This is a genomic window from Lacinutrix sp. C3R15, from assembly GCF_018860825.1.
Classification (GTDB): domain Bacteria; phylum Bacteroidota; class Bacteroidia; order Flavobacteriales; family Flavobacteriaceae; genus Oceanihabitans.
In genome coordinates, this window is sequence record NZ_JAHKPZ010000030.1 from 221,366 (window position 1) to 279,036 (window position 57,671).

The following is a 57,671-nucleotide window of genomic DNA, read 5'->3' on the forward strand; positions in this document are numbered from 1 at the left end:
GTGGTTCAACAGATCAAGTAGTAGATGTCGCTTCACACCAAGCCTCATGGCTATCTGGTTCTTGGGGAATTACCTTTCCTGTTTATGGAGGTGAGCGTTTAGATACTGAAGTTGCAGGCGGTTATGATCTTCCTGATGGTGCTCAAGAAGTGGTAGATGAATTGCCTGCTGTAGGTCACGTGATTACAAACTTGTCTTATTTTGCCCATTCCCATTATTTCGCACTTAGACAGAATAGCAATGTAGATGTCGCTACTGAAATTCATGAAGCATTAGTACCTAGCGTAGCCAATCAAAACATCCTTTTTGAGGTCATGCAAAAGTTTAAAGATGATGGCAAAAAAATTATTTTGTACATCTCTACCAATTATTTAGATAGAGCTATTGATGATGGCGCAGATATTGAAGCGGCTTGGATTAATTACTACACGAACAATTTTGCTGGTGACGAATATGCAGCATACAAGGATTTAATTGAAGGTTTTGTACTAGAAGTTAAAGAGTATGCCGATGGTTATTGGTTAGATACTACTGCACAGCTTCATAATGATGGAAATTTAGAGGATTTTGTTCAAATGATTAGAAATGCAGATCCAGGTGCTATCATATCTGCGCAACCCAATGGTGCCTACTTGCAAGATGAAAATGGCAATAATATTTTAGTAGATTCTGATGGATTGGATGACGAGGATGATACCAATTATAAAATAGTAAGTTTTGAAGGCGTAAATACCTATCAAGATTTTACAAGTGGTCATGTCACACCTCTAGGACAAGGAGCGCCTCCTAATTCATGGGCTTATGAAGAATTCACCATACCTGCAATGGTTGCAAACCCTTGGTCTATGTATAATGGGAATACGGTATTAAAACACGCATGGTTTCCGGTAAGAGCAAGATGGCATGTTTCTTCACAACCATTAATCTTTGGCATAGAAGATGGATATAGATTTACTAAACGCTTGGTTCAAGCCAATGCTGGAGTGACATTTGCTACAACCATAGATGATGTAAACAATAAAGGGTTTATGATGGCAGATGAAATGCTTATTATGAAAACAATTAACGATAGATTATTATCTAACCCTGTTCCTGCTTGTGTGCCTTACGTAAGACCTGAAGGCGCTTATTTAGTAGGTGAAGAGCCTTTATCTGTAGATTCCTTTAACACATCTTCGGAGGTTAAGTTTTACCCAAATCCTGTAGCAGATAGGTTAACCATAAAAAGAACATCTACCGCTATAAATCACATAACCGTAATAAACGTTTTAGGAACTAAAGTACTACATAAGTTATGGGATAATGGATCTACATCAACACAAGTAGATGTATCTTCTTTACCTTCCGGAATTTATTTTATAAAACTGTCGAATGGTAGTAAACATAGCATCACTCGAAAAATAATAGTCTCTAAATAAATAAGAATCCATTCAGTAAGAAATATATACAAACAGAAAATTGTTTCAAATTAGACCATTTTTAACTGTTCAAAAATCGATTATATAAGTAAAATTATGAATAATATTAGAATTACATTAGCAATTACCGCCTTATTTGTATGTATATCCTCCTTTTCACAGGAAGCCAAAAAGCCAAATATTATTTTAATTATGGCCGATGATGTCAGTTGGAACTGTTTTGGAACTTACGGCGCAGAAGATTATGAAACACCTAATATTGATGCCTTAGCTTCTAAAGGCATAAAGTTTAATCATTGTTATTCTACACCAATTTGCACGCCTTCTAGGGTAAAAATAATGACTGGGCAATATAATTTCAGGAATTATACCCATTTTGGATACCTAAATCCTAAAGACAAAACATTTGGAAACTTAATGAAAGATGCTGGTTACAAAACAGCTATTGCCGGGAAATGGCAATTAAACGGATTGTACCATAATGCGGAAGGTAGTTTAGACCCAAATAGACCACAAAAAGCTGGTTTTGACGAATCTTATTTATGGCAAGTAACATCACAAAAAAAAGGAATGAATGGCGGAGGAGAACGTTTTTGGAGTCCACCTTTAGAACGCAATGGGAAAATGATTAGTGTAGAAGATAATAATGGCAAATATGGACCTGATATTATGTCTGATTTTGTCTGTGATTTTATTGAGAAGAATAAAAACGAACCATTTTTTGTGTACTACCCAACGGTTTTGGTGCATAGTCCTTTTGTACCTACCCCAGAAACAATTGGTAACCGATCTAAGGGGCAAGAAGCAAACAGAGCTCCAAGAGATAGAGACTTAAAAAAAGCCAATTATGTGGCTATGGTAAATTATTTAGATAAAATAGTTGGTAAAATCGTAAAGAAAGTGGAAGATGAAGGGCTCCTTGAAAACACGATTATTTTATTTACATCTGATAATGGGACAGAATCTATAACCTCTAGTTGGAATGGACAAGATATTAAAGGTGCTAAAGGAAAAACAGTAGACATGGGAACACATGTGCCATTTATTGCATATTGGAAAGGACATACGCCAAAGGGCATGGAAAGTGAAGACTTAATAGACTTCACCGATTTCTATACCACCTTTGCTGAAGCTGCTTCATTAAAAATGACCGACAAAGACCCAATTGACGGACGTAGTTTTTTACCACAATTACAAGGCGAAGTAGGAAAACCAAGAGATTGGGTATTTTGGCACTATCAACCTTACTGGGGAAAACCGGGCAAGTATAAAGGTGCTCAATTCGTCAGAAACCAAGAGTATAAACTGTATAGTGATGGTGGAATGTATCATGTACCTAGTGATATTCATGAAAAGAAGAATCTGTTATTAGAAGCACATAATACTTCGGTTAAAAACACAAAAGAAAATCTTCAACAGGTTTTGGATCAAGCCCCTCCTGCTCCTTCTGTGGATGAAAATAGAGAATCAAAAGAAAGACCTGTATATCCTACTTGGAAGAATATGGTGAACCCAAATGATTAAAGGAAATATAATGATTTATAGTAGTTTCATTTATAATTAACCTTAGACAAGACAATAAACAATAGCCTATTAATAAACGGCCTATAAATGAATACAGAAAGATTAATATTTAAATTAAGAATTAAATAATGAGAAAGAATACCTTTTTATTACTTGTTACTACATTGCTGTTTTTTAATAGCTATAGTCAAACTAAACAAAAGCAAAACAGCAAAAAGCCCAATGTAGTAATCATTTTTATAGACGATGAAGGTTATGGTGATGTAGGAAGTTATGGCGCAACTGGCTTCCAAACACCTAATTTAGACCATGTGGCAAGTCAAGGAATGAGGTTTACAAATTATTATGCGGCTCAGCCTGTATGTAGTGCCTCACGTGCTGGTATTTTAACAGGTTCTTATCCCAATAGAATAGGTATTGCAGCGGCTTTAACGCCACTCCATAAAAAAGGAATTAATAGCAATGAACTAACAATTGCCGAAATGTTTAAAGAACAAGGATATAAAACGGCTTGTTTTGGTAAATGGCATTTAGGATGGCAAAAAGAATTTTTACCATTACAACATGGTTTTGATGAGTATGTAGGTTTACCATATTCAAATGATATGTGGCCTCGTGACAACACAACTGGAGAAAAAGTACCCACAACACATAAACGTTCCAGATTTCCAGAACTTCCTTTGATGGAAGGGAACGAAATTAAAAAACATATAACATCGTTAAAAGATCAAGACGAGTTAACAACACTTTACACAGATAAGGCTGTTGATTTTATCAATAAAAATGCAAAAGAGCCATTCTTTTTATATGTGCCACATTCTATGGGCCATGTTCCTTTGGGCGTCTCTAAAAAATTTAGAGGTAAGAGTGAGCAAGGATTGTATGGTGATGTTATGATGGAAATTGATTGGTCGGTAGGTGAGATTAGCAAAGCATTAGAAAAAAATAAAATTGCAGACAATACCATATTTATTTTTACCTCAGACAATGGACCTTGGTTAAGTTATGGAAATCATGCGGGTTCTTCAGGAGGATTGAGAGAAGGTAAGTTAACGAGTTGGGAAGGAGGGCAACGTGTACCTTTTATCATTCGTTGGCCAGGAAATGTACCCAAAGGAACAGTTTGTAATAAATTAGCCTGTGCTATAGATTTACTACCTACCCTTGCGGCGATTACAGACGGAAAACTATCTGAAAATAAAATTGACGGAGTAGATATATCATCACTTTGGAGAGGAGATTTTGAGTCAACACCTCGAGAGACGATTCTTTATTACTATGGAAAAAATAATTTAAACGCTGTTAGAAAAGGAAACTGGAAATTGGTTTTACCACATAAGTATAAATTTCAAAATACACTAGCAGGAAAAGATGGTGCTCCAGGAAGAAAAGATAGAATGAATATTGAAAAACCTGAGCTTTACAATATGTCTAGAGATCCAGGAGAGCGATACAATGTAATTGCTTCTCATCCAGAAAAAGTAAAAGAACTAATGGTTGTTGTAGAAAAGTACCGAAAAGAACTAGGAGATTTAAATGTAGGAATTGCAACAGGAAGTGAAAACAGAGAAATAGGTCAGTTAGAAAGATAAATTTAAGATCACATCGTTGGTAACAAAGTAGCTTTTTAGCAAAAAACTACGAAAACGGAATAACGTATTTATATAAATAGGGATTGAGCTGCTGAATCAAAATATAAAGAATTGAACAATAAATAGAGCAAGTAAATGATAGATTAAAGAAACTTTAAAAACAAACTTAACCCTAATTTTGGGTTGTACTCTTGAAAAGATCAAGATACTTAAAACCTATTGGAGAAAGAAATGTTAAATAGAAGTACTTGTCTTAGAGAGAAGAACCTAATGAAGCCAGAATTATTCATTTAAAAAAATACTAAAAAATTAAAAAACATATTTATGAACAAACATATTCTTTATTTTTTCGTTTTAATGCTCATCAATTCTTGTGGGACACAAAAAGACATTGAAAAATCAAGCCAAACTGCGCAACAGATTCAAACGCTACCATTTACGAATCTTGATTTGAAAGATCTTTCAGATTTTAAACCTACTTCAAAAAACTGGCAAATTGTAAGTGAAGCAATAGTAGACACTTCCAAAAAAAGAAGCATTTCAGCGATGGATGGCATTGGTGTATTATTAAACACTCCAAAAAAAGGAAGCAGAAAAAATATTTTCACAAACTTTGAACATGGAGATATTGAGCTAGAGTTGGAAGTAATGATGCCCATAGCATCTAATTCTGGCATTTACCTACAAGGAAGATATGAAATTCAACTTTATGACAGTTGGAATGTAAAAGAGCCTACATATGCGGATATGGGTGCTATTTACCAACGCTGGAACAAAACAGCAGAAAAAGGAAAACAAGGTTACGAAGGGCATCCACCTGCTATAAACGCGGCCAAAGCTCCTGGTTTGTGGCAACATATTAAAATAAAATTTACCGCACCTACTTTTGACAATGCAGGAAATAAAACTAAAAACGCAAAATTTGATGAAGTTTGGTTAAACGGTACATTGTTACATAAAAATATTGAAGTTACTGGACCAACTAGAGCCGCTGCTTTTGAAACCGAAACTCCTTTGGCTCCAATTATGATTCAAGGAGATCATGGTCCTGTTGCGTTTAAAAATATGAAATACAAATTACACACAAAATAAAAGATTTAGAAATTCGGTTTTGGTTGTTTTTTCTTTAAAAAAGATAGCTAACCAAAGTAAAGCATCGATTTATTAAAAAGGTTAAAATTTGCAAAGTGAAAGTCAGAAGAAATTTATATAGAAACGTTATACTGTTAATTACTGTTTTTACAACAGTAAATTTATATGCAGATAAGTTTACATATAATGAGAAAAAGCTTGGTGGAGATTTTAAACTGATTTTTTATACTTCAGAAAAAGACAAGGCCGATTTAATTGCTAACCAGACCTATTTATTAGTTGATTCTTTAAACGAAATTTTCAGTAATTATTTAAAAAACAGCGAAATAAGTGTACTGAATAAAAACGGAAAACTTAAAAATGCTTCATTCCAATTAGCAACACTTTTAAAACTGTCACAACATGCCCATCTAAAAACAAATGGTTATTTTGATGTTTCGGTAAAACCACTAATTGAATTTTGGAATAAAGCCGAAAAAAGAAATAAGTTTCCTTCGGAGAAATCTTTAATAAATCAACAGAAATTTATTGGATTAAATTCCGTTTTAACCATTAAAAATTCTGACGATATTTACTTAAAAAGAAAGAGTGAATTAGACTTAGGAGGCATCGCCAAAGGATATATCATTGATGAAGTTTATGCATTTCTAAAGAAAAAAAATATCACTTCTTTTTTAATTGAGGCTGCAGGTGACATTAGAGTTTTTGGCAGCCCTGAAAATAATGATTTTTGGAATGTGGGAGTTTCAGCAACAAATAGCAAAAACTACATCGTGGCATTAAAATCTGGTCAAGCAATAGCTACTTCTGGTAAAACATACCGATTTAGAATAATCGAGGGTAAAAAGTATTCTCACATTGTAAATCCTAAAACATTAACACCGGTTTCTCATAATTTAACATCATCAGTAATTGCAAATAGTGCCATTGAAGCTGATTATTTGGCGTCCACATTCAATATTACAATGGATAAAGATGAAATTGAAAAAATAATTAATAAGCATAACAATATCGAATTACTAATCTTTAATAAGCACGATATTATTTTTGCGACGAACAAATTTTTTAAAACAAAAAATAAATAATGAATAATAAAACAAACATACTATTACTAGCTTTTTTGTTAGTTTTTTTAGGGGTTAGGGCTCAAACAGCATATACGCTTTCTAAAGAATCTACAATGAAAATTGATGGATCTTCAACGGTTAGTGATTGGTCTGTAGAAGTTACAGATGCAACAGGAAGTTTTACTACATCAGAAGAAATTAAAATTGAAGTTGGTAAAATTCTTAATTCCAATTTAGAATTTAGTTTTCCTGTGGAAAAAATGGAAAGTGGTAGAGGTCCAATGATGAATTCAAAAATTAAGGATGCATTAATTAGTGATAAAAATCCATTGGTAACCTTTAAATCTATAGAAAATAATATTATAGCTGTAAATGGTGATAAATTCGTATTAGAGTCTTTAGGAACAATTACTGCAGCAGGTGTTAGCAAACCACTTACCGTTACATTAAATGGCTTTTTTAATACAGAAATGAAAACGATTTCTTTTGAAGGTAGCAAAGACCTTACCATGTCTATGTTTAATATTGTGAAGCCTACCGCTTTCTTTGGAGAACTAAAGACAAATGATGAATTAAATGTAAAGTTTAATGTAAGCTTTATAAAACAATAAATCTCCTTAATTACTATTATATGAAATTACTTAAATTATTAGTTGCAGCAATTGCTTTTTCAACTACAAATGGTTTAGCTCAAACCGATTTTAAGCCTTATACTCAAAATATTGAAGGAACCGATGTATCCTTTAAGATGGTACCAATCAAAGGTGCTACTTTTATGTTAGGAGCTTCAAAAAAAGATAAGAAAAAAGAATCGGATGAGTTGCCTCAAAAACAAGTGGAAATTAGTTCTTTTTGGATGGGTGCTTTTGAAGTTACCCATAAAGAATTTTTACTATTTACCGATGCAACAAGGGATAAATTAGCAGATGGAAGTTTAAACCCTGAAGTAATTTCTAGACCCTCAAGTCCATATGAAGATCCTTCAAAAGGATTAGAAGATGATGATATGAAACCAACGGTTGGTTTAACTCAATATGGCGCTTTATCCTATTGTCGTTGGCTATATAAAAGAACTGGCGTTTTTTATAGAATTCCAACGGAAGCGGAATGGGAATTGGCGGCAAAAGCAGGCACAGAAACGCCGTATTTCTTCGGAAAAAAGAAAAATGATTTATCAGAATATGCTTGGTATGCAGAAAATGCAGAAGGGCAATTACACCAAGTTGGTTTAAAAAAGCCAAATCCAAACGGATTGTATGATATTTATGGAAATGTATCCGAGTGGTGTTTAGATCAATACTATGCCGATTTTTACACAACCATAAAAGATGGAGAAAAAGATCCTAGAGGAATGCCAGATGCATTGTATCCAAGATCCGTGCGAGGAGGTTCATTTTTAGATGATGAAACAGCATGTAGAAGTACCAATAGAATTACTTCAACAGACGATTGGAAAGCGAGAGATCCGCAACTACCTAAAAGTTTTTGGTGGAATACAGATTCAGAGTTTGTTGGTTTTAGGTTGGTAAGGCCTTTAGAGCAACCAAGTAAGGAAGATGTTGAAGTCTTCTTTTCATCCATGCTAGAATAAACCTATATAGTTAACCAAAAATATAAAATAATGGAAAGAAGAGATTTTATTAAAAATTCAGCTTTAGCTGGAGCAGGAATTTTAACCTCAACGGGAGTTTTTGCTAACGTATTAGGCTTTCAAAATAGTTCGTCAGATGCATTAAAAATAGCCTTTATTGGATGTGGAGGAAGAGGAACAAGAGCAGTAAAAGCTGCTTTAGATTTAGAAACCCCTACAGAACTAGTTGCAATGTGCGATTTGTTTAAAGACAACATAGATCACAGAGAAAAAGTTTTATTAAAAGCGGTAAAAAATAAAAATAGAATTAAAGTAACCGAAGAAACTAAATTTACTGGTTTTCAAGGCTATAAAGACGCAATTGCATTAGCAGATATTGTCTTCATTACAACTCCGGCAGCATTTAAACCTGTAATTTTTCAGGAAGCTATAAAACAAGGTAAACACGTATTTATAGAAAAACCTGTTTGTGTAGATTCCATAGGTTTTCAGCAAGTTATAGCTGCAGCTTCATTGGCGAAACAAAATAAATTGTACGTAGCGGCTGGTTTACAAAGAAGATATTCACCTGGATACCAAGCTGTAGTTAATGAAATTCATGATGGCGCAATTGGTGACATTCATACCGCAGAATGTTATTGGCTGGGAAAACCAATAGGCGATTTACAACGCAAGAGGGAAGAAAATTGGACAGAAATGGAATTTCAAAATAGACATTGGAGATCGTTTGCTTGGGTAAGTGGAGGAAATATTGAAGAGTTTCATGTGCATAATTTAGATATTGTAAATTGGGTTTTAAATGAAACTAATCCACAATCTGTAATTGCTTTAGGAGGCAAATCTCCGGATAAGAATTTCTCAGGTTCATTAGGAGGTTTTGATAGCTTAACCTCTAACTTCAAATATAAAAATGATGTTTCCTTACATAGTTATAGCAGAAACATACCAAATTGTGCAAATAAAAAAGGAGAGTATTTTTATGGGACAAAAGGAAAATGTATCATAGATGACGATGCCGTGATTTACAACAATAAAGGAAAAGAAGTTTTTAGAGCGAGTAGCGAAAAGTACGGGCGTTTGCATGGCTCTTTTGATTTGGTTCAGAAAAATTTAATCGAAAGTATTTACCATAACAAACCTTACTTTAATGATGCTTTTTATGCCGCAAAATCATCTATGACAGGTGTTTTTGGAAGAATGGCTGGTTGGTCAGGTAAAGAGTTGCAATGGGATGAAGCTATAGAATCTAAAGTTGCTTTATTCAATTATGCAGAGGACACGAATATGAGTTCCACTCCACCTGTATTGCCAAATGAATTTGGAGATTATCCGGTTCCAATTCCAGGTAAGACAATAGTTTTATAAGCAGTTTACAATAAAAGCAAACCGATAAAACTACCTAATATACCAAACAATTGTAATTATGGCCCTTATAAAATAGAACCATTAACACAAAACCAAGTGTGAAATTCAACTCCGAAGAATTATTTGCCAACGATGTTGATATATTGCATAATTTAGAATCCCTAGTCATCTTCAGACTATGAAAATTAAAGTGAAAGTGAAAGTGATTTGAGAAAAAACACTTATTACTAAAGTGCCCCAAAAAGTCAAACACTATTTGGGGCACTTTTCATTGAAAACAAAGAAACTTCTCCTATCTTAAAAAACCTAAATTACATTTTACCCCTACAGTTTTGACTCAGAATCCGTTGTTTTTACTTAAGTTTTCGGGAAACAAAGAAAAAGAGCAACTAAAAGACTGAAATGAGCATAGGCTATATAGATACAAATTGATTAATTTGTAAAAAGATTATATTCTTAATATTTAATCCAAATTGCTACTAAAAATAAATAAATGAATTCATGAAAAGAATAATTCTATCCTTAATTATCTGTACCCTTACAGCTAGTGGTTTTGCACAAAAAAAACCGAACATCATTTTCCTTTTATCCGATGACCAAACCAGTATTGCGACAGGATGTTATGGAAACGATCAAGTAGTAACACCAAATATGGATGCATTAGCAGCAGAAGGGGTTTTATTTGAAAATCACTACAACACTACCGCTATTTGTATGGCAAGTAGAGCTATTATCTTAACAGGAATGTACGAGTATAAAGCGGGTTGTAATTTTGACCACGGACCTTTAACAAAAGATAAGTTTGCGAAATCATATCCTGTTATTCTTAGAGAACAAGGATATTACACTGGTTTTGCTGGTAAATTTGGATTAGCTGTTTCTGATGGAAGTAGTACAAGACACAATAGTTGGGATGCCCTTCCAATTGATGATTTTGACAATTGGGCAGGAGGCTTAGGTCAAACAAGCTACAAAACAGCGAATAACAAGTATATGGCAAAATATGCCGAAAAATATCCGCATAGTACAAGAGCATATGCAGCTTGGGCAGAAGATTTTATTATTGAAGCAAAAGAAACAGGTAAACCTTTCTCTATGTCTATTAGTTTTAAAGCACCTCATATGCCATTTTCTCCAGACCAGTATTTTGATTATGTCTACGAAGGAAAAAAGTATAAGAAACCAGAAAACTATGGTGCAGAAAATGCGACACATTTAGCAGCCCAAGCAAAGTCAGGAAGACAATATAATGGCTATACTTTTTGGAGGGACTCCGAAGAAAGCTACCAGAAAACCATTAAAAATTACAACCAATTAATCCATGGTGTAGATTACGCTTTAGGAATGATTAGAAAAACCTTAGAAGAACAAGGCATTGCAGATAATACCATCATTATATTTACCAGTGACAATGGCTATAGCTGTGGTGCGCATAACATGGGAGGAAAAGTATTACCTTATGAAGAAGCTTCCAAATCGCCTTTAATTATTTACGATCCAAGAACACCTATGGAAGAAAGAGGTGTTAGACTAGATGAAATTACTGCGAATATTGATATGGCTCCAACTATTTTAAAGTACGCAGGGATCGAAGCTCCTGCAAATATGGATGGCGAAGATTTAAGCGTATTGATAGAAAAGCCAAAGAAATTTAAACGCGAAACCATTGCTTTAACAAATATGTGGGGTCATGACGAAACACAAGCCATGGGAGTAGTTTCTAAAGATTGGAAATATATTTTCTGGAATTATGAAGATGATAGAATGAAACCTACGGAAGAGCTTTTTCATATAGGAAAAGATCGACTAGAAATGACGAATAAAGCCAACGATCCTTCCGAAGAAAAACAACTTCAAAAAATGCGTTCGATATATGATGAACATCTAGCTAAATTAAAAGAAGAAGCAATTACAGAACATTTATATCAGAAATATGCGGTGCTATTCGACAGAAATGCAACAGCCGAAGAAAAGAAACCTTATTTGACTGGTGAAAATAATGCATCACCTAATAAGAGTTCATCCAAAAAAAAGAACAAAACGAACAAGAAGAAAAAAAACAATAAGAAAAAAGAATCCCATTAGTCCTAATAATGGATGGAGATGCTTTTTCCTCTTTTACTTTTTCCTATATAAACTTATCTAATAATTTTTCACATAAACACCATGTCTAAATTCATTCTATTCGCCCTTCTTTTAAGTCTTAACTTACCTGCTACCTGCGCAAATCAGGAACCAGTGACATCTGATAAAGAAAGACCAAAAAAACCTAACGTAGTACTAATCTTAACCGATGATTTAGGTTGGCAAGATGTAAAATGTTACGATGTTGATGAACCTTCTCCATACGAAACGCCAAACATTGACAGATTAGCAAAAGATGGTGTTTTGTTTTGGCAAGCGTATTCTCCTGCAACTACTTGCTCTCCTTCTAGAGGTGCTATTTTATCTGGACAACACCCAGTTCGCTTAGAAAGAACTAGCGTAAGAGGAGGACATCCTCCATTACCTTTTAATCATGGCTCTACTTTGATTAGTCCTTGGATGCGAGGAGCGTTAGATAGTTCTAAAGTTACCATTGCAGAATCGCTTAAATCGAATGGTTACAAAACAGGACATTCTGGAAAATGGCATGTTGGTATTGCTGTAACAGACTTTCCGGAACCTAAAGATCAAGGTTTTGATTTCTCAAAGCATGGTTTTGGATCTCATAAAAGAATGAAAGATCGTACCACAGAATTTGCAACAACAGATGCTTCCGATCCATTTACTCTAGATGAAGATGGTTTTCCTTTTGATGACATCACACAAGATGGAATTGACTTTATGGACCAAAACAAAAAAGATCCATTTTTTCTGTTTTATGCATCTCGATTGGTACACACGCCGATACAAACAAGAAGTGAAGCTTTATTACGTAAATACTACGAGAAACTAGGATTAGAATATCCGAAAAAGAATGACATGTGGGACGAAGCGGGTCAGAAAAACGCATACTATGCTGCTATGGTAGAAATGATAGATCATTATACCGGGCAACTAATTACATATTTGGAAGAAACAGAAGATCCTAGATGGCCAGGACATATGTTAATTGAAAATACCTATGTGATTTTTACTTCAGATAATGGAGGAATGGAACAACATACTAAAGAAATTATCACTGACAATTACCCTTTAGATAAAGGAAAAATAAATGCAAAAGAAGGTGGAACACGAGTTCCTCTTATCATAACAGGACCAACTATTGCTGCAAACGTAGAATCTAACGTAATGGTGAATGGTGTAGACTTCTACCCTACTATATTGAGTTGGACAGGAAGTCAAAAAGAAGAAAACCAAATATTAGATGGTGCCGATTTATCTACATTATTAGATAAAGACCCAACGGATGCCAAATTAGTTATAGATACCGAAACAGGAGCACCTAGAAATACCATGATGTGGCACTTCCCTAACAGTTCTATGCAATCTACTTTGCGAATTGATGACTATAAATTGGTACGTCAATATACCGATACCGAAGAAAAGGCGACTTTAGAATTGTATCAATTGTATGAAAATGGTTCTAATCGTGTAGACATTGAAGAATCTAAAAATCTTGCAAGTCAAATGCCGGAAAAAGCAAAAGAAATGGATCGCCTTTTAGAAGAAAGATTAGAAAAATTAAATGCTAGATATCCTTATTTAAATCCAACTAGTAAAAAGAAGCTACCTAACAATTCTAAAATCCCTACGGTTGTGGATCATGGTGTAGATGGAGAGAAAGTTTGGTTAAAATTTAAAAACAATGGCGCTAAAGTGGTAAAAGCAGAACTTATATACACTACTAACGGAGGTATAAAAGGAGAGATTTGGTTTCCAATAGACATGACACTTAACGGGGATACTGTTTCCGCAATACTGCCAAAAGGAACGACACATTACGTCTTTAATTTAGTAGATGAAAACAATTACTTAATAGGGTATCCAGATGCAGGATATCAAAAAACAACTAAGGTATTTGCTACTAAAGCAATTCCTGTTAAATAATTAAAAATAGCACGTATTAAAGAAGCACTATAGCGTTACACCTATAGTGCTTTTTTTATTATACAGCTTTAAAACAAAGTTATAATTGTGATGCCATCTGCATAAGCTAAAAACACAAATGGTCGATATAAGAAACTTTTTGGTTAATTATAGCATCATGCTATTTCCCTTAAATTCTATCTTTACCTAAAATAATTCCACGATGAAAAACACTACACTACTTTATTTATTTGGACTCCTTTTTTTACCACAAATAAATGCACAAGAACTTGTTAAGCCAAACATTGTAATCTTTTATGTTGATGATTTAGGTTGGCAAGATACTAATCTTAATAACCTAGGAGCCCCTGTTCCTTGGCAAACTCCTAAAATGGAAGCTTTAGCTGCTGCTGGAGCTAAGTTTTCGCAAGCATATTCTCCTGCACCTACTTGTGCGCCGTCAAGAGCAGCAATGTTAAGTGGCAGACACCCTATTAAAACTAAAGTAACTCAAGTATCTGGTGGTGAATTACCTATATTAAGGAATTCACAAGCGGATCGTAAAATAATAGGCCCTTATTTTCCAAAAAGATTAGATGTTAATGAGTATACTATAGCAGAAGCTTTAAGTGCAAATGGATACCATACAGGCCATGTTGGTAAATGGCATGTGGATGGAGCCAATGGTTTTCCTGTAGCTGTAGACCAAGGCTTTGATACGGAATTTACAAGTAGAGGTGTAAACCAAAATATGGGGGATAGATATGATATTTCCAATTTTGGTGGGAATGATCCAAATTATCCTTTAGATGCTGATGGAATACCATATGATTCTGTTACAGATGAAGCTGTAGCGTATATGCAGAATAGAGTAGCTGCAAATGGAGGATCTGGTGAACCATTTTTCTTATATATGGCTACTTGGTTGGTGCATACTCCTATTCAAACTAGAGATTTACCAATGTTACAGGCTATAACGCAAACATTAGTTAATTCTGGTCAAATAGATGCAGCTGATGTTGGTCCAAATGGTATACCAACGGAAACGACACCTTTAACTGCCGCTGGAGAATATAATCCATTTTATGGAGCTATGGTGCAAACAGTAGATTGGAGTTTAGGTAAGATAGTTGATTATTTACAAGCAACTAACGACCCTAGAAATCCAGGTAAAACCTTATTCGAAACAACATATATTATATTTTCTTCAGATAATGGAGCTTCAGAACAAAATAATGCGACTAATGGTTTTGAAGTTGTAGCAGATAATTTCCCTTTAGATTTAGGGAAAACAAGTTCTAGAGAAGGTGGTATTCGTGTTCCTATGATAGTAACTGGGCCAGAGATTCCAGTAGCTGAATATAGCAATGTTGTTAATGGTTTAGATTTTTTTCCAACCATTTTATCTTTAACAGGAACAACTATAGCTAGCAATCTTTCTGACGATTTTGATGGTGCAGATTTAAGTGATTTACTAAAAGGAACTAATACCATAGTAGAACAAACAATAGATGGTGTAACCACCGAAAGAACAGATCTTTTTTGGCACTATCCTAATGCTTCTGATGAAAGGGCTAAATCATCTATTAGGAGAGGTAATTACAAAATATATAAAAAGTATGTTGACAATACTTACGAAGCATATCAATTGTATAATGGAGGAGATAATCTTGTAGATGTAGAGGAAACTATAAATGTTATAACTACAATGGATCAGACATTAAAACAAGATATGATCGATACATTGGAAGCATACTTAATAGATAATGACGCAAGATTTCCAGCATGGAACCCGGATTATGCAGAACCTGATGGACCTCTTGCAAACCAAAATCTTGTCCCTGCAATTGCTTCGTTAACTTATAATCAAGCTACAGGTTCTGCTACGCTAATGATAGAAGATGATGCAACAAAAGCAGCAATTAGTTATGGTCATTTATTGTATCGATTAAATGAAGCAAATGAAGAATGGTTTGAAGCTGGAGAAGTAACTATAAATGGTAACACGATAACAGCAGATGTACCATCTAATGCCTATAAAATTGTGTTTGATTTAAGAGATGAAAATAACTTCTTAGTGTTGTCTGATGAATTAGAAATTGTTAATATCACTCAAATAACACTTAATACAGTAGATGAAGTACAACTATTTGAACCAGAAAGTTCTGATGTATATGGTGAGCTAGTAGGAAATACAATAGTAAGGCCTGCATTCCTTCAAATGATTACTGAAGGAGGAGGAGATGGTGTTAATTTTAATGTAGCGGCTACGGAATCTGTACTGTGTGAAAAGATTACCTTTGGAGTAAGATCTAAAGCCGGAGATACTGCAAATTTTAATATCACTATTGGTGATGTGACTCAAAGTTTTGAATACACTAGTATTAGTGATACAGACGACCTATATTTTGAATTTGATACTCCTGTAACGTTTACTGAAGCGGCTCAATCTATGGAGTTCTTATTAACTGGGCTTACAAATTCAAATGAAGGTACTACTCCAAGGTTTAGAATTTACGATATTACATTCCATTTAAATTTAAGTAGCTTAGGAGTGGATGAGGTGACAGATAATAGTCTAGACCTAAAGTTATATCCAAATCCTGCAAAAGGTTCCTTCAGCCTTACCAAAGAAGTAGAAACTGGTGTTTTATATAATTTATATGGCGCAAAAACATTAGAGTTTAAGGATGAGTATCTAGATATAGATATCTCGCGTATTAAAACCGGTTTATACTTTTTACAAGTGGTATTAAAAGATGGAAGCAAAACAACCTTAAAACTATTAAAAGAATAAGAGATACATACGGTAACCCTTATCACTATTAACTTTGCTTTTTATTTCGGCTACCTAATCGATAGGTATAACTCAAAATAATATAGCGTCCTAAACTTTCTGAGGTGGTTTCCTCAAAATAGTTGGTAGTGCTTCGTCTTTCAAAATCTACATTTCTATCTAGAAGATCTATTAAAACCAGTTTAAGAATATTATGGCTATTTCCAATAGAATAGGAAATAGCCATATTCCATATTGGTAGCTCCAGGTTGGTATCAAACTGGTTATCTGAAAAAAGAAAATAATCAAACTGTGTATTAAAACTCAGTTTTTCTGTAAAATCATAATCTACAGCCGAATAATAGTGCTGCTTTCTATAGGTACGATTAAGATCTTCTTCTATAGAAAAAGAGGTGTTATTTACGCTATAATTAGCTCCCAACTTTACGTCTATCAAATTCTTGTTCGAGTTCTCTAATGAGAAACCTAATAAGAAATCTTTGGAAATCACATCGTTAAGTTGCAGGTTAATTAATGAGGTAGATTCATTATAGAAATTACTATTCTTTATAGCATATCGCATTCCTAATCCTTTAATTTTTTTGCTGAAATTAAAAAAAGATGTAAATCGTTTTCGTTCACCACTATTGATATAACTTCTAGTTTTCACAAATGCATCGTCAATAGCAATGTTTTGTATAATAGCATCTGTAGCATACTGATATTTTATTCTACCCGTAAAGCTTAGAGAGGATTTGTAGTTGTAAATAATAGCAATTAAAGAGAAATCATCACTCTTTTCTGTTTTCAAATAAGGATTTCCTTTTCGTATATAAAATGGATTTAAATCATTGATAACCGTAGAGCTTTCAGTCGTTCGAGGGCTTCGTATTTTTCTGTTATATAAAAACCGGTATTTTACTCCTTTGCTAGGTTTGTATTGTAGCGTTGCAAATGGATTTAAATAAAATTGACTGCTTTTAAAAGGATCTTCTGTAAGCACACCAAAAGATCGATCTAACTCTTGAAGTTCTACACCAGAAAAAATATTCAGTTTTTTGGTACTGTAGTTATAAGCAAATCGGTTCTGGTAACTACCTTCTCTATTATTGTACTTATACGAAATACCTTCTTCGGCATTATTATTCGTTATTGTAGTTTTAAGCTGGTATATGTCTTCATTTTGATTTAAAACTTTTATAGAAGATTGTAATTTAAAATAATGATTCTTAGCTAAAGGTTCTGTGTATTTAAAATTAAAATTATACAAACCATTATTAAAAGTTTCATCTCTTAAAGCAAAAACCTCAGTATTAGTAACATTCGTACTATTTATGTTTCGGGTAACAAAAGTGGTTTGTTCGTTATCCTTTGCTTGTCGGCTAATATTAGTATTAAATCCAACACTAAAACCACGACCTGTTTTTGCTAATTTCTGATAGTAGTTAAGGTTAAAATATACTGTTTTCTTCCTATTATTGTTAGAATAGCCCTGAATATTTGAAGTTACTAAATCGCCATCTTCGTTATAGTAAAATCCATCCCTAGTTGTATTTTGTTCCACTTCATCTGCATTTAAACGTCCTTTAATAGTAAGGCTATTCGTTTTATTGGATTTGTTTATATAATTGAAATTAAAATTGTGATTTTTGGAAACCTTATCAAAACTATTATCTGCTTCGTAATCAAAGTTATTGGAATTGGAAAAAGAAATTCTTTTAGAAAATGACGTTCCTCTATTATCCGAAAGATTATAAAAATAGTCGGCATTAAAAGATTCTTTTTCTTTAAAGGAATGACTAATATTTACACCACCTACGCCTGTTTTTAAATACCCACTTAAGCTTTTTGTTTTGCTTGTATTGGTATCATCGGATTCATCTGCGATGCCATCTGCATTTTCTAGAAACCCTTGAATGTTCGATCCCGTAATATTAATATTATTGTATTTACTAATAATGGCAAATTGCGTTTTTGGCGAAAATTTATTATAGTTTAAATTACCAAAGTAGCGACTATCTAATCCTATACCTGCGGAAGCTTTTCCGAAGCCTTGATTTTTTTTCGATTTTTTCAAGGTAAAATTAATCACAATCTGTTTATTACCATCATCTACTCCTGTGAGTTCTGCCTCATCACTTTTTTTATCTATGATTTCCACTTTAGCAATAGCATCTGCTGGTAAATTTTTTAATACAATTGCTGGATCTCCTCCAAAAAATTCTTTACCATCCACATATATTTTTGTGACCTCGTTACCCTGAGCAACAACCTTTCCGTTAGAATCTACCTCTAAACCAGGTAACTTTTTTAAAAGCGATTCTAGATTATCACTGGAGTTTACTTTAAAAGAATTGGCATTAAAAGCAATAGTATCTTCTTTTATTTGCACAGGTATTTCTGCAGTAATAGTAACCGCATCTAATGGATAAGAATCTTCTTTTAGAACGACTTCACTAAGGTCTATTGGAGTGTTCTTATATGCGATGCGCTCAAAATGCGAAACATAACCCAGATAAGAAAATTGTAACATTAGGGAGTCCTTCGGAGCATCTAGAATTGCAAATGCACCTTTTGCATCCGTAATCGTGTAATTAATATATGTAGAATCCTTTTGTTTTAAAAGTACTACGGAAACAAATTCTAAAGGAGCTTTGTTTTCGTTTACAACAATACCTTTAATTGGCGGTGCCGACTGGCCAAATAAAAGATTAGACAGGATAAGAAAAACGAAAATTAAAATTTTGGATGGTTTCATCTAATGGTTCTATTACTTCGATTTCAAATTAGGGCATTATAGAAAAGCAAAAGAGTTCCTTAGTCAAGAAAACTTAGGAACTCTTTTAATATTTAATTTGCTATTAATCAAATACTTTATTTTTTCACTATTCTAATCGCTTTAGAACCAGAAGCAGTTTTCACGTTTGCAACATAAACTCCTGTTGCTAAATCGCTAATATCATAACTAGTTTCTTCGTTAAATGTTTTTAACAAACGACCAGTAATATTATATAATTTTACGCTTTCAATATTCTTATTAGAATTTATTTGAAAACTATTGGTTACTGGGTTTGGGTAAGCAGTAATATTTGTTGCTTGTACATCTATATTATTTGTAGATAATGTTGCTTCAAGTTTAACCTCGTAAAGTCTAAAACGAGCATTGCTGGCTGCGTTTTGAGTAAATTCATCAAGAGTAACAGTAATATTAGTTGCTGCTGTAGAGAGAGGAATCTCTGTAGGATATGTAAAAGTCTTATCAACCAATGCATTATTATTATTTCCATCATCTGCTGAAGTATCTAACAAATTTATAGTCACATCACTTTGTCCTGGCACAGAAATCCTAAGTACTCCAGTATTGGCAGCTCTTTTTCTATATCTAAGTGTAAAGGTTTTATTTACGGTAATACCACTGGTGTTTAAACCAAAAGCTTCACTAACTGGGCTACCACTCACCACTTCTGAGTTGTAGGCAATAAAAGAAGAATTGTTATCAGAAAAGTCAGTACCTGAAAGAACATAAGTAGCAGCATCGAATAGAAATGTTTGACTATCTGGAGCGGCACCTGTAAAAGTAAATGTGTTTGACTGCGCTGAAGCAACAAAAATTGTTGCAAATAATGCTAATGTAAAAAGTAATTGTTTTTTCATAATAATGTTATTTAAATTATTTGTTCAAAATTAGGTAAATAAAAGGATTCTCCTTTGCTCCATCCACCCAAAAACATACTCATTTCTTGTGAAAGTGTCCAAAAAACAAGTATTTGTATAGGATTTATCACACATATTACTAATTTTAAATATTAATAGAAAAAAAAGTTAATACTAAAAGCACGTAGTTTTTAATTCAAGAATCTTTAAATGCATGTTTTTTCGAAATGAAATAAAAGCAAAAGAGTTCCTTAGTCCAGGAACTAAGAAACTCTTTGGTTATACAATTCTATGAATCTAATAGGTTATTCTTTTACAATACGTAAAGCTTTAGAACCAGATTGCGTTTTAATGTTTGCAATATAAACTCCTGTTGCTAAATCGCTAATATCGTAATTAACTTCCTCGTTAAATGTTTTTAACAATTTACCAGTAATACTATATAATGTTACACTCTCAATATTATTAACATTAGAAGCCGCTAATTGAAAACTGTTTATTACAGGATTAGGGTAAGCAACAATAGAAGCGTTATTTAATTCAAAGTCATTTGTAGTCAATGTAGTTCCAGATGGTCCTTGAAAAGCATCCAAGAAATATTCATTCCCTGTAGATAGTAAATCCGTATCTGGTTGGTCAAATAATAAATTTACAGTACTGTAAGAAGCTGCAGTTAGGTTTGCCCCGGTAAAATCGAAGGTGTATTCTTGCCATTGATCAAAAACAGTAACATCAATAGTTACGTTCCTTTGTCCTGTAGTTTCAATTCCATCTCGTAAAAATAATCTTAAACGGCTACCTACAGTTGGCGCTGTATTCGTAGATGGTATATAGGCTCTTATTTTAAAAATAGCAGCGGATTGATTTGCTGTTGTAATTACAGCCGGCAATTGAAACTTTACTTGTGAGTGTACTTCTTCTGCTTTTGTAAATTTAGCAACTAATGGACTACTGTTTCCTGTAGTTGTTGGTGTCGCTACTGCTGCTGCTTGTTCTAAAAACACACCGCCTAGTACCTCATTAATTGTTACGTCAAATGTATCTGGGCTATAGTTATGATACCAAGCATTTCCAGCATCTAAAGTTGCCTCGCTAGGAAGTGATGTTGGAGTATTATCTATATTTAATTCAATATCATCAAAGTATAATGTTTCAATAGTAACTGCTCCATTTGCAGGTATAAAAAGTATTGTGTCAAATCCACCATTAGCATCAATTGTACCATTAGCATTATCAGGTAAAGCAGCTTCTGAATAAGTATATTCTTCCCATTCTCCTCCTACTTTATCTGTATTAGATAAATTAATACGATTACTAGCTCCAGTCCCCAGAGTTGAATTAAACATCCTAACAATTATTCTTCCCGAGCCATTTCCATTTGAACCTGAATTTTCGCTATAAAAACGAAATTTAAAATCAAAAGCATCCCCTACAAAATAAGGCTCTGGCAAATGAATTAAAAAGTTGTTGTTAACTGCACCCGATAATATGCTAGATACATTTGTAGAAGTGTTTGGATTTGCTGCAGGATTAACTGTGTCAGGATTCGCTACAGACGCTGTATAAGTAGCAGCTGCTACTGGTGTCACATTTAGAAATACATTATCATCCGCAGAATGATGTATAAACGTTTGTGAAACCCCAATGAAGCATGTAAGTGCTAATGTTAATGTAAGTAATTGTTTTTTCATAATATGTGGCTTTATAATTAATTGTTCAAATTTAATTTATTAAAGGGAGTATGTTTTGCTTAATTCACCCAAAAACATTCTCTTTTACTGCAAATACCCCACAACACACTAATAAATTACTTATTACTTAAAGCATAATTAGAATATTTCTTCTTTCCTTTTTTTAGCGATTTAATAGTAGGCATTTCTGGATAACTAACCAAGAAATTATGCGCATCGATTACGTTAATAATATAATGGGTTGTGCCTTTAGGTAAATTAGCGGTTATGGTACCATCCGTGTTAATTTTAGCATCTGTTTTAAACCATTCCTCATAACGATGTCCGCCATTGGTAGTGTAAATTAAATCAGCCTTTACCACCTTTGCACCATTTTCTTGATATTTAAAAGTGACTTGGTTATTATCTTTGGACGCAGATAATACCGTAGGCACCGTTTCTTTATGCTCCATGTCTTTTTTATAATACGGATTGTAAGAAGGATAACTTGCTTTCATTTCTGTTAAAAGAGAAGTAAGCTGCTTATTCATTGTCTTTATTTTCTCAGGATAAGATGTAGCTAAATTATTTGCTTCCTCAATATCTACACGTTTAGTTACGCCATTACTAGTATCGTATAATTGGTATAACTCAAACTCTGGTGTGTCCGGATTATTTTTAAAATCATAATTTCTAATAAATTTATAATCACCAACACGCAATGTACTTTGGTAGGATGCATGCGGAAAATGCCACATCATCGTCGTTCTTTCATTACCGTTTTTATCTAAAACTAATTTAGCATCGGTAGGATCTTTCCATAATAAAGTAGATAGATCATCGCCATCTAAAAGTTTGTCTTTTGGTTTCTCAATTCCTAATAAAGATAGAATTGTTGGGTAAAAATCAAGTCCATTTACAACCACATCAGACGCTACTCCTTTTTTAATTCCTGGTCCTGAAATTAACAAAGGCACCCTTGTTCCACCTTCTTTTGCGTTTATTTTACCTTTGTCTAACGGGTAATTATCGGTTACAACATCCCCATGCGCTTTTTCCATTCCTCCATTATCGGAAGTAAAAATAATATAGGTATTTTCACTTAATTTGTGCCCTGGCCAACGCGGATCATCTGTAGTTTCTAAATAATTAAAAACTTGTCCGACATAATAATCTAACATTTCAACCATGGCACAGTAATATGGGTTATTCTGTCCTTTTACCTCCCAATGATCAGGATCTGTAGGATAAGGAACCCCTAATTTTTCGCAATACTTTTCTAAAAGCGCCTTGCTTCTGGTATGAATTGGCGCATGCACCAGAAACGTAGCATAGTACAAGAAAAAAGGATCTTGTTTGTTTTCTTTTAAGAAATTTAAAGCATCTTGACTATTTTGATGGTACGGAAAACCGTTTTCGTCTAATCGAAAAGGATCCGATGCATCGGTTGTTGCAAAATCGGTTAATCGATGCGGTTTTTGCGGACTCGTTGCACCTCGATCTGCAGTAGAAACATCAAAACCTTGATCTGTAGGCTGTGGAAAAGCAAAATGATTAATAGCCATATGCCATTTTCCGGCATGACCGGTGGTATATCCATTATTTTGCAATACTCTTGCTAGCGTCATTTCATTTTCTGGCATACGTCCGCTATACCAAGGATCCATAATACGTTGTGTCTCTTTACTTGCATAAACCGTTGGAGGCGCTCCACCAACAACATGCGTCTTTTGGGCTCTTGCCGGATGTGTTCCACTCATTATGGCACATCTACTTGGCGCACAAGTAGGAGCTGGAGAATATGCTTGCCAAAACTGCACTCCTTTTTTTGCTAATGCATCTATGTTTGGTGTTTCGTAAGGAGAAGGTTCGTCTATATCATAAACCTTTACATCTTGCCAACCTAAATCATCGGTAAGCAAAAGAACTACATTAGGTTCTGGCCTATCTATATTCTGCGTTTTTAGGTTTGTTACTTTTGGGTTTTGGGCATTACAGTTAAAACATAAAACACTTGCGATAATGCATGTAATATAATATTTGTACTTCATTTTAGTTTTATTAATTATCCTTTGCTTCATTAGTATGTTCCATAGAATTTCCTTCAGAAGGATTCCTATTCTTTGGCTAAATAACAAAACTATATAATTATATCATATCTGATATTGCCTTAAATTTTGCTTTAATCCGTCAATTCCCTTAGCTTTTAAAAAATAAACACCTCCTCCATTAATAAAATATTTCTAGAAAACCGAAAAACAAGAAGTAACCGCACCCAACCTCAACATCTTATTATCAGCAATTTAAGAATTGAATATTTAGATGGATTACAGAAAGAAATGGGTGGATTAGAGAAACCCTAATAACTATATGCTTATTATATTTATAAAAAATTTAAAGGCATGATTAACAGAGTTTATTTCATAATTCTATTTTTATTTATCGGTGTTAGCTCTACGGAAGCACAACAACTTTGGTATGAAAATTCTAGCAGTACCAATAACATTAATTTTAATAGTGCAACTGCTGGAACATTTACTACTGATGAAACAAACCCAGAAACAAATGGGATAAATTCTAATACCACAGTTTCTAAATTTCTAAGAGATGGCGATACTAGCCCAAAAATTCGCTTTGATTTAACAAATCCTATAACCGATTTATCTTCTTATACTATTTCATTAAAAGCACATACTTCTATTCCAACTGCAGATTTGAATAATACAAATAGTAGAATCCGATTGTATTTAAGAAATGCAAGTATGGGAACGGCAAGTAATGAATTTCTACAGCTAAACTTTACAGAGGGACAAACATGGGAATCCTTCACTTTTGATTTTACAGAAATAACCATATCTGAAGATGTTGCTTTAGCTGGTGGTTATGATCAAATAACAATTGTACTAGCTTCTGGAGATAATGCAGCACTTACATCTACTTATTTAATAGATACTATTTCTGGCTATTCGGAACAAACGTTACCAAAAGCAACCTTTTTATCTGGGTCTTGGGGTGTACGATTTAACGTAAATGGAGGAATTAGATTAGACAATACGGAAGACTATGAATGGGTAGCTGGAGCACAACAAATTGCAGACAATTTACCTGCAGTCGGACATGTAATTACAAATTTCACACATCCAGCACACGGTTATTTTTACACTTTAAGAGGTAACACGCAGGTCGATGTTGCCAATGAAATACATCCAGGGATGGTACCTTCTTTAGAAAATGAACAAATTATTCTGGATGTTATTAATATTTTAAAGAATTCCGGGAAAAAAGTAATTCTGTATGTTAATGGTGCTGGCCCATCCAGTATTCAAGGAAATGTGGATGCCACAGAAGCTGGAATAGTGGTAGCATGGGAAGATTATTACATGGAGAATTTTGATGGCGATGAAGGTTTAGCATGGCAAAACTTAGCCAGAGGTTATTTTGAACGATTTAATAGCTTAGTAGATGGTTATTGGATTGATAATGTCTCTAATTTACCAGGCGATTTAGATGCTTTTATTGCAATGATAAGAGAAGTACATCCAGATGCGGCTATTGCGACCAATTTAACAAAGTCGTATGTGCAGGATGCCAATGGGGATAATATATTAGTGGATACTGACGCAACAGAGGATGCAGACCCTACAGATTATAAAGTTTTCTTTTTAGAAGCAAATGATCCTTATATGGATTTTACTGCTGGCCACCCTACGCCACTTGGACAAGGAGCACCTCCAAACTCATGGGCTTATGAAGAATTTTCTTTTCCTTTAATTGTAGAAAACCCTTGGTCTTCTTTTGATGGCACTAAACAAACATTAAAACACTATTTTGCACCTATTAGACAGCGATGGAGTGTTCCCAGTGCAGATTTAATTTTTGAAGAGGAACAAGCATATCGTTTTATAAGAACTTTTACAGATGCTGGAGCAACCATAACGTGGAGTACCACAATAACAGATGGTTTTATTACTGCAGATGAAATGGCTATAATGCAAGAATTAAATGATAGAATGCTACAATCCCCTAAACCAGATTATATACCTTATGTGAGACCAGAAGGAGCATATTTAGTAGGAGAAGCATTAAGTGTGGATTCAAATGAATTCTTTAATACCATGGTTTTATTTCCAAATCCTGTAAAACAAAACTTTAGATTATCTAAAGAAATTGCTTCGGCAACTATTTACAATGCTAACGGACAAACCATTTTAGAATTTAAAAGCAATCAAGCTTCTTTTGATGTATCTCAACTTAAAGAAGGCGTTTATTTTTTGAAAGCCTATGCAGAAAATGGCGAAATTCAAGTATTTAAAATTCTAAAACAATAGAACCCCAAGCTTTAAATTAATTAATAGTAAATAAAAAACCCTCCAACGGATATGAAAACTAAATTACTTAACAAAAGAAAAATACATCATCGTAATATTGTTTTTTACGCATTATTATTCATGGTCTCTTTTTCCTACGCGCAAATTGGAATTGGAAATACAAATCCACAAGCCACTTTAGATATTACAGCAACTAATCCAGGCGCACCTTCTAATCAAGATGGACTATTAATTCCACGAGTTAATATTTTTCCTCCAACTCCAACAGCTGCCCAACAAGGAATGCTTATTTACCTAACCACAGCAGTTGGGTCACAACCTAAAGGATTCTATCATTGGGATCAACCTACCACTAGTTGGATACGATTTTCAAGTATTGAAAAACTAAATGATCTTAGCGATGGAAAATCGGATGTAGATGGTACCAATGATGGTTCTTCTGTTTTTCTTGGTATAAATGCAGGATTAAATGATGATGCGGATCATAATCAAAATGTTGGCGTAGGTTATAACGCATTAATGACAAATGTAAATGGTGATGCTAATTCTGCTTTTGGATTTGAAGCCTTGAGTTTAAATACAAGTTTAAACAACTCTGCTTTTGGCTTTAGAGCCTTAGCAAATAATTCCACAGGACGAAGAAATTCTGCTTTTGGAAGGGGTGCTTTAGAAGGAAATACGACTGCAAATTTTAATACTGCAGTAGGAACACAAGCAATGGCTACCAATACATCTGGTGCTAGCAATGTGGCCGTAGGTGAATCCTCTTTGTTTTCTAATGACTCTGGAAGTAATAATACGGCAGTTGGTACGCAAGCTTTGTATACTAATACCGGTAACGATAATGTTGCGATAGGTAATGAAGCTTTGCACAAAAACACAACTGGTACAGAAAACGTTGCGATAGGTAATTTGGCTTTGTACGATAACCAAACTGGAGCTGGAAATACTGCAATTGGTACAGAAGCTTTAGCAGATAATACCTCAGGAGAAAGTACTGCTGTTGGTTATCATGCTTTATTTCAAAATGTAGACGGATTAGGTAATACTGGTGTAGGATACGAGGCACTTAATAATAATATTAGTGCTAGTAATAATGTTGCATTTGGTTACGGTGCACTTAAAGAAAACATATCTGGTAATAATACTGCAATTGGGGCCTTAGCAGGAGAATTAATTGCAAATAATGATGCTAACTCGACCTCTAATGTACTTATTGGTCATTTAACTGGTAACGAATTAGATGGAAGTAACAATGTTATTGTAGGACAACAAGCTGGTCGTTATACAGTAGGAGATGAGAATGTGTTTTTAGGAAGACAATCTGGTCGTGATAACTTAGGAAGTGGTAACGTTTTTATTGGAAATAGAGCAGGTCTTAATGGTGATTTTGATCTTAATAGTAACACGTTAATTATTCAAAATTCAAACGGAGCAATACCTTTAATTTATGGAGAATTTGATAACAATATATTTAGAGTAAACGGCGAATTACAAGTAGCAGAACCTGGTGTAACCAATGGTTATGCATTTCCGTTAGTAGATGGTACTCAAGATCAAATTTTGGTTACCGATGGTGCAGGTCAATTAACTTTTGAAGATCCAGCTCCTAATGTTTCCACATTTCCTTTAATTAGAGCTACCATGAACACAAACCAACCTCTTGGTACTTCGGGATGGGAAAAAGTAGCTTTTAATAATGTAGCGCTAAACCCAACGGGCTCCACAGAATTTCAAACGGGTAACAACAGATTTGTTGTAGCTGCTGGTGGTGATGGTATTTACAGAATCGATGCTAGTTACCATACTACATTATCCCAAACCAATACAGATTATTATGGTATTGCTGTATATATTAATGGAGGTTTATATCAAGAATTTTCTGTAAACCATTATTATGATGGAACGAATTCTAGTCAGGTAGCAAGACAAATATCCTGTGTTGCTAATGTTACTGCAGGACAATCAATAGAAATCTTTGTTAATAACAGTCAAGCAGGTGTGGTCTTAGACTCCTTCGCTGGAAAGACAAATTTCACCATTGAGCGTATAAGATAAAACACATTACAAATTCATTTTAAAAAAGCTTCTTGTTACCAAGAAGCTTTTTTATGAATATCTATGTAATGAAAAAGGTTTCCTTTCTATAAATCAATACTATACCAGAGAATTCAATACCAATTAAAACTTACTACTTATATCCTAGAACTATTCGCTTAATAGATTTGACGCTAAAAGAAACATAAGTTCCCATTTAAAATTGTTGTCGTTAAATAATATAACTAAAGTAACGAGTTTCTATAAGTTTCAGAAATGGCAGCTATACCTGTTACATCTTCATTGTTTCGCTGGATAGACACCCATTATTACATTATTAAGCACTTTCTAAAGTATTTCAAGTCCAGTTATAGTAAATAAACACCAGACCTCTTTAAAACACTGTTTAAAATCACTAAAACAATTCATTATGCTATAAACAAATCATGCCCTTTAAAAGCATTCATGGAATGAATACTTTTAAAGGGCATGAAAACTTAATGTCTACTTGAAGAAATATTTATTTTTTTATAAACTTAAATAGTTTATTATACATTTCAAATACTGCATTAATTGGAGAACTATTTATTGTATTGTTCCCAATTGTAGAAGAATTTAATTTTTCTTTTTCTTCTTTTTAGACTTGTCCTTTCTAGAGGCCGCTTTTATTTCTTTGGCTCTGTCTTTTCCAAATGCTTTATTAAGCGACTTAGAAAATTCTTTATTGCTTTCTTTTCTTCTTGCTTTTAATTCTTCAGATCCTTTTTCATAGTTTGCATTAATTTCAGAGATTGCATTTATGTGAGCCGTCTTTAATGTAATTAAAGTTTCTTTTTCTGCACTTGTTAATGTTGTTTTACTTTCTACAGCTTCTATATAAGCATTTACTTTTTTTTCTGCTTTTTGAGCAAAAGAAGAACTAAATACTGCTAGACTGAATACAAATAATAATATTGCTTTTTTCATAGATTTAAAATTGGTTTAAAATTAATTAATTGTTTAAACAACAAACTTAATTTCTTTCTATTTTAATAGCTTTCTTAAAATCGTCATTTAGTTGCTCAAAACTATCATTTTCATCGTTTTGAATACTCTGAAGGCGATACGCCATGTAATTTTTTAAAGGATGTAGAAAAGTAAGAATTAGACTCGATACCAATTTGATACATTACTTCGGCCACGTTAAAACCAGTATTACTATCTAATAATTCTGCTGCTCGTTGCAATCTAAAATTACGCAAATACGCATTTGGCACTTGCCCGGTAAGTTGCTTTAGTTTTCTATAAAAATGAGAAGAACTTAAACCTGCCTCTATAGAAAGTTCTTCGACTCCAAAATTAGAATTAGATAAGTTTTCCTCAATTATTTTTGTGATTTTCTCTAAAAATTCTAGATCTTTTTTAGATAAGGCTAATTCTTTTTTATTCTTTGGAGGTAAACTATTTTTAGAAAAATATTCTTTTATCTTCAGATTGTTTTCAATTAGTTTTTTCAGCCGAAGCTCTAGATGTTTTAAAGAAAACGGTTTACTAATATACTCATCTGCACCAAACTCTAAGCCTTTTATTAAATCGACATTATCCCCTAAAGCGGTTAATAACAAAACAGGCATCTGACAAGTTTCCGGGTTGTCTTTTATTCTTTTACATAATTCAAAACCATCCATTTCAGGCATCATCACATCACTTATAATGGTACTAAATTCTGTTTTCTTAATGGCTTCTAATGCTTCCACACCATTGTTGGCAATGGTAATATTATAGGTGTCTGAAAGTGCACTATTCAAAAAATCTTGAATATCTAACTCATTTTCAACCACTAAAACACTATGTTTCTTTTCCTCTTTTTGTTTGCTATCTGCTTCTTTAGCACTTTTTACTTGTAGTGGTACCCAATTTTTTATAAATGACTTTTTAACTCCGATATCCTCAATCTCTACTTCTTCAATTTTTGAAGATGGAATAATCACCGTAAAACGGGTTTCCTTATTTGGTTTACTTTTTACAGATATTCTACCATTAAATAAATCTACCAAAGATTTACAAAAGGACAAACCTATTCCTCCACCACTCACATTTCCATCTTGATTTCCTAATTGATAAAATCGTTCAAAAATATTATTTAAACTTTCTTTCGGAATTCCTTTACCTGTATCTACAACTTCTATTTTAATGTTCTTCTCACTATTTTCAAATACAATGGAAGCTTCAATACTTATGGTACCTTGAACAGGTGTATTTTTAAAAGCGTTAGAGAGCAAATTAAAAAGTATCCTTTCTAGTTTTTCTACATCTATAATAATCTCTTCATTTGGAGAACTTATTTTATAATAAAAATTAATGTTCTTTTCTAAAGCATAATTCTCAAAAGCCTCTGTTGTTGGATATAGGAAATCTCCTAAAGTAGACTTGGTAAAATTTAAATTTAGATACCCTTGCTCTGCTTGTCTAAAGGTTATTAATTGATCTATTAAACTTAAAAGACGATGCGTATTTCTCTTTATTATTGCTAAAAATTTCTCACTTTCTGGATTACTGTTATTTTCTATAACTCTATCTAGTGGACCAGAAATTAATGTAAGAGGTGTTCTAAACTCATGAGATAAATTAGTAAAATATTTAAACTTACCTTGGTTAACCACCTCCATTCTATCTTTATCTAATTGTTCATAGATTAATCTTTGTTTTAATTTTTCATGTTGCACAAAATAGAAAACAATTCCAACACCAACACCTAAAAACAAAAGGATCAAAATCGTATAACTCCACCATGTTTGGTACCAAAGCGGTAAAACAACTAATGTTAATTTTTTAGTTGAAACACTCCAAACACCATCACCGTTTGCAGATTTCACTTTTAAGGTATAGGTACCTGCTTCTAAATTTGTGTATGTTATGGCAGATTTCCCTTCATTTGTTTCTACCCAATCTTTATTAAAACCTTCTAACTTATATGCTATTTTATTTTTTGCAGGTGCAGAAGTATGCTCTGCAACTAAATTAAAAGAAATAATACGCTGACTTTTACTAACCGTTACGGTATCTGTTTCTGAAATCGCTTTTTTAAGAATGATAATATCGTTTAATACCTCTCCTATTTTTATGGGCTTATTATTAATTAATAAGGAGGTTATTAAGACTTTTGGTGCTTGTTTATTTAAAGCTATTTTTTGTGGATCAAAAATGGTCAATCCATTTAAACCACCAAAATACATGAATCCAGATTTTCCTTTGTTATATGCAGATTGTCTATAATTGTTTTGTAATAAACCATCACTTACATCAAAAACATTTACTTTACTGGTTTCGGTATCAAATCTAACCAACCCCATATCTGTACTTAGCCATAAATAACCACCATTTTCTTGTGGCAAAATTCCATAAACAACATCGTCTGGTAAGACATCGTTTTTTCTAAAATATTCCATTTTCAACGGATTGCCATCTGTATCAATGGACAGTTTATTTAATCCACCACCAAAAGTACCAATCCAAATATTTTTTTTAGCGTCTTCATGAAGTGTAAAAACACTATTGTAACTTAGTTTACTAACTCCAGTATTACTTTCTTTATATTGTTTTATTAATTTAATTTCTCCAGCAGTATAAGTACATTGTAACAAACCTGAATCGGTACCAAACCACAATTGATTATTACTGTCTTGTAAGAAAGATTGCACTTTACTAACTTTAACTTTTAAGCTAGATTTAATATTAATATTTGGCTTGCTATTTTTATCAATCTCTTGCCAGGGATTTTCAATAACGATAACTTTATTCCCTGCTAAAACAATATCTGTTTCATTTATTTGTGCAATTTTTCTTGTAAGAAGTATTTGTGTTTTTTCTCCTTTAGATGCAAATAGTACCTCTTTAAAATCTTTTTTAACTGGATGATATACCACTACTTTTTTATCGGTACCAAACCAAATGTAATTTCTTTGATCTTGATAAATACATCGTATAACATCATTCTCTTTAATAGGTAATTTGTTTTGTAAATTTTCAAATTTAATTTTACCAATATTGTTTTCATTAATGGTATCTATACTTCTAAATAGTTTTTTATTGTAACCTGAAACCCAAATTTTCCCATGGTTATCTTCTAAAATGGAGGTTATTAAATTATCGGAAATAGAAAACGTATCGTATGGGTTGTTTGTATAAGAATAAAATGGTTTTTGAAAAACATCTAGTTTATTAATTCCTCCTTGCGCAGTACCTACCCAAAGCACATTAAAACTATCTTGATAAACCGCATTAATTTGATGACTACTAATGGTTTTCTTATCCTTTGCATCAAAATTAAAGTGTTTAAAAGAATTTAGAATGGGATTAAACTTGAATAAACCATCTCCTGTTGTCCCTATCCAAATCGCATTTTCACTATCATTAAAAAGGCCATTAACAAAAAAATTAGAATCTTGATTTGGAACTTGTATTTTTTTAATTAAATATTTAGAACTGGAGTCTAAATTAGAACTGTATAACCCTTTTGTGGTACCAATCCAGAATATATTATCTACTTTAATTATTTCGGTAATTTCTTTATCGTTAAAAAAACTAAAATCGTTAGAATCTGGGATTTCTGTTTTTACTATTGGGGTTTCTGATTGGTAATTAACCTTTTTTAAACCTTTGTTTGTTCCTAAAATGATAGAATTATGTAATCCGAAAGTGAAGGTATTAATATGTAACTTTTCACTTTTAAAATCCAGAATATTTTCAGAAACATCAAATACACCTTCCTTAATATCTTTTAATTTACATCGAATTAATTCTTTAAAAGATGTAATCCAAACATAGCCATCCTTTTTAGAATCTATTTTAGTTACATCGATGTTATATTTAATTGGAACTGTAAAAAAACGTTCTAAGGAAGGAACATAAACATTCACACCTACATTTGTACCTATCCAAAGAATACCATTATTATCGTTAAACAAATAGGTAACATTATTACTAGAAATTGCACCTTTACCTTTAGATTGTGTGTTATATGACTTAAACTCATAGCCATCATAACGAATTAAGCCATTAGGAGTAGCATACCATAAAAACCCATATTTATCTTGCGCTATGGCATTTACGGTATTTTGATTAAAACCTTCATTATTAGAGATTCTTTCAAAGTTTTGCGAATACGTTTGTTGTGTAAATAGTGTTATTAGAAAACCAATAAAGAATATAATTCTATGCATGTTACATTTTTAGTTTGCCTCGAAAATATACATATTATAAATTACTTATGAATAAATTCAAGTAATTTTTTCACCATAGAACTGCTTCCACAGTAGAAAGGAGCGCGTTCATGGATATTTGTTGGAACAACATCTAATATATCTACTTGACCATCTGTAGCAATACCACCTGCTTGCTCTGCTAAAAATGCCATGGGATTACATTCGTAAAGTAAGCGTAATTTACCATCGGCATTAACGGTACTATTGGGATATAAATAAATACCTCCTTTTAGCATATTTCTATGAAAATCGGAAACTAAAGACCCAATATAGCGTTGAGAATACGGTCTATCATCTTCTATTTCTTGACAGTATTTTATGTATTTTTTTACCGAATCTGGAAAATGGCTATAATTTCCTTCATTCACAGAATAAATACTTCCGTTTTTTGGAATTTTTATATTGGGATGCGACAGATAAAAAGTACCAATTGCAGGATTTAGAGTAAATCCGTTCACACCATCACCAGTGGTATATACTAACATGGTAGAAGTACCATAAAAAACATAACCTGCAGCAACTTGTGCTCTTCCTGGTTGTAAAAAATCTTTTTCTTCAACAGGAGTTCCTACTGGTGTAATTCTTCTAAAAATGGAAAAAATAGTACCTACAGAAACGTTTACATCTATATTAGAAGAACCATCTAAAGGATCCATAAGTACTACATACTTACCATTTGATTCTTTATCTTGGCCTTTTATGGTAATAAATTCGTCATTTTCTTCAGAAACAATGCCACAAACAATATTTCTGTTTTTTAAAGATTGTATAAATGTTTTATTTGCAAATACATCTAATTTTTGTTGTTGTTCACCTTGTACATTTACATCTCCAGAATCTCCAAAAAGATCTACTAAGCCAGCTTTATTCACTTCGTGATTTACCACTTTAGCAGCTAATCGCAATGCGTTTAAAAGGCTGGATAGTTCTCCGGTAGAATACGTAAAAGAAGATTGATTTTTAATAATAAATTCTCCTAATGTACTTTTTTGGTGAGGCATTATTTTTAAATTAGCTAGTTATATATAGGACTTCATCATTAAAGCTGCTCCTAATGCACTTTCGTTTTTACAATCTGAAATTTTTATTACAATATCACTCTTTAGCATGTTTAAGAAAGCAATAAATATTAGATTTTTATTAAATCCTCCAGATATATATACTTCTTTAATGGAAGAATTTTCATCTGTGATTAAATTAATTCCTTGAATTACTTTTTTACTAATTTCAAAAATCAACTGATAATAAGCAGCTTCATAATTTGCATAGTATGCCAATAATTCGGGATGTGCTTCAAAATCGCTATCTATTCCTTCGGATAAATAAACACGAGAGTCTTCGAGGATTAACTTTTCACACAACTTAGTATTTAATTGAAGTTGTAAATGCTGATCTATATCTTCTTTAAAATGTTTACTTAAAGCGGTTAAATACACTTCATGAATTTTCCCTAAAAACTGCATGGAAGATTTTATTTGCTGTTTTTGAGGTGTCATAAAACACAAGCAGTTATTTTTTAACTGATGCTGTGTTAAGGTTTCTTTACTAAAAGGATTCATTGCTATAATCCACGTACCTGTAGATAATAAAATAAATTCTTTATCTTTTTCAGATTCCAACAATCTAATGATAGATGCAGAACTATCGTGTAATCCTGTTCCTATTGCTATTTGTTGTCCGTTAAACTCGGTAAGTATAGCTTCTTCACCATTTTGTGGTATAGGTAAATTTAATTTATAATCTGTAACCCATTTATGATACTGCATGGTATCAAAATCCCAGGTTGCTGTATGTGCACCAACAGATGTAAAATCTGCCGTTACTTGTTTTGTAAAAAGGTAGCTTAGATATTGTGGATAGTGCAAGATATTTGCAACTTTGTTCCAAAATTCTGGTTTTTCTTTTTGTAATTTTAATATTTGAAGTCCGGCATTTAGCATACCATAAGCTGGAGATGCTGTTTTTCTAGAAAACTCTTCTTGACCTTCATAAGCTTTATAAAACTCTTGATACACGTCTAATTCTAAGTCTAATGGCTTTAAATAATTATACAAAGGAGTAATTCTATTACCATTGGCATCTAAATAAATAAGACTAGCGCCATGGGTAGAAAAGTTAATCGCTTTTATAACATATTTACCTTCTGCTTGTATTCTTTTTATCTCACTTTGAATCCAATTCTCTATCGATACTATGTCATCACAAGGATAGCCATCTTCATCTAAAACTTCGTCAAAACGAGTTGCATTTCTGTATATTAGCTCGAAGGATTCATCAAATAAAAGGATTTTTTTATTTGTTTTACCAATATCAATTACAGCAATTACATTCATCATCACAAATCAAAATTAAAAAAGGTGTCTACCATAAGGTAAACACCTTTTTAGTTATTCTTATTACTCTTTAAATCCGTATAAAGGACCATAATTCTTACAAGCTCTATAATCTGCGCCTTCTAAGCCTTCGCCAAAAGCAGACCATGCACTTGGTCTAAACACATCATCTTCAGAAACATTGTGCATGTTTACAGGAATACGTAACATAGCCGCTAATGAAATTAAATCTGCTCCAATATGTCCATGAGAAATTGCTCCATGATTTGCTCCCCATTTTGCCATTACTGTGTACACATCTTTAAAGAAACCTGTCCCTGTTGTTCTTGGCACAAACCAAGTTGTTGGCCATGTTGGGTTTGTTCTTTCGTTTAAAACTTCATGAACATCTTCTGGTAATTCAACACTCCATCCTTCTACAATTTGTAAAACTGGACCAATCCCTTTTACAAGATTAATTCTACACATAGTTAATGGAATAGTTCCTTTTGTTTTAAATTGAGAAGAGAATCCTCCTCCTCTAAAATACTCACCAATAGCTGCTGGCCATTTGGTATTATCTAAACATTTTTGAACTTCTTCTTCTGTAATTTCCCAGAATGGCTTCATTGTAGGATTTCCTTCAGCATCTGTTTGTTGTGCAGTAGCATCTAAAGTTGTAGAACCAGAATTGATTAAGTGAATGATTCCATCTTTAGCAATACCTGTTAATTTTTTACCTGTAACTCGTTCTACAGACTCAGGACTCCAGTACGTACGTACATCAGAGAATAACTGTGCTTTATTAGTTAACAAGTGCCCAAACAACATAGAAATAGCGTTTAAACAGTCATTTTCTGTAGCGAAAGTATATGCTTGACGAATACCGTTCCAATCAAAAGAAGAGTTTAAAATAGATTCTGTAAAATCTGCGTTTGGTTGGTAATCTGTCCACTGACGTTGCCCTTGGAAACCTCCCATAATAGCATTTCTACCTTTAGATTCTTCACCAAACCCCATTTCTTTCAATTTAGGATTTCCGTTCATTAAATCTTTACAGATTAAAGTCATTTTCACAACTTTTTCCCATTCTGCATCTTTTACTTCTGCAGATTTTTGCGCTTCTGGGCTGTTATAATCTTTTCCTTCTTTACAGTTTTCTTTAGTCCAAGCTAATGCTTTTTCAAATTCGTCATGATCATAAATACCTTCATCTATACGTCTTAAAAGCTCTACAGACTCTACAAACTCGGCTCTTACACCTAAGTAATCTTGTAAAAAGTTAACATCTACCATAGAACCAGCAATTCCCATAGAACTATATCCTATTGATAAATACGATTTCCCGTTCATTTGAGCCACTGCTAATCCTCCTTTTACAAAACGTAATATTTTTTCAGAAACATCTTGAGGAATGGTTTGATCTCCACTATCTTGCACTTCTTTACCATAAATTCCAAAAGCTGGTAATCCTTTTTGAGAATATCCTGCTAATGCCGCTGCTAAGTAAACAGCACCTGGTCTTTCTGTTCCGTTAAACCCCCAAACTGCTTTAGGAGTTAATGGGTTGGTATCCATAACCTCTGTACCATAACACCAACATGGCGTTACTGTTAATGAAACCTCTACTCCTTCTCTTTTAAATTTATCTGCACAAGCTGCTGCATCTGCAACACCACCAATAGTAGTATCTGCTATTACAACCTCTACTTTTTCTCCACTAGGAAAACGCAACGTTTCTTCAATTAGTCTTGCTGCAGCCTTAGCCATGTCCATAGTTTGAACTTCTAATGACTCTCTAACACCTAATTCACGTCCATCAATCACCGGACGAATTCCTACTTTTGGCAGTCTACCTATTAATCTACTCATGATTATATTTTTTTATTATGTGAATTGTTCTAATTCTGTTAATTGTTCGTTTGAAAGTCCAGCTGGTTGAAATCCTGCTGCCCAACACATCATTAACATTTTAGCACCTTTATTTGCTACATCTAAAAAGTCCCAAGCCTGCATTACATCTGGCGCTGTTGCTGTTGCTCCATGCTTTTCCCATAAGGAAACGTTTCTTGTTTTAAAGGCTTCCATAGTTACTTCTGCTAAAGCCGCTGTACTTGATAAAGCATACGGTGTACAGTGAATACCTTTAGGAACAAATACTTTAACCTCAGGACACATTGCCCAAATTTGTCTGTTTAATTCTTCTTCGTTATCAAATAACTCATGATGACTCATACAGATTAATTCTAATGGATGTGTATGCACAACCGCTAAGTTTTCTGGATGATGAATAGAGTTAAACAAATGGATACTTGCATGAGAAATTAACTCACAAGTTGGTCCAAAATTAGGTCTGTTACCTCCCCAAATAATAGAGTAAGCTGTTGCGTCTTCATTGATATAAAGAATACAAGACACTTCTTCTAACTTGTCTACCAAGTCTCTTAAATAACATCCTGTACCTGTAATATAAATTACAAATCCAGCTGATTCTTTAGGGAAATCGAAAGGTACTTCTTCTCCAATTCCTTGAACATCTTCTTTTTTAAAGAAAGACGTTAAGTTCATAGAAATGTTTCCAGCATTTCTCTCTGCCCATTCTCTTTGCCATAAGTATCCAGCTACTGTAGATACTTTTTTTAATTCTTGTTGTACTTCTATTGGAAGTTTTAGAGTCTTCATAATCTTTTGATAATTTAGATTACAAAACTATTAGATTTATACGTTCAATAAATATTCAAAATCCGTATTTTTGTATCTAATTTAAACATTCTTAAAAAAAATGAAAATTGCTAAAAACGTAAGTTTAGGAGACCCATCCTCTAATTTTCAGAATTTTATTGACTTAAAATTAAAGTTGCTTTGTTGTAGATATTGGCTACTAGACTTGTGGGATTGCCACGACATGGTTTTTCCTTATTGGAGAATATATTGGAATAAAAATGAAGGAGGTGAGCTAATTCATAATGACAAAATAACAACAATGCGCCCAGACATGTTATATATCATTCCGCCATTCACTTCTTTTTCTTCTCGATTTGCTAAACACCACATTTATAAAACGGGTATTCATGTTTCTGGAAACCACCTAACCAACACAATTGATGAGAGCAAATATGAAGAAAAATCTTTAATCCATTTTTTTACGCACTTTAATTTAGGGGTTCCTTTTGACAATGTTTACCCTCGTATTATCGAAATTGAATTAACTGATTATTTAAAAGAAAGGTTAATTTATTTAACCGAAAGATTAAAAATAGAAAATACCGATTTTAAATTAACTTTTAACTTAAAATTACAAGCATTTATTAAAGAAACACTTACCAATATTGGTCCGGAATTATGGAAAACCATAAATATGGATGATCGTGTTTTAAAGGTGATTCGTTTTGTTGAAATGAACGTAAACAAAAAATTAAGTAATGCTGAAATTGCAGATGTCGTTAACATGGCCTCCAATTCTTTTGCACGATTATTTAAACAGGAAATGAATATTTCAGTGCATAATTTTATTCAAAACAGAAAAATAGCAAAAGCTTGTGATTTATTTGAACATTCAAATAACACAATTGAAGAAGTAGCTTTTAATTTAGGATTCTCAGATCGCTATCATTTCTCTAGAGTGTTTAAATCTGTAACAGGCTTAACACCTGCCGTTTACAAGTCTGGAAAATACACTTAATAATACCTTATACAATTATCATGTTTTAACAGAAACAAGACAAATGTTTAAATTGTACATATTATTGATTATTATGGATAAATATTTTTAAGTATTCTATTTATATGTTTGTACGCAATCATTATTTTAATTCCCTATTTGCTTATAAAAATATTACATTCTAAAGTAATAAGCGCTACGGTATAATAAAACATAAAACCTTTTAACATGAAACAATTTGATCAATTTATAAACGGAAAGTTTGTTAAATCCACTTCAACTAAAGTAACAGAAGTTCTAAATCCTTGTACAGAAGAAATATTATCAGAGATACCATATGGATCTGTTGAAGATGCTAATAAAGCATTAGATGCTGCGAAAGAATCGCAACACGCATGGAAATCTCTAACAGCAGTTGAACGTGCTGGTTATTTACATAAAATGGCTAATGTCATTCGTGAAAATCGTGTGTTTTTAGCTGAGACTTTAGCTGCAGAACAAGCAAAAGTGATAGGCTTAGCACAAGTAGAAATTGATGTTACAGCTGATTATTTTGATTATTATGCAGGTTTTGCAAGACGTATAGAAGGAGAAATTATACAAAGTGACCGTAAAAAAGAACACATTTTTTTACATAAAGCACCTATTGGAGTTGCTGTAGGTATTTTACCTTGGAACTTCCCATTTTTTGTAATGGCAAGAAAAGTTGCTGGATCTTTAATTACAGGAAACACTTGTGTAATTAAACCTAGCTGTATTGCACCAAATACTATTATGGAATGGGTAGATTTAATACAAAAAATAGAATTACCTGCTGGTGTATTAAACTTTGTGTGTGGTTCTGGGCCAGTTGTTGGAAATGCACTTTCTAAAAGTCCTATTACAGGTATTATCAGTTTAACTGGTAGTGTATTTGCAGGTCAAAAAGTTATGGAAGCTGCTTCTGAAAACATTACAAAAGTATCTTTAGAATTAGGTGGTAAAGCTCCTGCTATTGTTTGTGCTGATGCAAATTTAGAATTGGCAGTTAATGCCGTTGTTGGTTCTAGAATTATTTATAGCGGACAAGTATGTAATTGTGCAGAACGTGTGTATGTTGAAGAATCTATTCACGATCAATTTTTAGATATGGTTACTGCTAAAATGAACGCATTAAAAGTAGAAGATGCTTTTTCTGACAACAATCCAGATATGAGTGCATTGGTTTCTAAAGCACAATTAGATAAAGTAGCCGAAATGGTTGAGTTTGCTAAAAAAGAAGGCGCAGAAGTTTTAATTGGAGGAGAGAAATCTAGCCAATTTGATAAAGGATATTTTTACCAACCTACATTACTAACTAACGTAAGACAAGATATGCAAATCATACAAGATGAAGTTTTTGGTCCTGTATTACCAGTAATGAAATTTAGTACTTTGGATGAAGCCATTGCATTGGCAAATGATTCTGAGTATGGTTTAACATCATCCATTTTCTCAGAAAACTTCAACAAAGTAATGCATGCCGCTGAAGAATTACAATATGGAGAAACCTATATAAATAGAGAACATTTTGAAGCTATTCAAGGGTTCCACGCAGGATGGAAAAAATCTGGAATTGGTGGAGCTGATGGAAAACATGGTATGGAAGAATACCTTCAAACAAAAGTGATTTACGCACAATACAGATAGAAATTAAAAGCAGATTATTAAAGCACTATTCATTTTTAGATTTTAATTTGAATGGTGCTTTTTTTTCATTGAAACAAAAAAACAAGACGAAATGACGAATTCAACAAAAGTACCAGTAGTATCTAAAGAGGTCATAATTCCATTTATACTCATTACATCTTTGTTTGCTCTTTGGGGATTTGCTAATGACATTACAAACCCAATGGTAGCTGCCTTTGCAACTGTTATGGAAATTTCAACAGCAAAAGCTGCTTTAGTACAATTAGCATTTTATGGTGGTTACGCAACCATGGCTATTCCTGCGGCACTTTTTGTTAGAAAATACAGCTATAAAAGCGGTATTCTTCTAGGATTAACATTATACGCTATAGGCGCATTATTATTTTATCCTGCGGCACAATTTGAAGTGTTCGGTTTTTTCCTTGGATCTTTATACATCTTAACCTTTGGTTTAGCTTTTTTAGAAACCACTGCAAACCCTTTTATTTTGGCAATGGGAGACGAACGCACAGCAACACAGCGTTTAAACTTAGCACAAGCCTTCAACCCTATTGGTTCTCTTTTTGGTATGTTTGTAGCCTCTAAATTCATACTTATAGCATTAGATTCAGACATAAGAGATGAAGCAGGTAAACTTGTTTTTAACACTTTAAGCGAAGCCCAAAAGGCTGTTATTAGAACACACGATTTAGAAATCATTAGAAACCCTTATATTATTCTTGGCTTTGTAGTTATAACAATGTTAGTTATAATATCTATTACCAAAATGCCTAAAAGAACTGTTAGTGACAACCCTACTAGTGCAGCATCTTCGTTTAAAAGATTATTTAAAAACGGAAAATATAAAGAAGGTGTTTTAGCACAACTATTTTATGTAGCAGCTCAAATTATGTGCTGGACATTCATTATTCAATATGCAGAAAACTTAGGAATATCAAAAGCAGAGGCACAAAATTACAACATTATTGCAATGGCTATATTTTTATGTAGCAGATTCATTAGTACCTTTTTAATGAAATATGTAAATTCAAGAAAACTACTTATGGTTTTTGCTTTATGTGCTATGGTAACAATTTCTGGTGTTATATTAATTGAAGGCATTTTAGGTCTTTATTTATTAGTTGCTACCTCTGCATTTATGTCTTTAATGTTTCCTACCATTTACGGGATTGCTTTAGACGGATTAAGAGCAGACGATACTGCTATTGGAGCAGCTGGCCTAGTTATGGCTATTGTTGGAGGTGCTTTAATGCCTATTTTACAAGGATTAATGATAGACACAGAAAAAATAGGACCTTTTTCTGGTGTTAACTTTTCTTTCATTCTTCCTTTTATCTGTTTCTGTTTTATTGCATTATACGGTTACAGAACATTAAAATTTCACAAGTAACAATAGTAATGAAAAGATATTGTTTTGCTTTAGATCTCATTAATGACGCTAAACTCATTTCAGAATATAAAAATATCATGAAAAAATATGGCTATAGAATTTAACTCAAAATACCCATCAGTAGATGATTTAAGAACAAAGGCAAAAAAAATGATTCCAAAATTTGCTTTTGAATATCTAGATGGTGGATGCAATGAAGATATAAATCTTCATAGAAACACATCTGAACTAAGAGATGTTCAGCTAATTCCGCAATATTTAAGGAATTTTAACGGAGCTAGTTTAAAAACCAAGTTATTTGGTATTGAATATGATGCTCCTTTTGGAATAGCTCCAGTAGGACTACAAGGATTAATGTGGCCAAATGCTCCAGAAATTTTAGCAAAAGCTGCACATAAACATAATGTTCCTTTTATTTTAAGTACCGTTACTACAACAAGTATTGAAAGAGCCGCAGAACTAACGGAAGGAAAGGCATGGTTTCAACTATACCATCCTACAGAAAACCGTCTAAGAGACGACATTATAAAAAGAGCAGAAGCTGCAGAATGCCCAGTATTAGTTATACTATGCGATGTACCTACTTTTGGTTTTAGACCAAGAGACATTAGAAATGGTTTGGCAATGCCTCCTAAAATGTCTGTTAAAAACATTATACAAGTTCTAGGAAAACCAAAATGGGCAATAAATACCTTGCGTTATGGACAACCAAATTTTGCAACCCTAAAACCATATATGCCTAAAGGTTTAGATTTAAAACAATTAGGTAAATTTATGGATGAAACCTTTTCAGGACGCTTAAACGAAGAGAAAATAAAACCTATTCGCGATATGTGGAAAGGAAAAATAGTATTAAAAGGGGTAGCCTGCGAAGAAGATGCTAAAGAAGCAATTCGTTTAGGATTAGACGGAATTATTGTATCTAATCACGGAGGAAGACAACTAGATGCGGGAGAATCTTCTATTAAACCTTTAACCAACATTGCTGCTAAATATGGTGATCAAATTGAGGTAATGATGGATAGTGGTGTTAGATCTGGTCCAGACATAGCAAGATCTCTTGCTAGTGGAGCTAAATTTACTTTTATGGGTCGTTCTTTTATGTACGGTGTTTCTGCTTTAGGAAACAAAGGTGGTGACCATACCATTTCGCTTTTAAAAACAGAGTTACAACAAGTAATGGAGCAGTTATGCTGTGAAAGAGTGGAAGATTTACCAAAACATTTGGTTATTAAATAATCCAAACACTTTATAAGCGTGCATCCATTCTTATTTAGCTAAAAAGATAATACCTCACCATTTGCCATTACAGCAAAAAAAAGGGCTTAAATAAGCTTAAAAAAATGTTTTAAACCATTATTATATAATACATACTAACAAAAAAGCCTTTCAATTTCTTGAAAGGCTTTTTAATATAGTAACTAGAAGTGGATCCTTTTTTTTTTAATAACAAAACAATTACTAACCCCTTAAATCTACTCCAAAAAAAAAGAGTAACCATTGCTGATTACTCTTACTTAGCTGCGGATATCATTAAAAAATAGAACCAATTTAGACGTGATTTTTTGGCTGTGATTGAATTCTACGAGTAGTTTTCTACTCAAAATCAAGAAAAACCAATACTAGAACACAAATAAAATTTCAATAAAAAACAATATATTTAAACCAAAATAAACAAACGGACTGTGACCCAACTGCCCCTAGAACCAAACATTTCAATTTCTAAATTAGCATCTGTGTTTAAGAACACAAGTGCAACATATAAATTTTATTGGTTTTGGGCTATCTTACAATCAATAGAAGAAGGAAATAAGGTAATAGAGAAAAGAGAAATCTTTGCTAGAATGATTACTCTCTCATGGTATACCGTTAATTACTTTCATATATCATTTGGTAAACAAGACCTCATACAGAGTGCAATTTTAGAAATAAAAGATATAGAAAAGTTAAGTGTTGATGCAAATCATAAGGTAATTTTAGAAAGACTATTAACCACCACCCACCCTAGAACGACTTCAATCTTAAATCATTTTAATAAAAACGTTCCTCATAAATTTTTAAGTCCTTGGTTAGGCTCTGAATCAAAATCTAAGACTTACGAACATTCACTAAATCATTCTTTAAAAGCTCCGTATTCATTGTATAATGATTCTATTGCGATTTCAGATATTTGGTTACAATATTTTATTAGAAATAGTGGAATTTTAAAAACTTTCTGCTATTGGAATCTTAGTCTATTCCTCCAAAGTAGGAATCCAAATGTTCCAGATATTCCAAATAAAATACATCGCCCAATCATTAGACGCGGACTAAACAAGCATAAAAAGAAATTCTGGGATTTAGTTATAACAGAAATTGGAGCTGTAAAATGTATATATACTGGTAAACCACTAAATATTGGAGAATATGTAATTGAACATTTTATCCCCTACCAGTTTGTTGCACATGATTTAATGTGGAATTTAATTCCAGCTGATAGTAGTTTTAATTCTAAAAAAAGAGATAAGCTCCCAAAATTTGATGATTTTTTTAATTCGTTTTATGAAATTCAACAAAAAGGTGTAGAAATCATTAAAAGCAAAAATCCGAAGAATAGTTTTCTTGAAGATTATCTTCCAATATTTCCAGATTTAAATATTAAAAAAGACAAATTTGAAGAACAAATAAAACCATTACTTATAATTGCTCATAACAACGGGTTTCAATACATGTAACTATGAAAGATTTCTTATCAATTCCTTCGGAAAGAATTATATTTAAAAATGATTTTTTCTTTATTATTAGAGATATATATCCAGTTTCAGAAGGGCATCTATTAATTATCTCTAATGAATTAAAAGAAGATTATTTTGAGTTATCCTCTAAAGAAAAAGGCAATTTACCAGAAGTAATCCTTAAAGCAAAATCTTTAATAGAATTAGAATACAGTCCAGATGGATATAATATTGGAATGAATTGTGGAAAATATGCTGGACAAACAATATTTCACTTTCACTGTCATATCATTCCTAGATATAAAGGAGATATTGAAAACCCAACTGGAGGAGTTAGAGGTGTAATACCTAATAAGATGAAATATTAGTACTTTTCTAACCACTTATCAATTTCAGCTACAATAATATCCGTGTTTTCATTAACATCCTTTCCTGTATATCTTAAAACTTGAAATCCTAATTCTTGTAGTTTTCTATCAATTCGTTTATCTCTCTGCGCCTGCTCTTCTGTTCTTTCATGATAAGTATGTCCATCTGTATAAACACACAATTTAATATCTCTTTTCTATATGTAAAAATCAGCAACAGTTAAAACTTCTTTAAAGTTATTTTTGGGATTATTATATGATTTACCAACTATTGAAATATTTTCCCCTTTCCAGTTTAGAGGATATTGAGATTTAAATCTAATACGATTATCTTTTAATGCAAGAAATAGTTTTCTTTCAAGAGGGCTTTGTAAATCAAAAATACAAGTCAAACAGTTGTCAGACAATTTATAATTACAATTTTGGCAAAGTTCATCTTCAGCATAATGTTTGTCAAGTATATTTGCTTTATCATTCGTAATGTTCAAATTTTCAGCTGTTGTAGTTGATTCTATTAATTCAGAAATTTTATCTCTTAATTCTGTCAACTCATCTAATCCACAACGTATAGTTTTACTCCAATTCTGCCCTTTTTCATTTACTGAAATAAGATACTCAGTCATTTCCTTTACTGAGTTATCATCACTTCTTAAATCCCTATATATTCTTTTAATTTTTTCAATTTCTATTGGGATTCTTGCCATGTCTTAATTTTATTACTATTGATTATTTAACTTGCATTCATTTTCATCTAAAACCACAAAAAACCAGACACTTTCGTATCTGGTTTTTTTTTAGTAGCGGGAACTGGACTCGAACCAGTGACCTTCGGGTTATGAGCCCGACGAGCTACCTACTGCTCTATCCCTATAAATATCAACACTTTAACACTCTATATTTGTCATAGACCTTCATAAATATTAATAGCCATTTATAAAGTGATGCCGAAAAGTGTGCCTTATTTACTCTGCAATACTACTTGGCAATGGTATTTATCTTTAATTAATACTTCAATAGTTACTTCTTTAAATGCACACTGATTAACTTTAGATTTTAGATAACTGTAATGAGATAGCTCAAATTCGCAAATTACGCTATAGAGTATATCTCCATTATATTGTAAAATTGGATTTCTAGAAAAAGCTATTCCAAATAGAGTTTTAAAATCTCCTTTTATATACTCGTAATTTTCATACTCTAATCCATTACTAAAAGTTGATTCTAAAGTCTTAAGATTAAATTCATTTAACTCATACTGTTCTCCAATCTTAAATGGTAATTCTTTTAATAAGGAATTACACATACCTTAATTAAAAGTAAATTGATATTGGAAACTTTGTTGGTTTATGGTTTCTTGATGAACATTAACATTATCTACAGAACCATAAAAGCGCATTTCAGCTTGAGATGAATCTTCAATATAAAATTCTAACTCAAAGCTTGCTGTATTCTCTGGAATCTCTACACTAACTATATTTTGAGTATAATCGAAATCTGAATTAATTGTTGACTCTGTGCCATCTTCTAAAGTCAATGTAGTTGTTAATCCTACAGATACCCAACTTTCAAGAGAACCTGTTGTAAACTCTACTATATGAGATTGACTAATTTGTTGTTCTTCTCCTTGATTGTCATCATCACTTGAACAGGCTGTAAAAGCAAAAATTGCTATTAATAATAAAAATGTATTCTTCATTATATTTGGTTTTAGTTTTTAAAAATTATAGATATAAGTATAGTTTACTTCTGAAATAGTTTGTTCATCTATGATGTTACCTTCAGAACTAATTAGCTTTATATTTACTTCTGAACCTCCTTCAATATAGAAATTCGATTCTATTTTAACTGGATTTAAATCTGTTTCCACTGTAACAGTTCTAGTGTCTTCATCATAGCCAACTTCTTTAAACTCAAAGGAATCTTCATATGTAATTGTATTTCCTGCTCTTACTACATAATAACTAGGTAATACACCTGTAGTATAAACTAACTTATAACTGAGGTTAGCATTTGTCATTTCTGCAACCTCACCATCATCATCACTAGAACAAGCTACTAATGACAAAATCGCTATTAATGTTAAAAAGATATTCTTCATAATTTATTATTTAATGGTTAATTGATTTTTATTAAAATGGCAAGTCATTATCTGCTTCATCTAAAAAGCTAACTGGTTCTTGCTGTGTTTGTGTTTGAGGTGTAGGTTGTTCACTATTTACAAGCTCTATTCTCCAACCTTGAATAGCATTAAAGTATTTTGCCACACCTTCAGGATTAACCCACTCTCTACCTCTTAAATTAAGAGCTATTTTCACTTCTTGACCCACAACAAAGTTATCTAGCAAATCACATTTATCTTGAATGAATTCTACTAATATATGTTGAGGATACTGCTCTTCTGTGGTAATAACAACTTCTCTTTTTCTAAAGCCATTATCACCTAGGACTTGAGTCCCATTTAAAATTTTTATCTTTCCTACTAAGTCCATTTGTTGACGTTTTAATTTTCATTATAATATCTTTAAGACACACCTCTTCTTTACTAAATGGTTTTGTGTTTTCAAAACTCTTATTTACATCTTCATATAGCTCTGTGAATAGCAATTCTATTATAAAAGATTTCTGCTCTCTTAAGTTTCTATCAGGAAATTCTGCTTCTAAAGTGTCTCTAATTTTACTTAATCCAATGTATCTTTCTTCATGTTTAAGCAACCACCAAGCAACTTTATCCCTACTACAAAAACCTTCAGGATTTAATAGAGCTTCTAGCTCTTCTATTACCTCTTTAAACTTCATTTTAAATACTGCTTTAACCTATTGTAGATTTTAATTGAATCCACATTTAAAATTATAATAAGAATGATGATTAAAATTAAGGCACTTGAAATGAATGCAAACCAATTAAATATAAAGTCTCCAGACCAAGAATAATTAAGCTCTCCATCACTTCCTGTATAAGTGTTTATTGTTTCAAGTTGAAAAAATGGAGTTTTAGACCTTAAAGCTTCAATATATAATTCCTTTTTCCATTCAGTACTTTTAGTTAATGCATTACCTAACATTGTAGAGTCTGGTTTTTTAAAATAATAACCAGAGCATATACCTAGTAGAACAGAAATAAAAACGACAAAAAGAATTTTAATTTTTTTCATAATGAATCAATATATAATTAACAAACATACTTATTTTATCATTTATGATAACCAAAACACTACACTTAATTATCATTTTTGACAACTAGATAATATATGTTTTAAAATGGATGATAAAGACCAACTTCAAGTAGCAATTGGAAAGCGAGTTAAAATGTTAAGAGAAAAGCAAGGAATTGCTCAACAAGACCTTGCTGCTAAATGTAATATTGAAAAATCTAACTTTAGTCGTTTAGAAGCTGGTGGAACCAATCCTACTTTATACACTTTAAAAAGGATTGCTGATAATTTAGGTATCACTTTATGTGATATTGTAAACCTTGAAGATGAAAAGTAAGATTTAGCTATTAATACTAATCTATACTGCTTACAAACTGTATTTTTTTGCTACAAAAGCCTACTCACACACTCTTTCATACATAAACAAAAGACAAAAAGTCCAACTTTTTCCAATTCACTATATATAGAAATGGAAAAAAGAGGACTATTTTATCAATCCATTATCACTAAAACTATAAAAATCCTCTTTAGTTACTATTAAGTGGTCTAACAGTACTATATCTAAATACTGCCCTGCCTGTTTAAGCTTTTCTGTGAGATTTTTATCTGCTTCACTTGGGGTTAAATTTCCACTTGGATGATTATGAGCAATAATAATATTTGAAGCATTGCATTTAAGAGCAACACTAAACACTAATTTTGCATCTACCACAGTAGCAGAAACACCTCCTTTAGAAAGCGGATAAACACCTAAAATCTGGTTACTCCTATTCAGCATTAATATTTTAAACTCCTCTTGTAATTCTATGGTAGAATCACTCCAACAAGCCCTTATTATATCATAAGATTGCTTACTATTACTTATTTTTAGTCTATCACTCCTGTTATTTGAGTATGAGACACTTATTTCTGAAATTTTCATATTTTTAAATTTAGTTTCCTAGGAAAATAATTACTAATTTACTTGCATCTTAATTTTGGAACATATACCTTTGCCAAAGAAGTTTCTTTCTGAAACACTTCAGAACAATTCTTCGCAAAAAGTATATAAATATGGTTGAGGGGAAGAGCTATGAAGTTTCTTTCTTTTTGGTTCTTTTTCTTTCTTAAGCAGAATTAAAACCTATTTATACTATCTTATTCTTACCTTCAAGATTAATAATATATCCTTATAGTAATAGTGTAAACTGGCTACAGCTAGACTATCTTTTATTTATGAAGGTATGAGCAAACAAGCATAATAAAGTAAGGGTATTTAAAAACTCAAAAAACAAAGCCCAATCTATTTACATAGACTAGGCTTATATTTTTACTCTGCATGCTCAAGAATACCATTCTGTGAAAACACATCAGAGTTTGCAATAACATTCTGCTCATACTTAACAGCAGTTTGTTTTGGCTTAACAGCATCTTCTGTAACATAAACCCATCTATGAGATAATGTTATTTCTTCACCTGTTTCCTTTACCACATATTCAAAAGGCTCACAGTCCTCTTTAATGATACTTCCTGGCATTTCTGTACCAATCAAACCTGTACAGGTCTGCTCATCAAATGTTGAAGGGATATAAGCTTTCTTGGCAGTAGCATAAAAGTTACCTGTAACCTTGCTTAATACCATTTCAATTCCTCCTTGCAGTTCCAGAACAAAGAATGATGTTCCATCCTCTTTCTGTCTCTCTTTGTAGTTAACTATTCTAACCATGTTTCTAAAATTTTTGAGTTGTAGTACACCACACAGAAAATCAATCCTCCATAGAATATAAATTACAGCTATCAACTTGAATTTATTTATCCTGCTAGAAAATTATCTTTACCATATAAAGTGGTGGGGGAATCTCTATCCCCAGAAATGGGTGGGGGTTTTGCACAAGGTATCTCAAGCTCACATAAAGCATCCAAAAAATTATTTTTCAAAAATTTTTTATATCAATAATTCTAGTTAGATTTAGACAATAATTGACAAGAACTAATTTGACTACCAAATGATACTCTCAGAATTACTAAAATCTAAAAGGGAAACTAAAAACCTATTACTGCGAGAAGTAGCTTCTATGATAGATACAGACACTGCTTTAATAAGTAAAATTGAAAAAGGAGATAGAAAACCCACTAGAGAGCAAATAGATAAATTGGCTATTGCACTAGATATTGAACATAGTAAACTTTTAAAGTTATGGCTTAGCGAGAAAGTATATGAAGATGTAAAAGGAGAAGATTTAGCTATTGAAGCTGTTAAACTGACTTTAAAAAGGTTGAAAACTGAACAAGAGTAATACATGAATAGTAAAGAAATACAAAACAATGTTCAAGCTATAGTTGATAATTTTTCTAAAGAAGAGTTTATCTACGATTTACTAATGGCTTATGGTACTACAAAAACTGTAACAACCATGCTTAAGAAAGGAGATTACAACCTTTCTAAAGTTGAAGGTGAAGTCCTATCTAAAAACAAAGTCTTTTTTAAAGTAGAAGAATCTGGTAAGCTTCTTAGTACCATTGATACTATCTCTAAAGAAGATAGAATACTAAAACACAAACCAAAGTTTGCCATTCTTACAGACTACAAGCAACTTGTAGCTAAAGATTTAAGATTTGGCACAACAAAAGACATACAAATAAGTGAATTAGCAAATCATCATAGTTTCTTTTTACCTCTAGCAGGTAGTGAAGTTTACAACTCTAATAATGATAATGAAGCTGACAGGGATGCTGCCTATAAGATGGCAGAAGTTTATGATGAACTAAGAAGAGAAAATCCTGAAATTTATAAATCTAAAGAAAGCATACATCATCTAAATATCTTCTTATCTAGATTACTATTTTGCTTCTTTGCAGAAGATACAGAGATTTTTGATGAAGAAAGTATTTTCACAAATACTTTAGCACAACATACTAACCCTAATGGTAGTGATACACATGTTTTTTTAAATGACCTATTTAAAAGACTTAACACTGAAAAAAAAGATGGCTTACCAGATTACCTAATAGACTTCCCTTATGTTAATGGAGGTTTGTTTAAAGACCCTATTAAGAGCCCTAAATTTTCATCTAAAGCAAGAAAAGTACTTTTAGAATTAGGAGATTTAGATTGGAAAGACATTAACCCAGATATTTTTGGGTCTATGATTCAAGCTGTGGTTATAGATGAGTATCGTAGTGATTTAGGAATGCACTACACCTCTGTTCCTAATATCTTGAAGGTTATCAAACCTCTTTTTTTAGATGAGCTTTATGAGGAATATGAAAAACACGAAAATAGCATACCACAATTAAGAAAGCTTATCAATAGAATCTCAAAAATTAAGTTTTTTGACCCTGCCTGTGGTAGTGGTAATTTCTTAATTATTACCTACAAAGAAATAAGAGTTTTAGAGATTAAAATTTTAAAACAAATTATAGACTTGTCTCCTACACCTCAATTAGAGTTTACCCAAATACGCTTATCTCAATTTTATGGTATTGAGCTAGATGACTTTGCTCATGAAATGGCAATACTTGCTTTATGGCTTGCAGAACACCAAATGAATAGAATTTTTGAAGAGCAGTTATTTGACTATGGTAAATCTGAACCTATACTACCTTTAAAAGAAGCAGGGCAAATAAAACAAGGAAATGCTACTAGAGAGAACTGGAAAGAAGTTTGCCCAATTGATTTAGCTAGTGAAATTTATATTATTGGAAATCCTCCTTATTTAGGTAGTCGAAATCAAGATGAAAACCAAAAGGAAGACCTTGATATATCAATAAGTATGATAAAATCATATAGGAAACTTGATTACATATCTATTTGGTTTTATAAAAGTGCTAAATATATACAAGGCTTTGAAAATGCTAAATCGGCTTTTGTTTCAACGAATTCAATTTGTCAAGGTGAACAAGTTGGAATTCTTTGGACATCAATTTTTGAAATGGGCATTGAGTTTGACTTTGCACATACTGATTTCAAATGGACAAATAATGCAAAAGGTAATGCAGGTGTTACTGTTGTAATTATTGGTTTAAGAAACTTAAGTAAAAAACCAAAGTATTTAATTACAGATGGAATTATTACAAAAACGCAAAATATTTCACCAAACTTAGAAAATGGTGTAACAAAAATTATTAAAAAGCAAACTAAACCCTTGAGTAATTTCCCTGAAATGAGGAGAGGAAATATGCCCAATGACAAACAATTTTTAAGAATTTCAAAGGAAGAAAAAGATAAACTTCTTATTAAATACCCTTCAATTGATAAAATCATTAAAAAACAAGTTGGTTCAGATGAATTCATAAATAATCTGGAAAGATATTGTTATTGGATTAGTGAGGAAAACCTTGCTTATGCTTTGACGATTCCAGAGGTTAAGTTAGCAATAGATAATTGCTATGATTATAGAATAAACAGCAAGGATAAAACATTACACATTCAAGCCTCTAGACCACATCAATTCAGAGAGTTTTTTGAATGTAATGATAACTCTTTATTAATACCAATTGTTTCATCTGAAAATAGAGAATATATACCAATAGGATTTGTGGATAGAGACACAATAATTCCAAATTCCGCACAAGTTATTTATGATGCTAATAGCTTAATTTTTGGGATTTTGACTTCCAAAATGCACAATGTCTGGGTAAAATTTACAGCAGGAAGGTTAGAAAATAGATTTAGATACTCAATTTTTCTTTGCTACAACACCTTCCCTTTTCCTAACATTGACGCTAAACAAAAAGAAAATTTAAACCAATATGTTTTTGATATTTTAGATGAAAGAGCTAAACATACAGGAAAAACTATGGCTTGGTTATATAACCCAGACACTATGCCTAAAGGCTTAAAAAAAGCACACAAAAACCTAGATGAAGCTGTAGAAAAATGTTATAGATTACAAGAATTTAAAAATGACACAGAACGTTTAGAATACCTTTTTAAGCTTTATGAAACTATGGTGAAAAAAGATACACTATTTGCAAAACAGAAGAAAACAAGAAAGACCAAAAGTAAAAAATAAGATATGCCTAATTTAGTAGAAGTAACCTATAAACAAACAGGACAAAGTAAAAAAACAAATGCTTTAGGTATGCGAGAAATGCAAGCAGAAGCCTTTAAAGCAAATACTGCTCAATATCTATTAATTAAAGCTCCTCCTGCTTCTGGCAAGTCTAGAGCTTTAATGTTTATTGCTCTAGAAAAGTTATATAATCAAGGTATTAAAAAAGTGATAGTTGCTGTGCCAGAAAAATCTATTGGTGCATCTTTTGGCTCTACAGCGTTAAAAAAATATGGCTTCTTTACAGATTGGTCCCCAAATCCTAAATACAATTTATGTACACCTGGACCAGAAAAAAGCAAGGTCACTGCATTTTTAGAATTTCTGGATACAGATGAAAAAATTCTAATTTGCACACATGCTACTTTACGTTTTGCTTTTCAGGGTTTAGATGAAAAAAAGTTAGATAATACTTTAGTAGCTATAGATGAGTTTCATCATGTATCTGCTGAAGGAGATAACAGATTAGGTGAAGTTTTAAAAAACATCATGGCTAAATCTAGTGCACACATTGTAGCTATGACTGGTTCTTATTTTAGAGGTGATAACATTCCTGTACTAATGCCAGAAGATGAAGCAAAGTTTACCAAAGTAACTTACAATTATTACCAACAATTAAATGGTTATGAATTTTTAAAATCTCTAGGTATTGGCTATCATTTTTACACAGGTAGATATTTTAAAAAACAACCTGATAAAGAAATGTCTGCTTTAGCAGAAGTACTAGACCCTAACTTAAAAACCATTGTACACATTCCAAGTGTCAACTCAGCAGAATCTTCTAAAGAAAAACATGATGAAGTTGCCCATGTTATAGAAGTATTAGGAGAAATTGATTATCAAGATGAAAAAACAGGAGTCATTTATGTAAAAAGTAAAAAAGCTAACAAAACACTAAAAGTTGCCAATTTAGTAAATGATGACCCAAAATCTAGAGACAAGATTACAGCCTATTTAAGAGAGGTTAAATCCCCAGAGGACATTGACATTATTATTGCTTTAGGTATGGCAAAAGAAGGCTTTGATTGGCCTTATTGCCAGCATGCTTTAACTATTGGATATAGAGGCTCACTAACAGAAATTATACAAATTATTGGTAGAGCAACTAGAGATAGTAATAACAAAACACATGCTCAATTCACAAATTTAGTAGCTGAACCTGATGCAGAAAATGATGATGTAAAAGTAGCAGTAAACAACATGCTTAAAGCTATCACAGCATCCTTATTAATGGAGCAAGTATTAGCTCCTAATTTTAAGTTCAAATTAAAAAGAGATGATGAAGATGAAAGCGAAGATGATGATGACACTATAAGAATTAGAGGTTTTAAATTACCAACATCACAAAGAGCAAAGGACATTATAGAAACAGATTTAAATGACCTAAAGGCTAAAATTTTACAAGATGACCAAATGCTAAAAGCAATGCCTGGGAATTTAGACCCTGAAACTATAAATACTGTACTTATTCCTAAAATAATTAGAGAGGTTTATCCAGATTTAGATGAAGATGATATTGAAGCAGTAAGACAGCATGTGGTAGTAGATTCTGTTATTAAAAATAGTACTATAGAAGAACAAGGAGATAAAAAATTCATTAGAATGGCTAATAGCTTTGTCAACATAGATGACATTCATATTGACTTAATTGACCAAGTAAATCCATTTCAAAAAGCTTTTGAGATTCTATCTAAATCAGTTACTGCACAAACCTTAAAACTAATAGATAATCACATACAATCTACTAAGATTGAAATGACAGAAGAAGAAGCCATTTTACTATGGCCTAAAATAAAAGATTGGGTAGCAAAAACAGGAGAACAACCAAACTTACAGGCTTTTGACCATAAAGAAAAAAGAATGGCAGAAGCTATTATCTTTTTAAGAGAATTGAAACGCAAAAGAATGCAAGATGAGTAAAAAGAAGCCAACATTAGATGACATCTTTAATGATGATGAGTTTGGACTATTAGATTCAAAAGCAAAAACTTCAACTGTAAAAACTGAAGAAGATAGGCTTATAGATTCTTTTGAAGAAATCAACATTTTCATAGATAAGAATGATAGAGAACCAAGTACCTCTAGTATGTCTGAATATGGACTTTTAGCTAAACTTAAAAACTTCAGACAAGATGATGCAAAGAAAAAAATTGTAAAGCCATTTGATAGGCATAATTTACTAGGTTATGTTGAAATGGAAAAACCAAGTTTGGATGATATTTTAAATGATGATGATTTAGGCTTACTAGATACTGATGAAGACCTTTCTATTTTCACTTTCAAGCATACACCAAAACAAGAAGATAGAGCTGAAACAGACTTTGTTGCTCAAAGGAAACCTTTAAAAGAAAAAGACTTTAAGCCTTATGAAGGTATGTTCCAAAAGGTTCATAAAGATATAAAAGAAGGAAAACGAGAAATAAAGCCATTTAAAAATATTGAAAAAAACCTTCATATTGGTAACTACTACATAATGGATGGAATTCTACTTTATTTAGAGTCAGCTGATTTAGAAAGAACAGAATGGGAACAGAGCTCTGGTAATAGAGTAAGAATTGAAGGTAGAACAAGAACGATTTTTGAAAATGGTACTTATAGCAATATGTTATACAGGTCTTTAGGTAAACAAATTCAAAAAAATGGAAAACTTATAACCAACTCTAATGATTATGCAGAAAATGAACTATTTGTAAACTCTGGATTAGTTAAAGAAGAGGATGTTCAAACAGGTTGGATTTATGTTTTAAAATCTAAATCCATAGACCCAAAAATCTCAGGAATCAAAGATTTATATAAAATAGGATTTTCTAGTATCTCAGTAGATGACAGAATAAAGAATGCAAAAAAAGAGGCTACTTACCTATATGCTGATGTAAAGAAAATAGCAAGTTATAATGTTTATAACAGAAACGCAGATAAGTTAGAACTCTTATTGCATAAGTTTTTTGCTAGTACTTGTTTAGATATAGAGTTCACCAATGATAAAGGACAGCGCATAAACCCTAGAGAATGGTTTGTAGTGCCTTTTGAAATTATAGATGAAGCCATACAACTCATCTTAAATGGTAATATTGTTAACTATACTTTTGATGTAGAGAGTATGTCTATTAAACTGAAATACAATTAAGGATAAAAATAAATTGATAAAAATTTAAAATGAGTGAACATAACAGAAAATTAGAAGCTATAACTTTCAACTTTAAGAAAAAGGATGGCAAATCAGAAACTGAAATAAATTTGTTTGATGAGCTTTTCACTAAGTTCCCCAACTTTATTGATTTGTTACCAAATGATGAATCAAGTAAAAAAAGTGTTAAAATTGAGAAGAAAAAAGTTGATGGAAAAGTAACTTCTAGCTTAAAAGCACATAAAAGCAATAGGTTTATTACTGGAAAAATATCTTCTACAAACTATGGGAAAATTATTAAAATTGTTAATCCCAATGACAAAGAAGCTGAGCCTGTTTTTGAAAGCAAACCTGAACATGGAGTTGAAAAGGTCTTTTTCTTTTTTATTTATGTAGCAGAAGATAATCATAAAGGTTTTATTTTGCTTGAACGTAATGGTCTCTATGGAATTAAAAGTGTTTTTTGTTCAGTTTTAAAAAGATTCATTAAAGATGAATACCCAGAAAACAGAATAGTATTCAATGATTTCATAGATAAAGAAATCCTTAAAAGATACATTTCAAATGGAGCAACTAAATCAGTAACTCTTAAAACAGATAAGATACCTAAAGAACTAAGTGATAAACTGCATTTTATAGAAGAAGAATACAAAGACTACACAATAACCTTAACTATTAAAAAGAAACGAGGTGGTCATTTTGGGTCTAGCACAAAAAAAGTAATAGACAAGCTTTATAGTGAGAGGGATAAAAGCTATTTACTAACAGACAATCTTAAAGTTCTTGGTTTTGGAGAAAGCAGTGAAATTACTACAAGAATAAATCTTAACGGTAAAGAAAAAAACATTAACTTTAATGAATCGTTCAATCTAAAAAGC

The 57,671-nt window shown here is 32.3% G+C and carries 45 protein-coding genes and 1 tRNA gene (2 of these 46 running past the window's edge); 25 read left to right on the plus strand and 21 right to left on the minus strand.

The window, feature by feature from the left end:
* The 11 genes from KO494_RS09680 to KO494_RS09730 form a co-directional block, all read left to right on the plus strand.
* Positions 1 to 1,418, plus strand: partial view of a T9SS type A sorting domain-containing protein gene (locus KO494_RS09680; RefSeq protein ID WP_215967402.1) — the 3' portion only. 547 nt of this gene lie to the left of the window's left edge; 1,418 of the gene's 1,965 nt are visible here — the last part of the coding sequence; its start codon lies off the left edge, out of view; it ends in the stop codon at positions 1,416 to 1,418.
* A gap of 96 nt (positions 1,419 to 1,514) precedes the next feature.
* Positions 1,515 to 2,942, plus strand: coding sequence for a sulfatase-like hydrolase/transferase (locus KO494_RS09685; RefSeq protein WP_215967403.1), 1,428 nt, complete (start codon positions 1,515 to 1,517; stop codon positions 2,940 to 2,942).
* 128 nt (positions 2,943 to 3,070) lie between these two features.
* Positions 3,071 to 4,534 (plus strand): sulfatase, encoded by a 1,464-nt coding sequence (locus tag KO494_RS09690; RefSeq protein ID WP_215967404.1) that lies wholly within the window; start codon positions 3,071 to 3,073, stop codon positions 4,532 to 4,534.
* A 324-nt stretch (positions 4,535 to 4,858) separates the two neighbouring features.
* Positions 4,859 to 5,626, plus strand: a complete 768-nt coding sequence (locus tag KO494_RS09695) for a DUF1080 domain-containing protein (protein ID WP_215967405.1) — start codon at positions 4,859 to 4,861, stop codon at positions 5,624 to 5,626.
* A 95-nt stretch (positions 5,627 to 5,721) separates the two neighbouring features.
* Positions 5,722 to 6,711: an FAD:protein FMN transferase gene (locus KO494_RS09700; protein WP_215967406.1), complete on the plus strand. Its 990-nt coding sequence runs from the start codon at positions 5,722 to 5,724 to the stop codon at positions 6,709 to 6,711.
* A complete protein-coding gene (locus KO494_RS09705) occupies positions 6,711 to 7,304 on the plus strand; it encodes a YceI family protein (RefSeq protein ID WP_215967407.1) in 594 nt (197 codons plus the stop codon). Before KO494_RS09700 ends, KO494_RS09705 begins: the two co-directional genes overlap by 1 nt.
* A gap of 20 nt (positions 7,305 to 7,324) precedes the next feature.
* Positions 7,325 to 8,284, plus strand: coding sequence for an SUMF1/EgtB/PvdO family nonheme iron enzyme (locus KO494_RS09710; protein WP_215967408.1), 960 nt, complete (start codon positions 7,325 to 7,327; stop codon positions 8,282 to 8,284).
* A 30-nt stretch (positions 8,285 to 8,314) separates the two neighbouring features.
* On the plus strand, positions 8,315 to 9,649 hold the full coding sequence (locus KO494_RS09715; RefSeq protein WP_215967409.1) for a Gfo/Idh/MocA family protein: 1,335 nt from the start codon (positions 8,315 to 8,317) through the stop codon (positions 9,647 to 9,649).
* A 501-nt stretch (positions 9,650 to 10,150) separates the two neighbouring features.
* Positions 10,151 to 11,734, plus strand: a complete 1,584-nt coding sequence (locus KO494_RS09720; protein WP_215967410.1) for a sulfatase — start codon at positions 10,151 to 10,153, stop codon at positions 11,732 to 11,734.
* 81 nt (positions 11,735 to 11,815) lie between these two features.
* Positions 11,816 to 13,681 (plus strand): sulfatase, encoded by a 1,866-nt coding sequence (locus tag KO494_RS09725; protein WP_215967411.1) that lies wholly within the window; start codon positions 11,816 to 11,818, stop codon positions 13,679 to 13,681.
* Positions 13,682 to 13,883: 202 nt separating this feature from the next.
* Positions 13,884 to 16,457, plus strand: a complete 2,574-nt coding sequence (locus tag KO494_RS09730) for a sulfatase-like hydrolase/transferase (protein WP_215967412.1) — start codon at positions 13,884 to 13,886, stop codon at positions 16,455 to 16,457.
* A gap of 28 nt (positions 16,458 to 16,485) precedes the next feature.
* On the opposite strand, the gene KO494_RS09735 is transcribed toward KO494_RS09730, so the two are convergent.
* The 4 genes from KO494_RS09735 to KO494_RS09750 all read right to left on the minus strand — a co-directional run bounded on the left by KO494_RS09735 (position 16,486) and on the right by KO494_RS09750 (position 23,811).
* Complete coding sequence (locus tag KO494_RS09735) at positions 16,486 to 19,194, minus strand: outer membrane beta-barrel protein (RefSeq protein WP_215967413.1); 2,709 nt, start codon at positions 19,192 to 19,194, stop codon at positions 16,486 to 16,488.
* Positions 19,195 to 19,310: 116 nt separating this feature from the next.
* A complete protein-coding gene (locus tag KO494_RS09740; RefSeq protein ID WP_215967414.1) occupies positions 19,311 to 20,090 on the minus strand; it encodes a T9SS type A sorting domain-containing protein in 780 nt (259 codons plus the stop codon).
* Positions 20,091 to 20,395: 305 nt separating this feature from the next.
* Positions 20,396 to 21,781: a T9SS type A sorting domain-containing protein gene (locus tag KO494_RS09745; RefSeq protein ID WP_215967415.1), complete on the minus strand. Its 1,386-nt coding sequence runs from the start codon at positions 21,779 to 21,781 to the stop codon at positions 20,396 to 20,398.
* A gap of 116 nt (positions 21,782 to 21,897) precedes the next feature.
* Entirely contained in the window at positions 21,898 to 23,811 is a 1,914-nt protein-coding gene (locus tag KO494_RS09750) for a sulfatase-like hydrolase/transferase (RefSeq protein WP_215967416.1), read from the minus strand.
* A gap of 351 nt (positions 23,812 to 24,162) precedes the next feature.
* Between KO494_RS09750 and KO494_RS09755 the strand changes: the two genes are divergently transcribed.
* Both KO494_RS09755 and KO494_RS09760 read left to right on the plus strand, forming a co-directional pair.
* A complete protein-coding gene (locus KO494_RS09755; protein ID WP_215967417.1) occupies positions 24,163 to 26,088 on the plus strand; it encodes a T9SS type A sorting domain-containing protein in 1,926 nt (641 codons plus the stop codon).
* 51 nt (positions 26,089 to 26,139) lie between these two features.
* Positions 26,140 to 28,146, plus strand: a complete 2,007-nt coding sequence (locus KO494_RS09760; RefSeq protein ID WP_215967418.1) for a hypothetical protein — start codon at positions 26,140 to 26,142, stop codon at positions 28,144 to 28,146.
* A 594-nt stretch (positions 28,147 to 28,740) separates the two neighbouring features.
* On the opposite strand, the gene KO494_RS09765 is transcribed toward KO494_RS09760, so the two are convergent.
* From KO494_RS09765 to rhaD, 6 genes are all read right to left on the minus strand, one after another.
* Positions 28,741 to 29,091: a hypothetical protein gene (locus KO494_RS09765; RefSeq protein ID WP_215967419.1), complete on the minus strand. Its 351-nt coding sequence runs from the start codon at positions 29,089 to 29,091 to the stop codon at positions 28,741 to 28,743.
* A 110-nt stretch (positions 29,092 to 29,201) separates the two neighbouring features.
* Positions 29,202 to 33,326: a two-component regulator propeller domain-containing protein gene (locus KO494_RS09770; RefSeq protein WP_215967420.1), complete on the minus strand. Its 4,125-nt coding sequence runs from the start codon at positions 33,324 to 33,326 to the stop codon at positions 29,202 to 29,204.
* A gap of 41 nt (positions 33,327 to 33,367) precedes the next feature.
* A complete protein-coding gene (fbp, locus tag KO494_RS09775) occupies positions 33,368 to 34,369 on the minus strand; it encodes a class 1 fructose-bisphosphatase (RefSeq protein ID WP_215967421.1) in 1,002 nt (333 codons plus the stop codon).
* A gap of 18 nt (positions 34,370 to 34,387) precedes the next feature.
* Positions 34,388 to 35,704 (minus strand): FGGY family carbohydrate kinase, encoded by a 1,317-nt coding sequence (locus tag KO494_RS09780; protein WP_215967422.1) that lies wholly within the window; start codon positions 35,702 to 35,704, stop codon positions 34,388 to 34,390.
* Positions 35,705 to 35,764: 60 nt separating this feature from the next.
* Positions 35,765 to 37,552 carry an L-fucose isomerase gene (locus tag KO494_RS09785; protein WP_215967423.1) on the minus strand — a complete coding sequence of 596 codons (1,788 nt, stop codon included), beginning with the start codon at positions 37,550 to 37,552 and terminating at the stop codon, positions 35,765 to 35,767.
* A 15-nt stretch (positions 37,553 to 37,567) separates the two neighbouring features.
* Entirely contained in the window at positions 37,568 to 38,362 is a 795-nt protein-coding gene (rhaD, locus tag KO494_RS09790; protein WP_215967424.1) for a rhamnulose-1-phosphate aldolase, read from the minus strand.
* Between the two features lie 100 nt (positions 38,363 to 38,462).
* Here rhaD and KO494_RS09795 point away from each other — a divergent pair, with 100 nt between their 5' ends.
* From KO494_RS09795 to KO494_RS09820, 6 genes are all read left to right on the plus strand, one after another.
* Positions 38,463 to 39,362, plus strand: a complete 900-nt coding sequence (locus tag KO494_RS09795; RefSeq protein WP_215967425.1) for an AraC family transcriptional regulator — start codon at positions 38,463 to 38,465, stop codon at positions 39,360 to 39,362.
* Positions 39,363 to 39,569: 207 nt separating this feature from the next.
* Complete coding sequence (aldA, locus tag KO494_RS09800) at positions 39,570 to 41,009, plus strand: aldehyde dehydrogenase (protein WP_215967426.1); 1,440 nt, start codon at positions 39,570 to 39,572, stop codon at positions 41,007 to 41,009.
* Between the two features lie 91 nt (positions 41,010 to 41,100).
* Entirely contained in the window at positions 41,101 to 42,399 is a 1,299-nt protein-coding gene (gene fucP, locus KO494_RS09805; RefSeq protein WP_215967427.1) for an L-fucose:H+ symporter permease, read from the plus strand.
* Between the two features lie 87 nt (positions 42,400 to 42,486).
* A complete protein-coding gene (locus KO494_RS09810) occupies positions 42,487 to 43,638 on the plus strand; it encodes an alpha-hydroxy acid oxidase (protein WP_215967428.1) in 1,152 nt (383 codons plus the stop codon).
* A gap of 497 nt (positions 43,639 to 44,135) precedes the next feature.
* Entirely contained in the window at positions 44,136 to 45,113 is a 978-nt protein-coding gene (locus KO494_RS09815; protein WP_303427562.1) for an HNH endonuclease domain-containing protein, read from the plus strand.
* Positions 45,114 to 45,115: 2 nt separating this feature from the next.
* The gene (locus KO494_RS09820; protein WP_215967429.1) at positions 45,116 to 45,481 is read left to right on the plus strand and encodes an HIT family protein; all 366 of its coding nucleotides are present in this window, start codon (positions 45,116 to 45,118) and stop codon (positions 45,479 to 45,481) included.
* Here KO494_RS09820 and KO494_RS09825 read toward each other — a convergent pair.
* The 9 genes from KO494_RS09825 to KO494_RS09865 all read right to left on the minus strand — a co-directional run bounded on the left by KO494_RS09825 (position 45,478) and on the right by KO494_RS09865 (position 48,633).
* Positions 45,478 to 45,663 carry a DUF559 domain-containing protein gene (locus KO494_RS09825; RefSeq protein WP_215967430.1) on the minus strand — a complete coding sequence of 62 codons (186 nt, stop codon included), beginning with the start codon at positions 45,661 to 45,663 and terminating at the stop codon, positions 45,478 to 45,480. The genes KO494_RS09820 and KO494_RS09825 overlap by 4 nt on opposite strands.
* Positions 45,664 to 45,678: 15 nt before the next feature.
* Positions 45,679 to 46,185 carry a hypothetical protein gene (locus tag KO494_RS09830; protein ID WP_215967431.1) on the minus strand — a complete coding sequence of 169 codons (507 nt, stop codon included), beginning with the start codon at positions 46,183 to 46,185 and terminating at the stop codon, positions 45,679 to 45,681.
* A 94-nt stretch (positions 46,186 to 46,279) separates the two neighbouring features.
* A tRNA-Met gene (locus tag KO494_RS09835) sits at positions 46,280 to 46,352 on the minus strand.
* Between the two features lie 87 nt (positions 46,353 to 46,439).
* Complete coding sequence (locus tag KO494_RS09840) at positions 46,440 to 46,784, minus strand: hypothetical protein (protein WP_215967432.1); 345 nt, start codon at positions 46,782 to 46,784, stop codon at positions 46,440 to 46,442.
* Positions 46,785 to 46,787: 3 nt separating this feature from the next.
* Entirely contained in the window at positions 46,788 to 47,177 is a 390-nt protein-coding gene (locus KO494_RS09845; RefSeq protein ID WP_215967433.1) for a hypothetical protein, read from the minus strand.
* A gap of 18 nt (positions 47,178 to 47,195) precedes the next feature.
* The gene (locus tag KO494_RS09850; RefSeq protein WP_215967434.1) at positions 47,196 to 47,579 is read right to left on the minus strand and encodes a hypothetical protein; all 384 of its coding nucleotides are present in this window, start codon (positions 47,577 to 47,579) and stop codon (positions 47,196 to 47,198) included.
* Between the two features lie 31 nt (positions 47,580 to 47,610).
* Positions 47,611 to 47,970 carry a DUF3127 domain-containing protein gene (locus KO494_RS09855; RefSeq protein WP_215967435.1) on the minus strand — a complete coding sequence of 120 codons (360 nt, stop codon included), beginning with the start codon at positions 47,968 to 47,970 and terminating at the stop codon, positions 47,611 to 47,613.
* Positions 47,918 to 48,277 carry a hypothetical protein gene (locus KO494_RS09860; protein ID WP_215967436.1) on the minus strand — a complete coding sequence of 120 codons (360 nt, stop codon included), beginning with the start codon at positions 48,275 to 48,277 and terminating at the stop codon, positions 47,918 to 47,920. The genes KO494_RS09855 and KO494_RS09860 overlap by 53 nt, the downstream gene beginning before the upstream one ends.
* Positions 48,274 to 48,633, minus strand: a complete 360-nt coding sequence (locus KO494_RS09865) for a hypothetical protein (RefSeq protein ID WP_215967437.1) — start codon at positions 48,631 to 48,633, stop codon at positions 48,274 to 48,276. Before KO494_RS09865 ends, KO494_RS09860 begins: the two co-directional genes overlap by 4 nt.
* Positions 48,634 to 48,739: 106 nt before the next feature.
* Here KO494_RS09865 and KO494_RS09870 point away from each other — a divergent pair, with 106 nt between their 5' ends.
* On the plus strand, positions 48,740 to 48,970 hold the full coding sequence (locus tag KO494_RS09870; RefSeq protein ID WP_215967438.1) for a helix-turn-helix domain-containing protein: 231 nt from the start codon (positions 48,740 to 48,742) through the stop codon (positions 48,968 to 48,970).
* Positions 48,971 to 49,117: 147 nt separating this feature from the next.
* Here the strand turns inward: KO494_RS09870 and KO494_RS09875 are convergent, their stop codons facing one another.
* Both KO494_RS09875 and KO494_RS09880 read right to left on the minus strand, forming a co-directional pair.
* Entirely contained in the window at positions 49,118 to 49,555 is a 438-nt protein-coding gene (locus KO494_RS09875; RefSeq protein ID WP_215967439.1) for a RadC family protein, read from the minus strand.
* 387 nt (positions 49,556 to 49,942) lie between these two features.
* The gene (locus KO494_RS09880) at positions 49,943 to 50,338 is read right to left on the minus strand and encodes a hypothetical protein (RefSeq protein ID WP_215967440.1); all 396 of its coding nucleotides are present in this window, start codon (positions 50,336 to 50,338) and stop codon (positions 49,943 to 49,945) included.
* Positions 50,339 to 50,618: 280 nt separating this feature from the next.
* Between KO494_RS09880 and KO494_RS09885 the strand changes: the two genes are divergently transcribed.
* The 5 genes in view from KO494_RS09885 to KO494_RS09905 are tightly spaced (at most 29 nt apart) and all read left to right on the plus strand, a layout consistent with a single transcriptional unit that may run on beyond the window.
* On the plus strand, positions 50,619 to 50,909 hold the full coding sequence (locus KO494_RS09885) for a helix-turn-helix domain-containing protein (RefSeq protein ID WP_191101225.1): 291 nt from the start codon (positions 50,619 to 50,621) through the stop codon (positions 50,907 to 50,909).
* A 3-nt stretch (positions 50,910 to 50,912) separates the two neighbouring features.
* Positions 50,913 to 53,627, plus strand: coding sequence for a DNA methyltransferase (locus tag KO494_RS09890; protein WP_215967441.1), 2,715 nt, complete (start codon positions 50,913 to 50,915; stop codon positions 53,625 to 53,627).
* 3 nt (positions 53,628 to 53,630) lie between these two features.
* The gene (locus KO494_RS09895) at positions 53,631 to 55,586 is read left to right on the plus strand and encodes a DEAD/DEAH box helicase (protein ID WP_215967442.1); all 1,956 of its coding nucleotides are present in this window, start codon (positions 53,631 to 53,633) and stop codon (positions 55,584 to 55,586) included.
* The gene (locus tag KO494_RS09900) at positions 55,579 to 56,793 is read left to right on the plus strand and encodes a GIY-YIG nuclease family protein (protein WP_215967443.1); all 1,215 of its coding nucleotides are present in this window, start codon (positions 55,579 to 55,581) and stop codon (positions 56,791 to 56,793) included. Before KO494_RS09895 ends, KO494_RS09900 begins: the two co-directional genes overlap by 8 nt.
* Before the next feature lie 29 nt (positions 56,794 to 56,822).
* Positions 56,823 to 57,671: the 5' portion of a hypothetical protein gene (locus tag KO494_RS09905; RefSeq protein WP_215967444.1), read on the plus strand. It continues 102 nt past the right edge of the window; only the first 849 of its 951 coding nucleotides appear in the window; its start codon is at positions 56,823 to 56,825; its stop codon lies off the right edge, out of view.

Coding starts and splice junctions, on each gene's coding strand:
- KO494_RS09685 (WP_215967403.1), top strand. CDS start 1,515: ATGAATAATATTAGAATTACATTAGCAATTACCGCCTTATTTGTATGT.
- KO494_RS09690 (WP_215967404.1), top strand. CDS start 3,071: ATGAGAAAGAATACCTTTTTATTACTTGTTACTACATTGCTGTTTTTT.
- KO494_RS09695 (WP_215967405.1), top strand. CDS start 4,859: ATGAACAAACATATTCTTTATTTTTTCGTTTTAATGCTCATCAATTCT.
- KO494_RS09705 (WP_215967407.1), top strand. CDS start 6,711: ATGAATAATAAAACAAACATACTATTACTAGCTTTTTTGTTAGTTTTT.
- KO494_RS09710 (WP_215967408.1), top strand. CDS start 7,325: ATGAAATTACTTAAATTATTAGTTGCAGCAATTGCTTTTTCAACTACA.
- KO494_RS09715 (WP_215967409.1), top strand. CDS start 8,315: ATGGAAAGAAGAGATTTTATTAAAAATTCAGCTTTAGCTGGAGCAGGA.
- KO494_RS09720 (WP_215967410.1), top strand. CDS start 10,151: ATGAAAAGAATAATTCTATCCTTAATTATCTGTACCCTTACAGCTAGT.
- KO494_RS09725 (WP_215967411.1), top strand. CDS start 11,816: ATGTCTAAATTCATTCTATTCGCCCTTCTTTTAAGTCTTAACTTACCT.
- KO494_RS09730 (WP_215967412.1), top strand. CDS start 13,884: ATGAAAAACACTACACTACTTTATTTATTTGGACTCCTTTTTTTACCA.
- KO494_RS09735 (WP_215967413.1), bottom strand. CDS start 19,194: ATGAAACCATCCAAAATTTTAATTTTCGTTTTTCTTATCCTGTCTAAT.
- KO494_RS09740 (WP_215967414.1), bottom strand. CDS start 20,090: ATGAAAAAACAATTACTTTTTACATTAGCATTATTTGCAACAATTTTT.
- KO494_RS09745 (WP_215967415.1), bottom strand. CDS start 21,781: ATGAAAAAACAATTACTTACATTAACATTAGCACTTACATGCTTCATT.
- KO494_RS09750 (WP_215967416.1), bottom strand. CDS start 23,811: ATGAAGTACAAATATTATATTACATGCATTATCGCAAGTGTTTTATGT.
- KO494_RS09755 (WP_215967417.1), top strand. CDS start 24,163: ATGATTAACAGAGTTTATTTCATAATTCTATTTTTATTTATCGGTGTT.
- KO494_RS09760 (WP_215967418.1), top strand. CDS start 26,140: ATGAAAACTAAATTACTTAACAAAAGAAAAATACATCATCGTAATATT.
- KO494_RS09765 (WP_215967419.1), bottom strand. CDS start 29,091: ATGAAAAAAGCAATATTATTATTTGTATTCAGTCTAGCAGTATTTAGT.
- KO494_RS09770 (WP_215967420.1), bottom strand. CDS start 33,326: ATGCATAGAATTATATTCTTTATTGGTTTTCTAATAACACTATTTACA.
- fbp (WP_215967421.1), bottom strand. CDS start 34,369: ATGCCTCACCAAAAAAGTACATTAGGAGAATTTATTATTAAAAATCAA.
- KO494_RS09780 (WP_215967422.1), bottom strand. CDS start 35,704: ATGATGAATGTAATTGCTGTAATTGATATTGGTAAAACAAATAAAAAA.
- KO494_RS09785 (WP_215967423.1), bottom strand. CDS start 37,552: ATGAGTAGATTAATAGGTAGACTGCCAAAAGTAGGAATTCGTCCGGTG.
- rhaD (WP_215967424.1), bottom strand. CDS start 38,362: ATGAAGACTCTAAAACTTCCAATAGAAGTACAACAAGAATTAAAAAAA.
- KO494_RS09795 (WP_215967425.1), top strand. CDS start 38,463: ATGAAAATTGCTAAAAACGTAAGTTTAGGAGACCCATCCTCTAATTTT.
- aldA (WP_215967426.1), top strand. CDS start 39,570: ATGAAACAATTTGATCAATTTATAAACGGAAAGTTTGTTAAATCCACT.
- fucP (WP_215967427.1), top strand. CDS start 41,101: ATGACGAATTCAACAAAAGTACCAGTAGTATCTAAAGAGGTCATAATT.
- KO494_RS09810 (WP_215967428.1), top strand. CDS start 42,487: ATGGCTATAGAATTTAACTCAAAATACCCATCAGTAGATGATTTAAGA.
- KO494_RS09820 (WP_215967429.1), top strand. CDS start 45,116: ATGAAAGATTTCTTATCAATTCCTTCGGAAAGAATTATATTTAAAAAT.
- KO494_RS09830 (WP_215967431.1), bottom strand. CDS start 46,185: ATGGCAAGAATCCCAATAGAAATTGAAAAAATTAAAAGAATATATAGG.
- KO494_RS09840 (WP_215967432.1), bottom strand. CDS start 46,784: ATGTGTAATTCCTTATTAAAAGAATTACCATTTAAGATTGGAGAACAG.
- KO494_RS09845 (WP_215967433.1), bottom strand. CDS start 47,177: ATGAAGAATACATTTTTATTATTAATAGCAATTTTTGCTTTTACAGCC.
- KO494_RS09850 (WP_215967434.1), bottom strand. CDS start 47,579: ATGAAGAATATCTTTTTAACATTAATAGCGATTTTGTCATTAGTAGCT.
- KO494_RS09855 (WP_215967435.1), bottom strand. CDS start 47,970: ATGGACTTAGTAGGAAAGATAAAAATTTTAAATGGGACTCAAGTCCTA.
- KO494_RS09860 (WP_215967436.1), bottom strand. CDS start 48,277: ATGAAGTTTAAAGAGGTAATAGAAGAGCTAGAAGCTCTATTAAATCCT.
- KO494_RS09865 (WP_215967437.1), bottom strand. CDS start 48,633: ATGAAAAAAATTAAAATTCTTTTTGTCGTTTTTATTTCTGTTCTACTA.
- KO494_RS09870 (WP_215967438.1), top strand. CDS start 48,740: ATGGATGATAAAGACCAACTTCAAGTAGCAATTGGAAAGCGAGTTAAA.
- KO494_RS09875 (WP_215967439.1), bottom strand. CDS start 49,555: ATGAAAATTTCAGAAATAAGTGTCTCATACTCAAATAACAGGAGTGAT.
- KO494_RS09880 (WP_215967440.1), bottom strand. CDS start 50,338: ATGGTTAGAATAGTTAACTACAAAGAGAGACAGAAAGAGGATGGAACA.
- KO494_RS09885 (WP_191101225.1), top strand. CDS start 50,619: ATGATACTCTCAGAATTACTAAAATCTAAAAGGGAAACTAAAAACCTA.
- KO494_RS09890 (WP_215967441.1), top strand. CDS start 50,913: ATGAATAGTAAAGAAATACAAAACAATGTTCAAGCTATAGTTGATAAT.
- KO494_RS09895 (WP_215967442.1), top strand. CDS start 53,631: ATGCCTAATTTAGTAGAAGTAACCTATAAACAAACAGGACAAAGTAAA.
- KO494_RS09900 (WP_215967443.1), top strand. CDS start 55,579: ATGAGTAAAAAGAAGCCAACATTAGATGACATCTTTAATGATGATGAG.